The sequence below is a fragment of the Paenarthrobacter sp. NPDC092416 genome (assembly GCF_044755025.1).
Lineage (GTDB): Bacteria > Actinomycetota > Actinomycetes > Actinomycetales > Micrococcaceae > Arthrobacter.
Map to the genome: position 1 here is coordinate 113874 of NZ_JBIVQG010000009.1, position 57671 is coordinate 171544.

Genomic DNA, 57671 nt, shown 5'->3' on the forward strand with positions numbered 1-57671 from the left:
GCGTAATACATGGAGGTGACCACGATCGCGTCGGCGCCGAGATCAACCACCTTGCGGGCTTCCTCGATGACGCGGTTGGTGGTCTGCTCGTTGGCCCCCACGATCAGCGGGACGGCCCCGGCATTGGCGTCGGCGATGGTGGAGACCACCAGTTCGCGCTCGGCGTTTGTCAGGTAGGGGACTTCGCCGGAGGAGCCGAGGACGAAAAGTCCGGACACACCGCCGTCGATCAGGTGCTTGGTGACGTTCTTCAGCGACGCGGTGTCGATGCTGCCGTCGGCGTGGCGCGGGGTGATGACCGGGGGGATGACGCCCTGGAACTGAGTGGACACAGAATTCTCCGTTGTTTGTAGCTTGTGAAGGGAAAAACTAGATGTGGAGCAGGCTCGGCGCGGCGCCCAGCAGCTTCTTGGTGTAGTCGTTGCTGGGGTTGTCGAAGACCTGGATGGCTGTGCCTTGTTCGACGATCTTGCCGAAGTACATGACGCAGATACGGTCCGAGACGTAGCGGACGGTCTGGATGTCGTGCGAGATGAACACCATGCCGAGGTTCAGCTGGGTCTTTAGGTCCGAGAGCAGGTTCAGGACCTGCGCGCGAACGGAAACGTCCAGGGCCGACGTCGGTTCATCCGCCACGATGATGTCCGGGTCCAACGCCAGCGCCCTGGCGATCGCCACACGCTGGCGCTGACCACCGGAAACTTGCGACGGCGTCACCTCGGCTGCCGAGTGCGGCAGGCCTACCAACGCCAGCAGGTCCTTGACCTTGGCAGCGCGGCTGGCCGCGTTGCCGATGCCGTGGATCTGCAGCGGATCGGTGAGGATGTCCTGGATGGTCATGCGTGGGTTCAGTGCCGTTGCCGGGTCCTGGAAGACCACGGATACCGAGCGGCCAAACTGCTTGCGCATGGCGGCGTTCCGCTTGATGGCTGGCTTTCCGTGGAACAAAACCTTGCCCGACGTCGGCGGCTGGAGTCCCACGAGCACTGACGCCAGCGTGGACTTGCCGCAGCCGGACTCACCAACGATGCCCACGGTCTCGCCGCGGCTGATGGAAAAATCCACACCGTCTACAGCTTTGACGATGTTCGGCCGGAAGAGACCGCCCGTCCGTGCGTGGTGGTAGACCTTGACGTCCTTGAGCTCGATGACCGGCTTTCCGGTTGATTCACTCATTTCGCATCCTCCTTCAAGTGGCTCGCCCAGTAGTGGTCCGCATCATCCCCGTTTGCTGAGGCAACGGTGGTGAGGACCAGACGCTGGTGCGGATCGGCGTCGGCGCGCAATGAACGTGCGGCGAAGCGGTCTCCTGTTGCGAAGTCCCTCGGGGACGGTACCGTGCCGGGGATCTGGTGCAGGCGGACGGCGTCGGCCTCGATGGAGAGCACCGCACCCAGCAGGCCGCGCGTGTACTCGTGCTTCGGGTTCTGCAGGAGCTCGGAAGCCCGTGCGGATTCCACCACCTGGCCGGCGTACATGACTGTGATGCGGTGGGCCAGGGATGCCACCAAAGCGAGGTCGTGGCTGACGAACACCATGGCGAAGCCGAGTTGCTCCCGAAGTTCGTTGAGCAGATCCACAACCTGCTTCTGGACCGTGACATCCAAGGCTGTGGTGGGCTCATCGGCAACAACGATCTTCGGTGAGCGGGACAGGGCCATGGCGATCAGCACGCGTTGGCGTTGGCCGCCGGAGAGCTCGTGCGGGTAGCTGGCGAGGGTCCGGACAGGGTCCAGTTTCACCATTTCCAGCAGCTCCGCGGGGGTCTTCCGGCCACCGCGCCTGGTGAGCTGCTCCAACTGGTCCTTGATCTTCATGGACGGATTCAGCGAGCTCAACGCGTCCTGGTAAACCATGGCGATCTGTTCGCCGCGCAGGCCCTCGTAGGCCTTGACGTTGCTGTGCTTGGTGTTCGGGTCAAGGAGTTCCTTGCCGTCGAACAGGATGGACCCCGTGACCTGGGCGGTCTTGGGAAGCAAACCCATGACCGCCAACGAGGTGATGGATTTACCACAACCGGATTCGCCCACCAGGCCCATGGTTTCGCCTTCACGGACGGTGAAGGAGACGTTGTCCACGATTGCGATGTCGCCGAACCGGCCCGGGAAGCGGATGGACAGGTTCTTCACTTCAAGGACGTTGCGGGCTCCGGGAGGGACCTGCGGGAGGCGGTCCGTGCGCTTGGCCTCAATGGCTGCCAGCAGTTCCAGTTCGCGATCCAGGAGGAGGTGCGGGTTGGTGGCGGCGATCTTCACATCTGCCAGCACGGCGGACTGGCCGAAATCAGAGGCGAGCCTGTCACCGGAGGCCGCGCGGACGCCGTCGAGCTCGTGTTCCTCAACCACCGAAGGCTGGGCAACGGAGGTGGCGACCTCGGAATCAACAGCGATAGCCGCGGCGGAGCCGTCGTCGTCCTTCACTGCCGGCGCGCGGCGCAGCTTCGGGTTCACCATGGCGTCTGTGAGGCCCTCGGCCAGTATGTTCAGGGAAAGGACGGTCAGCAGAATGGTCACACCGGCGAAGGTGGTTGCCCACCAGCCGCCGGACAGGACCAGGTTGCGGCCGTAGGAAATCACGTTGCCCCAGGATGGCGCGGGGTCTTGGACGCCGGCACCCAGAAAGGACAGCGAGGCTTCGAGGATGATGGCGTCGGCCACCATGACCGTGGCGAATACCAGCACAGGAGCAGCAGTGTTGCGGACGATGTGCTTGACCAGGATGTAGAAGCGGCCTGCACCGATCACGCGCTCGGCACGGACGTAGTCTTCGCCGTATTGGGCGAGCACGTTGGCGCGAACCACGCGTGCCAGTTGCGGCGTGTAGATGATGGCGATCGCGATGATGATGGTCGGAACAGAGTTGCCGAAGGCAGCCAGCAAAACTGCGGCCAGTGCGATGCCCGGGAACGCCATGAGGATGTCCATGAGACGCATGATGATCTCGTTGACGGACTTGCTGGAGGTCGCGGCGAAGGATCCGAGCAGTGCACCGGCGAGGATTGCCAGGCCGACTGCGCCGAGGCCGATCATGAGCGAGGACTGCGCGCCAAAGAGGAGCCGCGAGAAAATGTCCCGGCCCAGCCTGTCGGTGCCGAAGAAGTGTTCAGCGCCCGGCGGGGTTGCCGGAATGAAGGTCTCCAGCGGATCATGCGGGGCGATGATCGGCGCGAAAATGGCCGCGAGGACAATCATGATGAGGAAGAGCAGGGCGATGCGGGAACCCCAGGGCAGGGCTTTGAAGCGGATGCCCGGGGCACTTAGCCGTTCTGCGAGCTTGCTGCGCATGAGCTATACCGTCCTGATTCGGGGGTTGATGAGCAGGTAGAGAAGGTCCACCACGATGTTCACCAGAACAAAGGTGACCGAGATGGTGAGCACCACGCCTTGGACCAGGTTGACGTCCAGGTTGGTGATGCCGTTGAGGATCAGCTGGCCCATGCCGGGCAGGGCGAAGATCATTTCAATCACGACGGCGCCACCCAGCAGGTAGCCGACGCGAAGTCCCAGCACGGTCACCGGCGTGACGAGGGCGTTGCGGAGGACGTTCCTGGAAACGACTTCGCGGTAGGGGACACCGTTGCCGATGGCGGTGCGGACGTAGTCGCGGTCCAGCTCCTCAACCATCGATGTACGGACCACGCGGATCAGCGAGGCTGACACGGGAATGCCAAGCGCCAAGGCCGGAAGGGCCATCGAGTTGAGCCACCCGCCAAAGCCGGATTCCGGCGTCGCAATTCCGCCTGAGGGGAACATCGGGTTGCTGCCCAGGGCGAACCACTGGATGAGCAGGATGCCGAGCCAGAACGACGGCGTGGCGATCGCGGCGATTGAGAAGACGCGGACCAACTGGTCCTGCCACTTGTCGCGGTAGAGGGCACCGAGGATGCCGAACGCCAGGGACAGCACCATCGCGATGAGTACGCCCAGGAAGGTCAGTTGCAGCGTGAGGGGGAACGCCGAGCCGATCATGGAAGCCACCGATTTTGCCGGCGGGGTAGTGACGCCGAGGTCGAACTGCAGCAACTTGCCGAGGAATCGGAAGTACTGCAGGACCAAGGAGTCGTTCAGGCCATTTTCCTGGCGATACTGTTGCTTGGCTTCTTCGCTGGCGCCGTCACCGAGGGCCGAACTGGCCTGGTCGCCGGGAGCGGCCTGCAGGACGAGGAAGACGAGCAACGTGATGCCCAGGATCATCAATGGCAATGCTGCAAGTCTGCGGCCAAGCAGACGCAATATCGTGACCAATTTGTTCTCCGGTTGATTGAGTGGTGCTGCTGTTCCTTGCGTTGTGGGGCCTGCTCTGCGTGCTATTTGCGAATCTTGGGGCGCAAAGCAGGCCTCGCAACGGTTAGGGGTTCGTTAGGCGGTGCGCCCGACGTCGATGAACGACATGCCGGTGGTGGGCAGCGGCTGGAAACCGTTGAGCTTCTTCTCGTCCCAAGCGCTCGGGAGCTGACGGTGGAAGATCGGGTAGAGCGGGACTTCCTCGGAAACGAGGTCCACGATCTCGCCGACGATCTTCTTGGCGTCGTCGCCAGCGGCCTGGGAGCCCTTGTTCATAAGTTCCTGGAGCTGGGTGCGCTCCGGAGTGGTCCAGAAGGCGCGCTTCTCCATCCAGGTGGCGCCCGAGTAGAACCAGCTCAAGAGCAGGTCCGCGTCGTTGCCGAAGACGGAAGGGTCGCCCGGAGCAGCAGCAACCGAGTAGTCGCCCTTGCCGATGCGATCCGAATACAAGGCGCCGGACTGAAGGCTCTTCACGGTGACCTTAACGCCCGGGATCTTGTTCCAGGATTCCAGGATCAGCGGTGCAACGTCCTTGACCCAGGCGGTGTCCGTGGTGAGCAGCTCGAATTCGAGGCTGGTGACGCCGGCCTGCTTGAGGAGGTCCTCCGCCTTGGAAACGTCGTAGCCGTAGACGTTCTTGGCCTTGACGTAGTCAGGGTGGCCTTCCTGGAAGTACGAGCTGGCCGCCTTGGCGTTGCCGAACAGAGCCTTCTTGATGATGGCTTCCTTGTCCAGACCGTAGTGCAGTGCTTGGCGGACGAGCTTGTTGTTGAACGGAGCCTTGGCGCAGTTGAACATGAGGAACATCAGGCCGAAGGACTGGACGGATTCCACCTTGACCTTGGACTTCAGGCCGTCGACGTCCAGGTAGGGAACGTCTTCGATCGCTTGCACACGGCCGGACTGTACGGCGGTGACGCGGGCGGCGGCGTCGGAAAGCAGAAGCCAGTTCATGCCCTTGGCCAGGGCGGGCTTGGGACCGTTGTAGTCAGCGAATGCCTCGAAGACGATCTTGTCGTCCTTGACAGCGGAGACCAGCTTGTAGGGGCCGGAGCCGACGGGCGCGGCGTCGAAAGCCTTCAGATCCGTTGCGAGTGCCTTGGGGACGATCTTGACCACCGAGATGCGTGGTCCGAAGCCCGGGAAGGCGTACTTCAGGGTGAATTCGACGGTCTTGGCGTCGAACGGCTTCACGTCCTGGATGAAGGGAATGAACTGGGAGAACAGGGACTTGTTCGCCGGGTCCATGACGCGGGTGAAGGAGAAAGCTACGTCCTCGGTGGTCACGGGGGAGCCGTTGTGGAACTTGGCACCCTCGCGGATGGTCACCTGGTAAGTGGTGTCGTTGATCTTCTTGGGATCTGAGGCAGCCAGGGCGTTGTATGGCTGACGCGTGGCCGGGTGCAGCTCGATCAGGCCTTCAAAAATGTGCAGGTTGGCTGCCATCGGCGTAGCGCCGGAGGAGCTCAACGGGTCAAAACCGGTGGACAGCGCGTAGGAGATGCCTGCCTCGATGATGAGGTCCTTGTTCACGGCGGCAGTGTTCGTTGCGGTGCCGCTTGTGGTGCTGGCAGCGCCGCCGCACGCAGAGAGTGTCGCCGTGAAGGCGGCTGCTGCACCAACTGCGCCGCTTAGCTTCAGGAAGTTCCGGCGGCTGGCGTCGTTGACCAGCGACAGGCTGTTGATCGTCTTGCTCATAAGGTGCCTCACCATTCGAGTTTCGTGGGTTATCGGATGTAGGACGTCCGATGCTCGTATTGAAACTGTAAGGGCGGTCACAACAGGACGTCAAGTGAGAAATGGATCACGAAGAGCTTTAGCAGGGGCCGACGAGGCTGCCGAGGGCACTGCCGCAGGGCCAGCTGGTCTGGAAAGTTTCGACCAATTCATGGGACATACTTATCAAGGAGGTGGGACATCCGATATTGTATGTTGCGAGTCACACATTCTGCGGTGGGCGCTAAGCTCGCCTCAATATTAACACCGCACCAAATCTGCGCCCATAGCCACGTGCTCTGGAGCCGGGATGATGCATTCGCAAGGAGATCGCCATGACAACTTCCAGTGTCGTTCCGCAGGCGCGGTTCAGTGCGCAGGCCCGGCTGCGGGCTTTGCAGTCGGACATTATGGAACTGATTCTCGAGCGTGAGCTTGAGGCGGGCGATCCACTGCCTACGGAGAGCGAACTCTCCGGAGCCCTCGGTGTGGGCCGCAATACGCTGCGGGAATCACTCAAGGTCCTTCAGGCTCTCGGCGTGATCGAAATCCGCCACGGCTTCGGCATGTTCGTGGCACCCAGCAACTTTGACGCGCTGGCCGACGGACTCACGTTCCGTGGCAGGTTGTCGCTCCGCCACCAAGGGCTCGAGGCGCTGCAGCTCGTTGACGTGCGCCAGGCGCTGGAGTCCGGCCTGGTGGGGTCCTCCATCGACGTCATGACCAAGGAACAGCTGGCTTCCATCGAGGAAGCGGTCAAGCAGATGGAAGAGCTCGCCGCTGCCGGCGAGAACTTCGTCGCCGCAGACGCCGAGTTCCACCGCCGCTTGTTCGAACCCCTCAACAACGAACTTCTGATCAACCTGATGGGCGTCTTCTGGAAGGTTTACCGGAAGATCCACGTGGAGATCGGCCCTGGCAACGAGGACCTCGTCAAAACGGCCGCCATGCACCGTGGCATATACGCAGCCGTCGCTGCCGGTGACAAGCCACTCGCGTCCGAACTGCTCAACCGCCACTTCGACGGTATCCGGCGCCGCATCAGCGAGGCCGTAGCCGAATAGCTGGCCGCGAGGGCGAAAGCAGGGCGCTGCGCCCAAGGTGAGGGCCGCCGTCGTACTTCTTCGGAAAGTACGACGGCGGCCCTTTCAGTTCTGCGCGCGGGTCACCTGCCGCCGTGCCCACCCAACTGAGTCGCAGTAGATGCCGTTTTGAATGCTCAAAAGGGCATCTACTGCTACTTAGTTGGGCTGGGCCGGGCAAAACAAAAGACCCGCACCGGCGAACCGGTGCGGGTCTTCATTTGTGCGCCCAAAGGGATTCGAACCCCTGACCTTCTGTTCCGTAGACAGACGCTCTATCCAGCTGAGCTATGGGCGCATTTCGTGTGATTCTCGGCGGTCTGTTTCTCTGACCCCCTCGAACCTCAATAAACTTTACAGAAGTTCATCGGAAGTTCCAAATCGAAAAGGTGTAATCTGCGCAACTAGACCGGTCTACGTGACCTTAGTCACTTAAATCGGCGATTTCGAAATCCTATCCCTTGAATTTCCGGGGATTTTGCTTTCGCACCCCCTGGACATCCCATGTCTGACAGCGGATTGGTCTGGTCCGCGGCCCCTATCGTTTAGGACACACCACTGAACCCGAGGAAGGGAACCGCAATGGGCGATCTGGCGCGACTGCCGCTGCTTGAGAAGGCACCTACTACGCATGCACGCCTGCTGGCCTGGGTTGAGGAAGTTGCCGAGCTGACTCAGCCCGACCGTATCCACTGGGTAGATGGCAGCGAAGCAGAAAACAAGAAGCTCACCGACGAACTGGTCGAGGCCGGCACCCTGAAGCCGCTGAACCCGGAAACGTTCCCGAATTCCTTCGCGGCGTTCTCCGACCCGGCAGACGTTGCCCGTGTAGAAGAGCAGACCTTCATCTGCTCCGAGAACGAGCGCGACGCAGGCTTTACCAACAACTGGATGGCTCCGGCCGAGATGAAGCAGAAGCTGCGCGGACTCTTCGCCGGCTCCATGCGTGGCCGCACCATGTACGTCATCCCGTTCGTCATGGGCCACCTTGACGCTGAGGACCCGAAGTTTGGCGTCGAGATCACCGACTCCGCCTACGTCGTCGCCTCCATGCGCATCATGGCCCGCATTGGTACGGACGTCTTGGACCGCATCACGCAGACCGATGCTTTCTTCGTCCCTGCCCTCCACTCACTTGGTGCACCGCTTGAAGCCGGCCAGGCCGACGTCGCGTGGCCTTGCAACCCTGATAAGTGGATTGTGCACTTCCCCGAAGAGCGCTCGATCTGGTCCTTCGGCTCCGGCTACGGCGGAAACGCCCTGCTCGGCAAGAAGTGCTACGCACTGCGCATCGCTTCCGTGATGGCCCGCGACGAGGGCTGGTTGGCCGAGCACATGCTCATCCTGAAGCTGACTTCCCCGGAGCAGAAGACGTACTACATCTCCGCGGCATTCCCGTCGGCCTGCGGCAAGACCAACCTCGCGCTGCTGGACCCCACCATCAAGGGCTGGAAGGTGGAGACCCTCGGCGACGACATCACCTGGATGCGTTTCGGCAAGGAAGGCGAACTCCGCGCCGTCAACCCCGAAGCCGGCCTGTTCGGCGTCGCACCCGGCACCGGCTGGGGCACCAACCCCAACGCCATGCGCGCCATCGCCAAGGGCAACAGCATCTTCACGAACGTTGCACTGACCGATGACGGCGGCGTGTGGTGGGAAGGCATGACCGAGGAAACTCCGGCACACCTGACCGACTGGCGCGGCGAGTCCTGGACACCGGAATCGGGTAGCCCGGCCGCTCATCCGAACTCCCGCTTCTGCACGCCGATCGACCAGATCGACATGCTGGCTGAGGAATACTTCAGCCCGGAGGGTGTGGAGCTGTCCGCAATCCTGTTCGGCGGACGCCGCAAGACCACCATCCCGCTGGTCACCGAGGCCCGCAGCTGGTCCAACGGTATCTTCATGGGTTCAACGTTGTCGTCGGAAACCACGGCTGCAGCCGCCGGTGCCGTCGGCGTTGTCCGTCGCGACCCCATGGCCATGCTGCCCTTCATCGGCTACGACGCAGGCGACTACCTGAACCACTGGGTCAACCTGTCCGCCAAGGCCAACCCGGAGCGGCTGCCCAAGATCTTCCTGGTCAACTGGTTCCGTCGCACGGCTGAGGGCGGCTTCGCCTGGCCTGGCTTCGGAGACAACGCCCGAGTTCTCAAGTGGGCCATCGAGCGCCTCGAAGGCAAGGCGGACGCCGTCGAAACGCCGATCGGATTCGTCCCGACCGGTGAGTCGATCGACCTCGAAGGCCTGGACATGACCCCGGCCGAGGTTGAGTCTGCAGTTCGCGTGGATGCCGACGAGTGGGCAACCGAACTGGCATCCATCGAGGAATGGTTCGCCAACTTCGGCGAATCGCTCCCGGCGGCACTCCAGTCCGAGCTGGACGGTCTCAAGACCCGTCTGGGCTAGACCTCTTAAGACAACGGCGTCTTAAGTGCACGACGGCGGCCCGGTACCTTTCACTTGAAAGGTACCGGGCCGCCGTCGTGCTTTTTGGGGTTTGTTGCGTTAGTTCGCCAGCCAGACATCTGGTCCAAAGACTTCGTAATGGATCCGGGTTGCCGGAATCCCGGCGTCGATGGCTTCGTCGCGGATTTTCTTCATGAACGGCAACGGTCCGCAGAGGTACAGCGATGCGTCGGCCGGCACGTCCACTTCTCGGAGGGACATGAAGCCTGCCTTGGAATCCGGCTGGGGGTTTTCGAGCCATAGTTGCAACTCGGCGTCGTCAATCCGCTCAACGTCAGCCGTCATCTGGCCGCTCAGTGCCCAACTTTCCATGCTGCTTTCGGCGTGGAGCACCAGAACCTGGCGTTCGGTGCCGGCCTGGGCAAGAGACCGAAGGATCGACGCCGTGGGAGTGCAGCCGATGCCCGCGGACGCCAGGACCACTGGGCCGTGGCCGTCCTTGAGGGTGATTTCGCCATAGGGGTTGGAGATTTCCAGGACATCGCCAGGCTCGACGCCAGTGTGCAGGGCCGTGGAAACCTCGCCGCCGTCGTTGAGCTTGGTGGTGAAGACCCGGCTGATGCCGGCGTCCCCGGACAGCGAGTACTGGCGAACCTGGCGCAGGCCGTCAGGCAACTGCACTTTAACGCTGATGTACTGGCCGGGCAGGGCGTCAGTGACAGGTGTGTCGTCGGCTGGCTCAAGGGTGAACGTCATGGCATCTTTGCCTGCGGATTCCTTGGAGACAACACGCCACGGCATCCACATCTTGCTGTTCGCTTGGGATGCGTAGAGGTCCTTCTCGAGCTTGATGAGGGCATCCGCCATCAGCCAGTAGACCTCCGTCCAGGCTTCGGCGATTTCGGAGGTGATGACCTCGGCAAGGTCTGCAGCGATCGCAGCGAACAGGTGTTCGTAGACCACGCCGTACTGGTCCTCCGTGATCCCCAGCGAGGCGTGCTTGTGGGCGATTCTGGCCAAGACCTTTTCCGGGAGGGAACCTGGGTTGTTCACCAGGTGCGTGGCGAATGCGGCGATGCTTCCGGCGAGTGCCCGCTGCTGGTCTCCCGAGCGCTGGTTGGAGCGGCTGAACAGTCCGTCCAACAGTTCAGGGTGTGCGGCAAAGAGGCGGTTGTAGAAATCTGCGGTGATTTCACCGATCCGTGAGCCGACCAACGGAAGAGTGGCTTCGATGACGGGGCGGGACTTTTCCGAAAGCATGGTTCTCCTGGGACGTAGGGGCCCGGCTGGGTGGTCCGGACGGTTGAATACCCATATCTGAAATGCGTGTATCAATGCCTAATTTCTACTCCTCGTAGAAGAGATGTGCAAATCGTTGCGGATGGCGCGGTGAGGCCGCTGCGGCCGTTATCGGGACATATTTAGGCTGACGGCGTCAGGGCGGGATCCAGTTTCGGTTCGGGAGCCCTGAATTCGGGGCGGAGTCCGATGGTCTGGAAGACCGGTGTCATTTGACGGGTATGAGGCAACGACGAAATGACCACGACGTCGAGTTCGCGGTAGAAGGCCTCGCGGGCTCGACTCATCGCGTGCCGGAGCCCGCATTCGGTAATGAGCGGGCAGTCGCCGTTGGGGGACTGGCACTCGGCAGGATCCTGCCTGTTATCGAGCTGGCGCAAAAGCTGGCCGACGGTTGCCCGACGGCCAGCGGCGTTAAGGCGCGATCCGCCAAGCCGCCCGCGCTCTACATCGATCAGCCCCAGCTCGCGGAGGCGCACCATGGCTTTGCTGACGTGGTTGTACGGAGTTCCAACGGCGTCGGCGACGGCCTGGGTGGTCAGCAGTTGGCCGTCTGGAACTGCCGCCATCACCATGACGGCACGCAGGCTCACGTCTGCGAACGCGTTGATCTTCATGTCATCAGCTTACGGAGTCAGGTCTAGTCCACCCAGACAACGGGCTCATTGGTATCGGATTCAAGCTGGCCAAACGTCAAGCCATTGGCCGTTTGTGCGTACGGAACGACGGCTGCCAAGAGGTCACCGTTCCGGTGCTCGGCACCTGCGGAGATACCGTCCGAGCCATGCTCGGGGAGGGTGACATCTTGGGCGATGGCAATGGCGCGGTACCCGTCACGGCCTTGGCGCAGCAGTTCCACGACGTCGGCCATCATGGCTTCCGTGTCGACGTGTCCGTCGCTGTCCAGTTCACCCGGGGTGACGAAGACAATCCGAATCTCGCCATCTTCCGCGACTGTAATCCCGAAGGGCAAGAAGCCGGCATTCTGCTCCAGATGCTCTTGGGCTGTTCCCAGGGCCGCGCTCAAAGCATCCTGGAGTTCCCGCAGTTCCACAGAGTTACCTCCGGCGTCAACTGCGGCCATGCTAGGCGCGCACCAGCGCAAGGACGCGGTCGCGGATCTTTTCCATGGTGGGCTGATCCTTGGCTTCGGCGTTAAGCCGCAGGAACGGCTCCGTGTTGGACGGGCGCAGGTTGAACCACCAGCTGCCGTCCTTGGCCGTAAACGTGCTGCCATCCAGGAAGTCGACGTCGATGTCTTCGTTTTCGAAGTCCACGCGGACGCGCTCCACGGCGCCGGCCTTGTCGTCGATTTCGGAGTTGATCTCTCCGGAGGATACATAGGGTTCGTATTGGCGGCCAAGCTCGGACAGAGGGCCGTCCTGCTCACCCAAGGCGGCCAGGACGTGCATGGCCGCAAGCATGCCCGTGTCAGCATTCCAGAAGTCACGGAAGTAGAAGTGGGCCGAGTGTTCGCCACCGAACACGGCACCTTCCTCGGCCATGACAGCCTTGATGAAGGAGTGCCCCACACGGGTGCGGACCGCGCGTCCGCCGTCCGTGGCAACGAGCTCGGGCACGGCCTTGGACGTGAGCAGGTTATGGATGATCACCGGGGTTTCTTCACCTGCGGCTTGGGCACGGGCGATTTCCCTGCGGGCCACCATGCCGGTGATCGCCGACGGGGACACGGGCTCGCCCTTTTCGTCGATGACAAAGCAGCGGTCCGCGTCGCCGTCGAACGCCAGTCCGATGTCCGCGCCGTGCTTGATGACGGCCGCCTGGAGGTCGCGCAGGTTTTCCGGCTCAAGCGGGTTTGCAGGGTGGTTCGGGAAGGAACCGTCCAGTTCAAAGTAGAGCGGGACGATCTCGAACGGCAGGGCCGGCAGCAACTTGTCGCCGAGGACGGCGGGGGTGGTCAGGCCCGCCATGCCGTTTCCGGCGTCGACGACGATCTTCAAGGGGCGGGAGCCCGAGAGATCCACGAGTTTGCGGAGGTATTCGGAGTAATCCTTCAGGACATCGTGGACGCCGATCCGGCCTCGGGTTGCCGCTGCCGGGATGCTGGCGTTGTTCAAGTACTGCTCCGCGAGGGCCTGGATTTCCTTGAGGCCGCTTTCGGAGGAAATGGGCTGGGCGCCGGCCTTGGCCATTTTGATGCCGTTGTATTCGGCGGGGTTGTGGCTCGCGGTGAACGTGGCGCCAGCCGCGTTGAGGGCACCGCACGCGTAGTAGAGCTCATCGGTGGAGATCAGGTCCAGGAGCTGTACGTTGGCGCCGCGCTTGGCCGCACCATTGGCGAATGCCTGGCTGAACTCCGGTGAGGAGGGGCGCATGTCGCCGCCCACAAGGACAGTCTCACCTTCCAGGCCGAGGACATCGATGAACGCAGCACCTACTGCCTCGACGATTTCGGCGGTGATGGAGTCACCGACGATCCCGCGGACGTCATACGCCTTGAAGGAAGCCGAAAGGTCGAAGTTCTTGTTTTGCTCGCTAGTCACGGGCTCAATCCTACTGTGGACGGACAATCAGGCAGGAACTGGACGTCGCGTTATGTGGAAATCGCTTGTCCACATAGCGCAGTCACCGGGTTCAGGCTGTCAGGGGCGGCTGGAATACTGATAGCCATGGCCAACAACTCTCCAAACGCAGCCGTGTCAGTGCAAACACCTACCTACCAGCAGGCTTTGGCGTGCCTGCGTGAGCTTGTAGGCCACCCAGCGGCCGAATTCCACGATGGCCAGTTCGAGGCGATCGAGGCACTGGTGGATGCCGGACGCCGTTCGTTGGTGGTCCAGAGGACTGGTTGGGGAAAGTCAGCTGTCTACTTTGTCTCGTCGTTGCTGCTGCGCCGCCGTGGCGCTGGACCAACGCTTATTGTGTCCCCCCTTCTCGCGCTGATGCGGGACCAAGTGGAGGCCGCCGCGAGGGCCGGTGTTCGAGCCGTGGCGATCAACTCGGCCAACGCACTTGAATGGGACAACGTGCTGGCTCAACTGGCCGCCGACGAGGTCGATGTCCTTCTGGTTTCCCCGGAGCGCCTGACTAATCCGTCGTTCCGGGAAAACCAGCTCCCCGAGCTCATCAGGCGAACCGGGCTCCTGGTGATTGATGAGGCCCATTGCATTTCCGACTGGGGACATGACTTCAGGCCGGACTACCGCCGCATCGCCGACCTCATCGCCCAATTGCCGCCGAGCGTTCCAGTGCTCGCCACCACGGCCACCGCCAACTCCCGCGTCGTGCACGACATCGAGGAGCAGCTTGGCGCAGGTGTGCTGACCATCCGTGGTGCACTGGGCCGTGAATCCCTGCGTCTGGGTGTTCTGACGCTCGCTGATTCCCGTGACCGACTTGGCTGGCTCCTAACGCACCTGGCTGACATGCCCGGCAGCGGCATCATCTACACCTTGACCGTTTCTGCCGCTGAGGACACGGCAAGGCTCCTGTCCGAGGCGGGCCACAACGTCCTGGCCTACACGGGCCGGACGGACCCAGCTGATCGTGAGCGGGCTGAGCAGCTCCTCAAAGACAACCAAGTAAAGGCCCTCGTAGCCACCTCCGCTTTAGGGATGGGCTTCGACAAACCGGACCTCGGATTCGTGATTCACCTGGGTGCGCCATCGTCGCCCGTTGCCTACTACCAACAGGTAGGGCGCGCCGGGCGAGGCGCAGCCAACGCAGACGTGCTCCTGCTCCCGGGTTCTGAAGACCGCGAGATCTGGCAGTACTTCGCCACAGCTTCCATGCCTTCGGCCGAGAAAGCCGACGCCGTTCTCAACGTCCTCGGTGATGCCGGAGCAGCGCTGTCCACGGTGGCACTCGAAGCCCGTGTGGACCTTCGCCGGACGCCGCTGGAACTACTCCTGAAGGTCCTGGCCGTGGACGGGGCAGTGGAACGCGTCGGCGGAGGCTGGCGTTCCACAGGACGACCCTGGCTGTACGACGCCGAGCGCTACGCCCGCATCGCTGAGGCCAGGGTGGATGAACAGGATTCCATGGTCATCTATCAGGACACTGCCGGCTGCCGCATGGAGTACATCACCTCAGTGCTGGACGACGAGACTGCCGCAGCTTGTGGACGCTGCGATAACTGTGCTGGCCGTTGGTTCCCGGCCGATGTAGCTGCCGAGGCCGCAAACGCTGCCGGTCAGACGTTGCGACGGGCAGGCATCGCGGTGGAACCGCGGCTTCAGTGGCCCAGCGGCATGGACCGGCTCGGCGTTGGGGTCAAAGGCAAGATCAAGCCGGACCAGAGCCTTTCCGAGGGCCGCGTGCTGGCTCGACTCACGGACCTGGGCTGGGGTGGCGCCCTCCGCGAACTTTTTGCCGCGGGGTCTCCTGACCGTGCGGTGGATCCCGCCATGTTGCAGGCCTGTGTTCAGGTGCTGCGTGAATGGTCGGGCGCGGAAGGGACCACGCCGTGGAGCGGGGCAGGACGACCTGCCGCGGTGATCAGCGTTCCATCCAGGAGCAAACCCCAACTGGTCGAATCGCTGGCTCAGGGTATTGCGGGGATTGGGCGGATGCCATACCTCGGTCAACTGCAACCCCAGCACGGCGGTCCAACAGGGGCCCGTGGAGGCAACAGCGCCTACAGGCTGGCCGGCGTCTGGGATCGATTGGTGGTCGGACCGGAGCTGGCGCACGCCTTGGAGGGCGTCGGAGGTCAGAGCGTTCTTCTGGTTGACGACCTCGTGGACAGTCGCTGGACCATGACGGTGGCGGGCAGGGCGCTTCGGCTGGCCGGCACCGGTGCTGTGCTTCCCCTGGCCCTTGCGCAAGCCGGCTAAGGCTCTGGGGCAGGCGAAATCATCGCGAAGAATCGTCATGTTGTGATCGCTCTCACTCGCGGTCTATAGGATCGAGCCAACACGCCTGCTTCCCGCCGCGGGCCAACCAGCCACACCTTGGACCGGAGCCATGACCACGAAACCCAGCAACACCGACGTCGCCACCGCTCCTGAGGAAAAGTGGCAGCCTCGGTTGGCTTTGCTGGTGGCAGCGACGTTCTTCATGGAATTCCTCGACGGAACTGTCCTGACCACCGCGATTCCGAGCATTGCGTCCGACTTCCGGATCGCACCTGCGGACGTCAACATCACGATGACGGCGTACTTGGTGACCGTCGCCATGGGCATTCCGCTCAGCAGCTGGCTTGCCGAGAGGCTCGGCGCGCGCAGGGTCTTCTGCCTCGCCATCGCCATCTTCACGGTTGCGTCGCTGTTGTGCGCTCTCAGCACGGACCTGACCATGCTCACTTTGAGCCGGGTGGCGCAAGGCGCGGGCGGCGCCATGATGGTTCCGGTGGGCACACTGGTGGTGCTGAGGGGGACGCCAAAATCCGAGCTGCTGAGGGCAACGGCGTATCTGGTGTGGCCTGGCTTGCTCGCTCCCGTTCTTGCGCCGCTCGTCGGCGGCGCGCTCACGACTTTCCTGTCCTGGCATTGGATCTTCCTCATCAACGTTCCGCTCGGAATCGCGGCTTTCATTGCGGCGCTGAGGCTGGTGCCAAGAACCAGGCTTGACGGCAGGCGCCGCCTCGACTGGTTCGGCCTGCTCCTGACCACCCTGGGCGTGGGCGCACTCGTGATCGGTTTGGAGACCCTGGGCGGCCACGCGCCGGGGTTCGTTGCCGCCGTCGTGGTCGGCGCGGGAGCCTTGTCGCTTGCCGGTGCCGTGTGGTGGATGGCGAAAGCGAGGTTCCCGTTGTTCAACCTCAACGTTTTCGGGACGCGGACTTTCCGGGCGACATCCACGGGCGGGTTCATCTACCGGCTCACCATCAGTTCGGTCCCGTTCCTGCTGCCCCTGATGTTCCAAGATGGCTTTGGCTGGGATCCGCTGAAGGCCGGCATCATGGTGGCCGCTGTTTTCGTCGGCAACATCGGTATCAAGCCCGCCACCACGCCCATCATCAGGCGTTTTGGTTTCAAGCCGGTGCTGGTCTTCGCATCATTTGCGTCAGCGGTGACGTTCGCTTTGTGCGCTTTCCTGGATGCCCAAACTCCCGAACCGTTGATCTTTGCCCTGTTGCTGTTCAGCGGAGCCTTCCGTTCCATTGGGTTCTCCGCATATGCGTCGGTGCAATACGCGGACATCGTCCCGGGGCAGTTGCCTTCGGCCAACGCGATCTCGGCAACCCTGGTCCAATTGGCGGCAGCAGCAGGTATCGCGGTAGGAGCCCTGTTCCTGCGGTTGTTCGAGACGGCGGATGTGTTCGGAACGGATCAGGTCTCGGCGTACAAGGGTGCGTTTATCGCCATGGCCTTGCTTATGCTGATCAGTACCGTGGACAGCCTGACCCTTCACCGTCATGCTGGGGCCGAAGTCAGCGGCGGAGCCAAACGGGGCGCGAAGTAAGGGTTAACGCAAAAGGTCCCGGTTCGAAAACCGGGACCAATTCGCGGAGACGGGGGGATTTGAACCCCCGGTGGAGTTGTGCCCCACACTTCATTAGCAGTGAAGCCCATTCGGCCGCTCTGGCACGTCTCCAATTGCTATTGCTAGCCCACCAAGGATACGCAGAATCAGGGGTCCAGCGCAAAACGAGCCGCCCGTTTCTGTGGTTCCCTGCGCACAAGACCGTTGGAACGGCCCGTCACGCAGGGAACCATGGAATCGGAACCCGAAGTTCGTTAGTGGCTCCCGGCCAGCGAACGCCAGAGGAAGTGGTTGCTTCGGGCCTGGAGCGCAGCGGCCTGGCGGTTGTCCGAGGCTCCGGCGTGTCCGCCCTCAAGGGCCTCGTGGAACCAGACGTTGGGGATGCCCATGGCCTGCATGCGGGCTGCCATCTTTCGGGCCTGGACCGGGCCAACACGGTCATCGGAGGTGGCCGTCCAAATGAACGTCTCAGGGTATTCCACGCCGTCGCGCAGCAGGTGGTAGGGCGAGAACGTCCTGATGAACTCCCATTGCTCGGGCACCTCCGGGTCGCCGTATTCGGCGACCCAGGAGTAGCCCGCCGACAGTTTGGAGTAGCGGCGCATGTCCAGCAGGGGTACGCCACAGGACACCGCGCCGAACAGCTCGGGGTACTGCGTCAGCATGTTGCCCACCAACAACCCGCCGTTGGAACCGCCCACACAGCCGAGCCGCTGCCGGCTGGTGACACCACGGGAGATCAGGTCACGGGCCACAGCAGCGAAGTCCTCGTAGGCCCTGTGACGTTTTTCCTGCAAGGCCGCACGGTGCCAGGAAGGACCGTACTCGCCGCCGCCGCGGATGTTGGCAACAACGTAGACGCCGCCGCGGGAGTGACCCCTGGCCGGATCGGAAGGGTCACTCTGGGTGCGCCGCTCCAGCCAGGCCCGTCCGATGGTGCCGCTGTAGGCCGGGGTGCGTGAGACCTCGAATCCACCGTAGCCGGAAAGCTGCGTGGGATTCTGGCCGTCGAGCACCAGATCCTTCGACGCGACCTGGAAGTAGGGGACCCGGGTCCCGTCCGCGGAGACTGCGAAGTGTTGCTGGACCTCGTAGTCGGCGTCGTTGAAGAACGACGGCGACTGCTTCACCACGGCGTGCTGGCTGGAAACGCCGCCTGTGCGCCCGGTATCCAGCGAGTAGACAGCCTCGCCCGGCGTCAAAGTCCCGCGGGTCAGCGTGGTGGGCGTGGTGAAACCAGTGGCGACCAACCAGTAGTCGTTTCCTGCGCCGTCAGGGTCCTCGTCCTCGTCGTCCACGGCGTAGGCGTTCACGTCGTGCAGAGGAGGGCAAGCGTCCAAGACGGTAGAAGCCCAGGCCCCGGCGGAGTTGACTGCGGCGGGGTCCAGCACACGGATCTCGGAGGAAACGTCGCGCAGCAGGTTCAGCAGGAGGTAGTCCTTGGTCCAGCTCCAGGACTGGAGGGAGGTCCGTTCGTCCGGCATGAACAAGGCCACCAGGGAACGCGAGCCAGCCAGATAGCCCTCGAAATCGGCAGCGAGCAAAGACCCGGCCGGGTACGAAACACCCGCAACGTCCCAGTCCTTCTGCGGACGGAAGAGCAGCCAGTCCCGGTGGGCGCTGATGTTCACGTCGGTGGGGACATCGATGGCTACCCACGAATCGTCCCGCAGCAGCCAGGTGCTCCGGTTGTAGAAGTCGATGTAGTCCACGGCGAACGTCCGCTCAAAACCGGGGGTGTCATCGTGGACCACCATGGCCAGCATGTGGTCTTCAGGAATCTCGAAGAGTCGCTCGGCTTCGGCGAGCGACTGGCCTCGGCGGAGCTTCACGCCGGTCCGGGCGTAGGACGACGAGGTGGCAGGCAGGCCTTCAGCCGTGCTGGAAACGAGCAGGGTGTCCGTGTCCAACCAGCTGACGTGGCCCTTGGCGGTGGGCACGTCGAAGCCGCCGGAAGCTGGGTCAACAAACGTGCGGGTTTCGACGTCGAACTCGCGGTGCCGGTTGGCGTCGCCCCCATCGGGCGAGAGGGAGACCATGGCGAGACGGTACTCGCCGCCGTCGGCAGGACGCAGGAATCCCGCTCCGTGGAAGACCCACTCGACGCCCTCGGAAGCTGCCAAGGCATCGATATCCAGCAAGACGTCCCACTTGGGGTCTTCGGCGAGGTAGCTCTCCCACGTCGTGCGGCGCCATAGGCCCTTGGGGTGTTCCTGGTCCTTCCAGAAGTTGTAGTAGAAGTCGCCCCGCTTGTTGACCATGGCGATTCGGTCCGTGGAGTCGAGGACTTCGAGGATCCCGGCTTCCACCGCGGCGTACCCGGCATCCTCCAGGAGCTCCTCGGTCCGGGCGTTCTGCTCGCGGACCCATGCGAGCTGTTCTTCACCGTGGATATCTTCCAGCCACACGTTCTCATCCGTGGGTTCGGGCGCGACGTCCGCGGCGTGGCGGGGCCCGGACTTGGTCTCTTGTGCAGTGTCATTCTCAGGAAGTGGCGTCTGATCAGCTTCTGTGGTGGTCATCGCCCCATCCAAGCAACACTGTTCGACGGTAAGCAAGTCACAGGAAGTTAGGCTTGAGCGTGGCTAAATCGCAAATCAACCGTGTGGCGCTGATCGGTGCTGGCCCTCGCGGCACCAGCGTGCTTGAGCGGTTGATGGCGAACTGGGCTCAGGCCCAACGCAACCACAACACTTCCGCCGCGTCCGCACCGAAGCTGCACATCGACGTCGTGGATCCTTATCCCGCCGCGTCCGGACATGTTTGGCAGCCGGAGCAGTCCCGCCTTTACCTGATGAATACGCAGGCCTTCTATCCGACGCTCATCCCCGAGGACCCGATGCTGGCCCCACCGCTGGCGGGTGGTTCCTTCGACGAATGGCGGGCCGCCCGGCGTCGTGATGGTCAAGGACTCAACGACGCCGAAAGGACGGAGCTGGACGGGCTTGAGTCGCACAACTTCCCCAGCCGCGCGCTGTACGGGCGGTATTTGCGCCAAACCCTGGAGGGGTTGCTGCAGCGGCTTCCCGACGGCGTCGAGGTCACGTTCCACGAAACGTCCGCCGTTGCCGTGCGTCCGGTCGCCGCTGCCTCCTCACCGCAGGCGTTCGACGTCGAACTTGCCGACGGCGCCCACCTCACCGTCAGTTCCGTGGTCCTTGCGTTAGGTCACATTGAGTCGCGACTGAATCCGGAGCAGCGGGCCTTCCAGCGGGCCGCCAACGAGCAAGGTCTGCTGTATTTGCCGCCCGCCGCGCCGGCCGACGTCGATTGGCAACGCGTGCCGGACAATGAGCCGGTCCTGGTCCGGGGGATGGGCTTGAATTTCTTCGATGTGATGGGCCAGCTCACCGAGGGCCGCGGGGGCAAGTTTGTGGAGTCGGCCGGGGGCGGTAACGGCGTACTCGAGTATCGGCCCTCCGGACGCGAACCGCTGATCATCGCTGCGTCCAGGCGCGGGACACCGTACCGGGCCAAGGCGGGCTTGGCAGGCTACTACCCGTCGAGCGTCACCCTGCGCTTCCTGACGAAAGCCGCCCTGGACCGGTTCCGGGCCGCTGGGATTCAGCCGGGTTTCGACCATGACCTCTGGCCGTTGTTGCACCGCGATGTTTTGTGGGCCTATTACTCAACATTGGCGGCCTCACAGCCGGCGGCTATCCGGGACGTCGCCGAATTCCTGGCAGCACTTATCGATGCATTGCAGCCGCACGCGCACGCCACAGGAAACTGGGAGTCACACGTCTCAGGACTCGTGGGCAAACACGTGGTTGCCTCGCGACGCCTGGATCTCTTGGGACTTGCTGCACCACTATCCGGACGCACCTTCGCTTCACGCCGGGATCTTGATGCGGCGCTCATCGCGTACTTGGACGATGACGCCCGGCGCTCGGCCTTGGGCGAAGCGGATCCCGTGAAAATGGCTATCGGGGCCCTCCATGCGGGCAGGGCAGTCCTCAAATCCGCGGTGGCTGACGGCGGAATTACGGACGAGTCATGGCTGGCCGGGTTGCGCGGCTGGTTCGAGTCGTTCGTTGAGGGTCTCGCCAGCGGGCCACCGGCCCTGCGCTCGGAGCAGCTGGCCGCATTGGCGCGTGCCGGCGTCGTGAGTTTCGTTGGACCGGACCCAAAATTCAGTGTGGACCGTACTGCCGGCGTTTTCCATGCGGTCTCGCCATGGGTCCATGACGCGCCGGCACAAGCCCGGACGCTGATCGAGGCGATGTCGCCGGCCAACAAGGTGGGCGCCAATATTTCCCCCTTGCTGAAACAGCTCATGGCCGATGGCCTGGTGCGCACCAAAATCATGATGAGCGCAGAAGGAACCCCGGTTCAGACCAGTGGCTTGGACGTGGAACCTCATCCTTACAGACCTGTAGGTGCCAACGGATCGGTGACGCAGGGGATCTACGTTTTGGGGCTGCAGTTGTCTGCCTCGCAGTGGGGTACGGCCATCGCAGCCGAAGCCACACCCGCAACAGGACCGGCCTATCCCAGTGGACAAAGGACTCTCCGGGATGCCGACGAAATAGCCCGCAGCATCCTCGACCAGTAGCCGGTTGCAACAGGCCAGCGGTTGCGGTGCGCGCCGTGGTTCGTTACTGTGTGAGCTGCATCACCGTTTTAGGTGTGCACGCTTTTGATCTGCGGCGGGAGAGTCCTGCCGGTACATCCAGTCAGGCGCCGTAGGAGCAAACCCTCCCCAGGAATCTCTCAGGCCCATGTACCGCCGCGGCGAGGCAACTCTGGAAAGCAGTCAGGCCTTGGTCCTGGCTCACCGAAGGTGCAAGCAGGCCCATGCCTGCGGAAACTCTCAGGTCCACGACAGAGCGGGGAGGAACCCGAATCATTGTGGCACCCTGTGCCGCCTGAACGATGGAGTTCCTCATGACGATTCAGCGCCCACCTTCCTCAGTTCCCGATTCACCACATCTAGAGCGTCAGCTCAGCAACCGCCACATCCAGCTGATCGCGATCGGTGGGGCGATTGGAACGGGCCTCTTCATGGGCTCGGGCAAGACCATTTCCGCCGCGGGCCCATCCGTGATTTTCGTCTACATGATCATCGGCTTCATGTTGTTTTTCGTCATGCGGGCCATGGGCGAACTGCTCCTGAGCAACCTGAATTACAAGTCCTTCAGCGACTTCGCCGCCGACCTGCTCGGCCCATGGGCCGGCTTCTTCACTGGCTGGACCTACTGGTTCTGCTGGGTCATTACGGGCATCGCGGACGTCATTGCGATCGCCGGGTACTCCCAGGAACTCTGGCCGGCCCTCCCGCTATGGGTGCCCGGGTTGATCACCATCGGCATTCTCCTGCTCCTGAACCTTGCCACGGTGAAGGCCTTCGGCGAGACCGAGTTCTGGTTCGCGCTTATCAAGATCATCGCCATCGCGGCTCTCATCATCGTGGGCCTCTTCATGATCTTCAGCGGCTTCCAGTCCGACGCCGGACCGGCCAGCTTCACCAACCTCTGGAGCCACGGCGGATTCTTCCCGAACGAGTTCATGGGCTTCGTGGCGGGCTTCCAGATCGCCGTCTTCGCGTTCGTGGGCATTGAGCTTGTGGGAACCACCGCCGCTGAGGCCAAGGACCCGGAAAAGAACCTGCCCAAGGCCATCAACTCCATTCCGATCCGCGTGCTGCTTTTCTACGTGGGCGCCCTCATCATCCTGATGTCCGTCACCCCCTGGACCCAGTTCGCAGCCGGACACAGCCCCTTCATCGCCATGTTCTCCCTGGCCGGACTCGGCGCGGCGGCCACCATCGTCAACCTGGTGGTCCTGACCTCGGCCATGTCCTCGGCCAACTCGGGCATCTACTCCACGTCCCGCATGGTCTACGGCCTGGCCCAGGAAGGTGACGCTCCCGCCGCGTTCGGGGCGCTGTCCGGACGCAAAGTACCCCGTAACGCCCTGTTCCTTTCCTGCGTACTGCTGTTGTCCGGCGTCGTCCTCATGTATGCCGGCCAGGACATCGGCAAGGCGTTCGACATGGTCACTACCGTGTCCGCGGTCTGCTTTGTCTTCGTGTGGTCCATCATTTTGGCCAGCTACATCGCTTTCCGGAAGCGTCGTCCGCACCTTCACGACGCCTCGGCGTTCAAAATGCCCGGTGGCGTCGCCATGGTGTGGGTGGTGTTCGCGTTCTTCGCCTTCGTTCTCTGGACGCTGACTACCCAGCCGGACACACTCGCCGCGCTTCTGGCCACGCCGGTGTGGTTCCTGATCCTCGGCGTCGCATGGTTCGTGCTGCGCCGCCGCCCGGCACACTTGGCCCGCTACGCGGTGTTCCAGGCGGAGCTGGAGAAGGACTCCAAGCGCGCACAGGAGCCGGAACCGGCACAGAAGTAGGAGCACTAACAAGGCAGGGCCCGTCACCACGAACATTGGTGACGGGCCCTGCCCTTGTTGGTGCTAAGAAGCGTTTAGCCCCTGAGGCACTTCTGGTACTCCAACCACTCAAACGCGTACCGGAGCCAGCCCACAATGTCGTACCACTTGGCTGGCTTGACCGGGGGAATGCACTGCGGCGGGTTCGGACCGCTGCTGGCAACGTTCACCAGTGCCTTCACCACGGTTCCGGACTCGACGGCGGTCAACACCAAAGTGCCGGTGCCTCCAGCTGCCGAGGCGGGAACCTTAAGGTCCACGGTGGCCGCACCTGCGGTGGCCGGAACGGAACCAAGCGCCACGGCGGTACCCTTGCTGTCAATGAACACGGCGTTGAGCGAGGCGTTGGCCGGGCTGCCGATGGAGGTCAGGTTGAGCTTGGATATGGCCAGTGCCATGGACTCGCCGGCCTTCACCTCGGCAGCTGTGGAGTTCACCACGGCAACAGAGCGGCGTGCGAAGTCAGGGGACACCGGCTTGTGTTCCTGCAGGTACTTGATCCACGCATCACGATCCACCAGGCCAGTGTCCTTCGTGTTGCTGCCTTCCTTGAAGACCCGGAAGTTGTCACCACCGGTGGCTAGGAAGCTGAAAGTACCGATCCTGTACTGCACGCCAGGATCAATGACAGCGCCGTTCACCCAGATTCCCGTGACGCGATCGCCCGCCGGACGGGCGGCGTCGTAGGTGTAGTTGACGTTCTTGGAAAGGCCCAGCTGCTGGTAAGGGCGGCTGGGCACCGTTCCATCAGGGTTGGTCTGCCACTGCTGCTCAAGAAGCGTCTTGAACTGGGCTCCTGTCAGGGAAGTGGTCCACAGGTTGTTCACGAACGGCAGGACCGCATTCGCTTCGGCATAGGTGATGGTCCCGTCCGGAGCGTAGTACAGCTCGTTGCGGAGTCCGCCGGGGTTCACGACGCCGATCTCCGCCGCGCCGAGTTCAGGCACCTTGAGCGTGTCAACCAGCGAATCCGCAACGAGGTTGCCGAGCGTGGATTCGTTCGCGCGGTCGTCACGCTTCGGGGCACCGCCGGTCGGGTCAGGCGTGAAGGCCGTGGTGATATCGGCGGTCACCGCACCCACCGGCTGGTTGCCAATCACGGCAGCATCCGCGAGGGCTTTGTCCACGATCGTCTTGACGGCAGCCACCCGCGGATACGCTGCCACAAGGCTCTCCGACGTGTCCGTGGTCCGGTCCACAATGGCGGCCTTGTAGGCGTTTACGGTCATGGACGCGGTATCAACCGTGAGCGTCACGCTTCCCACGTTTTCACCGTAGTTGCCCGTCTGCACGATCGGCCGGGTCTTTCCAGTGGGCTGGCCGTTTGTGTCCAGCACCGGTGCGTCCCAAGCGTATTCCTTGTGCGTATGACCCGTAAAAATCGCGGCCACGTCGGGAGTGGTTTCCCGCACGAGCTTGGCGAACGGGCCACCGGCCGCGACTTCCTGCTCCAAGGTGGCGCCTTCAGGCGTACCGGAAGCAGCGCCGTCGTGGTTTTCCACGATGATCAGATCGGCCAGGTCTTCTGCCTTGATCTTTGCGGCGACCCGGTTGATGGCTTCCACTGGATCACCGAACTCAAGGTCCGTGATGCCGGCGGGAGTCACCAGCGACGGCACTTCCTGCGTCACGGTGCCGATGACAGCCACCCGTACACCGTTCATCTCCAGAACCTTGTACTCCGGCAGGACCGGCGTGGTGGTGCCCTTCTGGTAAACGTTGGCGCCCAGGTAGGCGAACTTCGCGTTGGCACCTCCGGCAATGACACGGTCCCGCAGATCCTGCCAGCCGCCGTCGAACTCATGGTTGCCCACGGCAGAAGCCCGCAGCTCCAGCGCGTTCAAGACGTCGATAGTGGGCTGGTCCTTCGCCACCGAGGAAGCGAAGAGTGAGGCACCGATGTTGTCGCCGGCAGAGATAAAGGCGGTTGCACCGGGAGCGGCCGCCGCGCGGAGCTTCTCCACGGTGCCGGCAAAGAGCACGGTGTTGGTGTCGATTCGACCGTGGAAGTCGTTGATGCCCAGGAACTGCAGGTCAACGGTGGCCGGCGCATCAGGATTCAGGTTCAAGCCCACAACCACGGGATCGTGATCGCTGGCCCGGAACTCGTCACCGGCATAGTAGTTGGTCACATTGTTGTTATACCTGCTGTACTCCAGGGCCACTGACTCTACCGAGTTGATGTTCCAGATGTCCGTTCCAGTGACTGCCTTATGGGCCGCCGGGGACGCCAAAATGTGGTCCAAAGAGCCCACCATTCCGCCGAAGAGATAGGAGTGCTTGCCCGTCCCGGCTTCCAGGTCCGTGTAACCCGCGCCGGTGAGGACGTTGATGGGGTCCTCCTTGGCATAGGCGTTGAAGTCGCCAATGAGAAACACCTTGTCGGTGCCCTTGGTGGCCTGGAGGTCGTTGCTAAAGGCCAGCAGCGATTCTGCCTGCTTGGTGCGGGCGATGTTTGAGGCGCCCTGGCCCTTGTCGGTATCGTCCGGAGTGGCCGCGGAGCCCTTGGACTTGAAGTGGTTCACAATCGCGATGAACTTCTTGTCAGCGTCCCCGCCCACAGGTTTGAAGACCTGCGCCAGCGGCTTGCGTGCGCTCGCGAAAGCGACGGTGTCGTTGTGGATGATGGATTCGCCCACGGGTTCTGCCACAGCCTTCTTGAAGATGAACGCGGTGCGGATCATGTCTTCGTCGCTCAGCGGGGGAGCGTTGGCCGGTGTCCGTACGTAGTCCCACACGCCGGGTGTTTTGACGTTGAGGGCTTCCACCAGCTTGGACAGGGCGTCGTCGCGGTTCTTGCCGAATTGTGCCGAGTTTTCGATCTCTTCAAGGGAAACGACGTCGGCACCGGCCTTCATGATGGCAGCGACGATCTTGGCCTGCTGGCGCTCGAAGTTCGCCGCGTTGGCCGCGCCACGGGCATTACAACCATCTTTGACGGTGATCGGGTTGCCCTCACGGTCCGTATGGAACGTGCAGCCGGCAAGTTGGTCACCGGTGGTGGGGAAGTAGTTCAGCACGTTGAAAGAGGCCAGTTTGAGGCTCCCGCCAACGTCAGCCGGACCTTCAGGCCGGGTTGCGGTGAAGCTTGCCGGCTGGACTTCGTGCGCATTTGCCGGAGTGAGTGGTGCGAGGGGCTGGAACTTCCAGGAGTTGTTGCCGTATCCGAGGATGACGTTCGTCCGGAACCGGACCGGAGAGCCCACACGAACAGGATCGGACGTTGTCAGATAAGGCAGTTGCTGTGCCTTGGTAGCCGCGTCCTTGAGGAAGTTGGTAGAAGCGCCGTCGTCAAGCTTGATGCCGCGTAGCGCGTTGTCTGCCACCACGCCGGCGTATTCCGCCGAACCGTAGGCGGCCACAGCCGTCGGCTGCACCAGCGGCGACGTTCCGGCGGCCAGGCCGATTTCACCGTACTGGTTCAGGGAGTAGTTATCAGTGACGGTGAAGTCGCCCTCCGGCGTCAACAGCATGCCCTCGAGACTCTCCCGGGCGGACTCATTGGCCGGCATCGTGAAGGGCGTTGCCTTGACCTCGGAGGCTGCTTCGCTCAGCTTCTTAAGTCCGGCGGCCTCGACGGTGAGCTGGGTCTGATTGGCGAACTCGCTCACAACACCGGTGAGCTCCACGTGGTCACCCGGCTGGACCGTTCCCGCCGTCGTGGGCGAGTAAACGAACAAAGCGTCCGACGCCGACCTTGCCGCCTCGCCACCGCTACCGGGGGTCTGGACGTAGTAGCCGTTGAAACCGCCCGTGGCATAGACCGCTGTGATCTTGCCGCTGGTGGTCACTGTGCTGCCAACGAAGGGGCTCGCTGCGCCGGTTCCTTGGATTTCGGCTATCGCTTTGACGCCGGGTCCAGGATCAGGAGGAGTTGTACCGCCTCCGGTGGCCGTGGGCGTGATGGTGGCGCTGAGCTTGAAATCCGCACCGTTGGAGTCCGTGTCTGCGCCGTTGCTCCGGTTCAGGCTCTTGACGTCCGTGTTGCTGGCGGGTGCGGCCGCGGCCGTGGTTTCGAACGTGTTGGACGTGCCGTAGCCGAGGAGGTCGGCGATGACCGGGTTGCCGGTCACAGACCCCACGGCCAGAGGAGACACGGCAGTGGTTTGCTTGGCCAAAACCAAAGTCCCGGATGTGCCGCTGGGGTTGAGCGTGCCGGACGCCTGGACATCGGCCGCCGGGAGATCCGGAGCCGTGGACGTGCCGCTGTTGGTTGCCCCCTGGATCAGGAAATAGCCCTTGGCCGGAATGGAGCCGGTCAGGGACGTGATGCCGGTGGGCGCCCCCGTCCCGGCGCCCGACCTGTATTGGAGTGACCAACCGGCCAGGCTGACGGCGTCGTCCGAGCTGTTGTAAAGCTCCACGAACTTGTTCTTGAACGCGGCCCCGCTATTGCCACCGCTCAGGTAGGCCTCATTAATCACAACCGGCGACGTGCCCGCAGGGGCCGGAGGATCGTCGGCCGCGATGGCCGGAACGGCTGTCAGCGGGGCTGCGAGCAACCCCGCCGACAAAACCGTTCCCGCTGCTAATTTCCAGTGTTTATGGTGCATCCGCTCTAACTTTCATTAGGGGGCCCTGTAGGGCCCTTTGGACGACGCCCGCGCTCTTGTGAAGCGGACGATGTACCGGAACTTACTCCGGGTAAACCTAGCGATCGGGCATAGTAAAACTAGCGATCGGGCATAGCAGAACATGACGTGATGAATGGGACGTGGACCGGTGGTGGCCGGCTGGTGGTGCTACTTGGCGGAGGCCTTCAGGGTCCCGGTGACAGCTGATCCGGACGCTCCGCCGATCAGGCACACGATCTCCCGGTCGCCCGTCTTCCAGGAATCGCTGGTGGGGTGGAAGTACGTGACTTCCAGCGTGGATTCCTCGTACGCCTTGCCGACGAACGTGGAGAACTGGGCCCCGCAGTATTCTTCGGCTTGCGTGACCACGGAGGCATCGCCCGGGAAGGTTGAAGCGTCGATGTTCGATGACGCGTACGCTTCGAGATCGTGGCTCTGGTCGCAGGGAATGATGGTGACGTCGATGACCTCCCCGCTTGGCGGGTTGGCGATGCAGTCGCCCACTTTTACCTTGAAGGCGTCAGCCTTGGACGTCTCTGTGGGGCGTCCGGACTCGTCGCGCCTTGCGTCCCCGCTGCTGATGAGCGAGCAACCTGTCAAAGTCAGGGAGAGCAGGCACAACAAAGCTGCTGAAGTTTTGATGCCCTTGGAAAGGTGAAGCATTCTGGTCCTCGTTCCCGGAAGGACAGCAGCCAGTCCCAGGACCCGGGCTGCGGTCAATCGATGAGGGACCAGACAAGGACCCATGCCAGCCGATCCCCCGAGGCTGGCGATGAGCGGAACCGGCCGGCTGCCCGTGGGTAGGGGGCAGCCGGCAGGAACCGGGTGACAAAAGTCTAGGCGGTCAGAGCCAGATCCTGGACCAGCTTGAAAACAGCCCCGGTGGGGTCGGACAGCGTGGCCAGACGTCCGAAGGGAGTGTCCTCGGCGGGCTGGACGGTGGTTGCCCCCAAGGCAAGAGCTTGCTCGATGGTGCTGTCCACGTCCGCCACGGCGAAGTACACGCTCCACATCGACGGAACCTGTTCCGGCAGGAAACCGGATGCGTCCATGATGCCCGCCTTGGCGTCGTCGCCGGCGCCGAGCGTCGTGTAGCGGAACTCCGGGGTGTCGCCCACCACGGACGTTTCCCATCCGAAGACGTCCTGGTAGAAGGACACCGCAGACTCGTAGTTCTTGGAGAGCAGCTCGTGCCAGGCGGGCGCTCCGGCCTCTGCAGCGACCTCGTAGCCCTTCATCTCACCGAACTGCCATGCGCCGATCGAAGCCCCTGAAGTGTCCCCGTACATAGCCATGCTGCCCTGCTCGGGCACTTCCATGGGCTCCAGGAAAACCTGCCCGCCATGGGCCTTGGCAGCCTCCGTGGTTGCGTTGATGTCGTCGGTGCGGAGGTAGGTGGACCAGACATCCGGCATGGCGCCCATGTCTTCCTGCTTCTGCATGATGCCGGCCACCATCTGGCCGTCCTTCGAGGCTGTGATGTAGCCGCCGTACTTTTCCTGGTCCCCGGTCTCGTACGTCCAGCCAAAGAGGGTGTTGTAGAACGCTTTTGCCTTCTCGGTATCGGAGGTCATCAAGTCGATCCAGCAGGGCGATCCGGGGATGATGTCAGGCTTAGGCATGCGTAGGGCTCCTGTGGTTGTTCCGCGGCGAAAGCTACGGCTGTTTGTCAGTAGTGGTGGAGACAGACAGAACACTATGCGGGGGCTATGACAGTTTCAATGATCTTCTGGATGTCAGTTCTCAGATCGCGGCTGGGCCGGCACCTGCCTGGACGCTTCCGGGTGCAAAAAAAGCTGCCCCGGATTCCTAAAATGGAATCCGGGGCAGCTTGCTGGCGGAAGGTAAGGGATTTGAACCCTTGGTACGGGGTTACCGCACACTGGTTTTCAAGACCAGCTCCTTAGGCCGCTCGGACAACCTTCCCTGCCTAGTAGTGTTTCATAGGGAGTTGGCTGTTCCAAAACATCACGTACTCCAGTCCCTGCCCCGGGCCTGGAAGTACCAGCAAGAAACCGGGAGTTCGTCATGAAAGCCGTCTATATTTCCGAACCAGGCGGACCCGACGTCCTCGAAGTCCGCGACGTCCCTGCACCCGTGCCGGGCCAAGGCGAAGTGCTGATCGACGTCGTCGCTGCAGGCCTGAACCGCGCGGATGTCCAGCAGAGGCGCGGCTTCTACCCGCCGCCCCCGGGAGCTTCCGAAATTCCAGGTTTGGAGATTTCCGGTCGCATCGCGGCATTCGGTCCCGGTGTCACCAAAGCGTTCTCCATAGGCGACAAAGTGGTGGCCCTGCTGGCCGGTGGAGGTTACGCGCAGCAGGTCGCGGTGCCTGCCGAGCAGGTGCTTCGTTTGCCCGAGGGCGTTGATTTGGTGACGGCCGCGGCATTGCCCGAGGTTGCCGCCACCGTGTACTCGAACCTCATCATGACAGCCCAACTGCAGCCGGGCGAGACTGTCCTGATTCACGGCGCCACCGGCGGCATCGGCACCATGGCCATCCAGCTGGCCAAGGCCTACGGCGCCAAGGTGGCCACCACGGCAGGCACGGACGAGAAAGTCGGCACCGCCAAAGCCTTCCTTGGCGCGGATATCGCCATCAATTACACCGAAGAGGACTTCCCTGAAAGCCTCAAAGCGCAAAACGGCGGCAAAGGCGCGGACGTGATCCTCGACGTCGTGGGCGCAAAATACCTGCAGCAAAACATTGACGCGCTGGCTGAGTACGGACGGCTCATCGTCATCGGACTGCAGGGCGGAACCAAAGCAGAGATCAACCTGGGACAGCTGCTCAGCAAACGCGCCGCCGTCATCGGCACTGCGCTCCGGCCCAGGCCGGTGGCGGAAAAAGGAATCATCATGTCCGCCGTGCGCGAGCACGTGTGGCCGATGCTCGCGGACGGCCGGATCAAGCCTCTGGTGGCAAAATCGTTCCCGCTGGAGCAGGTCCGGGCGGCCCACGAGTATTTCGATTCAGGAGAGCACGTAGGCAAGGTTCTCTTGCTCCTCTAATCCCATGTCAGTCCGTCCAACCGATGCGAGGAGCGCCATGTCCATCCGGCACAGCCTGCTGGCCCTGCTCCATGACCAGCCACGGTATGGCTATGAGCTGCGCGTCGAGTTCGAAGACCGTACCGGGACCGCCTGGCCGCTGAACATCGGGCAGGTTTACACCACCCTGGACCGGCTCGAACGCGACGGTCTGGTCAGCAACGACGGCGACGACGGCGGCGGGCACGTCGTCTACAGCATCACTGACGCCGGGATCGAGGAAGTCGGGGCCTGGTTTGCGGGGGCGGTGGACCGCGGCACGCCGCCACGGAACGAGATAGCCATCAAACTTGCGCTCGCCGTCACGCTGCCCGGTGTGGATGTGTCCGCCGTCATCCAGTCCCAACGTGAGGTCTCTGTCAGGGCCCTGCAGGAGCACACCCAAGCGCGGAAGGCGGTATCGGCGAACCAGCGATCGGCGGACACTGCGTGGCTCTTGGTGCTCGATTCCTTGATCTTCCAAGCGGAAGCCGAAGTCCGCTGGCTGGACCTGTGCGAAGCCCGGATGGTGCAGCTGGGGCAGGGCAACGGCGGCCCCGGCTAGTACGCCCACCGCAGGAGAACCACCGCTCACCGCAGGACCGCGAGCTCCTGGTGTGTGCTGCCTTACTGTGTCTTCCCTCCTTGTTAGCGTGCCCCCTGAAAGTTCAGCGCACCCCGCGGTCCTACCGCAGCAGTTCTCAAGGAGGAGACATGGGCAAAGCACCTGACCAAGTGGAACTCGACCACGATGACCTCGCGGAAGGGCTGGATCCCACCCTGCCCGCACCCGCCGTTGACGACACCATCCGAGACGCGGCGGAACGTACGTGGACGCCTGCGAAGATCGGCCTCTGGGCGGCGATTTCACTGCTGGGCGCCGTGGCTTGGTACATGCTGGCGCTGGTCCGCGGCGAAACTGTCAACGCTATCTGGTTTGTTTTCGCGGCAGTTTGTACGTACCTGATCGGCTACCGCTTTTATTCGAAGGTCATCGAGCGCTACCTCCTCAAACCCGATGACCGTCGGGCCACGCCGGCCGAATACAAGGCTGACGGCAAGGACTATGTGCGCACGGACCGGAACGTTCTGTTCGGCCACCACTTTGCGGCGATTGCCGGAGCAGGACCACTGGTGGGCCCCATCATCGCGGCCCAGATGGGGTACCTCCCGGGCACTATCTGGATCATCATCGGCGTCGTTCTCGCCGGAGCAGTGCAGGACTACCTGGTCATGTTCTTCTCCATGCGCCGTGGCGGCCGCTCGCTGGGACAGATGGCCCGCGAGGAACTCGGTGTTATTGGCGGCACCGCAGCCTTGGTTGCGACGCTTCTGATCATGATCATCATCGTGGCCATCCTGGCGCTCGTGGTGGTCAACGCCCTCGGTGAAAGCCCGTGGGGTGTCTTCTCCGTAGGCATGACCATCCCGATCGCCCTGTTCATGGGCGTGTACTTGCGTTACCTGCGCCCCGGCAAAGTCATGGAAGTCTCCATCATTGGCTTCGTCCTGCTCATGGCGGCCATCATTGGCGGCGGCGCGGTGGCCGGCACCGAATGGGGCGCTGCCTTTTTCCACCTGGACAAAGTGACCATCGCATGGGGCATCATCGTTTACGGATTCATCGCCGCCATCCTGCCGGTGTGGCTGCTCCTGGCACCTCGCGACTACCTTTCCACGTTCATGAAGATCGGCGTGATTGTGATGCTCGCCGTCGCCATCATCGTGGTCCGTCCCGAGATCAATGTCCCCGCGTTCAGCGAGTTCGCCAGCCGGGAAAACGGACCTGTCTTCTCCGGGGCGTTGTTCCCATTCCTGTTCGTGACCATCGCTTGCGGTGCCCTGTCCGGCTTCCATGCACTGATTTCTTCGGGGACCACGCCCAAACTGATTGAGAAGGAACGGCAAACCCGTTTCATTGGCTATGGCGGCATGCTGATGGAGTCGTTTGTGGCCATCATGGCGCTTGTTGCGGCGATCTCGATCGACCGCGGCATCTACTTCGCCATGAACGCCCCACTGGCCTTGACGGGCGGGACGGTCGAATCGGCGGCGCAATGGGTCAACAGCCTGGGACTTGCCAACGTCAACATCACCCCGGACGTCCTTGCCCAAACAGCAAAGGACGTTGGCGAGGAAAGCATCATTTCACGTTCGGGTGGAGCGCCCACGCTGGCTGTCGGCTTGGCGCACATTATGCAGCAGTTCATTGGCGGGCCCGGAATGATGGCGTTCTGGTACCACTTCGCCATCATGTTTGAGGCACTCTTCATCCTCACCGCTGTGGATGCCGGCACCCGCGTTGCCCGGTTCATGTTGCAGGATTCCATCGGCAACTTCGTGCCCAAGTTCAAGGAGGCGTCCTGGCGTCCGGGTGCTTGGCTGTGCACTGCCATCATGGTCGGCGCCTGGGGCGCCGTGCTGATCATGGGCGTCACCGATCCGCTCGGTGGCATCAACACCCTGTTCCCCTTGTTCGGTATTGCCAACCAGCTCTTGGCCGCGATCGCGCTGGCCGTCTGCATGGCTATCGCGGCCAAACGCGGAGCGTTCCGGTATTTGTGGATTGTGGCCATTCCCTTGGCTTTCGCCACTGTCGTCACCATCACCGCGAGCTTCCACAAGATCTTCTCTCCAGTGCCTGCGGTCGGCTACTTCGCCAACAACCAGGCCTTTGCCAAGGCCTTGGCGGACGGAAAGACGTCGTTTGGTAGCGCCAAGACCGTGGAAGCCATGGAAGCTGTTGTTCGCAACACCATGATCCAAGGCGTGCTGTCAGTCATCTTCGTGACGCTGAGCATCATTGTCATTGCCACGGCTGTGGTGGCGACCGTCAAGGCGTTCCGTGACGGTGGGGGACGCAACAACGAAGATCCGGCCGTTCCCTCCAAGGTTTTCGCCCCTGCAGGGCTGCTCGCCACCGCAGCGGAAAAGGAACTGATTGCGGAGTGGAAGGCATTGCCGCCGGCCAAGCGCCTGGACAGGGCCGGCCACCACTAGTGAAGGTCGTTGCCAAGGGATTCCAGGGTGTCGTGGCCAATCTGCGGGCGGTCGCCACATACCTCCGCGCAGTCATGGGCGCGGACGCTTACCAGAAGTATCTTGAGCATTTCGACGCTACCGGGCATGCCGGTCCCGCCTTGACTGAACGCGAGTTTTGGCGGGACCGGATGGACCGGCAGGACACCAACCCCCAGGGCAGGTGCTGCTGAGGACGTAGTTTCGCTACGAACGAAGTCCAAAATCCGGTCCGGGCCCCGGTGGGAGGTGAACCCCATGAGAGTATGAACGCATGAGCGATCTGAATGACCTTCAGGCCACGGACGCGGCTTCGGACGACACCCCCGTGGAAGGAACCACTCTGGACGAGGGCGCTTCCACGCCCGATGAACAGCAGGCAAGCAAAGAGCGCGCCGCGAAGGAAGCCAAGCCCAAGGGTGCGAATCTTCAAGAGCTTGTGGACGAACCAGCCAAGGTGATGCGGATCGGGACCATGATTCGCCAGCTGCTTGAAGAGGTCAAGGCGGCACCCCTCGACGACGCGGCCCGGGGACGGCTGGCTGAGATCCATGAGCGCTCCATCAAGGAACTTGAGGACGGCCTCGCGCCGGAGCTGATCGAAGAACTCGAGCGGATCAGTTTGCCTTTTCCGGAGGACAAAGCTCCTTCGGACGCTGAGCTGAGGATCGCCCAGGCCCAGCTTGTCGGCTGGCTTGAGGGCTTGTTCCACGGCATCCAGGCAGCCATCGCGGCGCAGCAGGCTGCAAGGGAGCACGCCTCCGCTCAGATGCAACTCCGTCAGCTCCCGCCAGGAACCGTGATCGCGCCGGGCATTGTCATCGGTGAAAACGGCCAGCCGCAAAGGGCGGCTGCGCCAGGCGCAGCTCCGCAGGCCCGCCCCGAAGATCCTGACCACGGTCCGGGACAGTACCTCTGAGAACCGCCGTGGGTTTCTTTGGGGCCGTCCGGCAAGGGCGGAAAGACGATATTGAGCTCGGCAAAGGGCTGTGGCGGCGCGCGCACGATCGCTTTCATCGGGGACTCGACCGCTACCACCAGGTCCTTGAAGGCGTGGACGACGAGCAGCTGTACAACGAACTCGTGGAGATAGCCAACGAACTTGCGGAGTTGTCGCCGCGTGTCCGGGTCATCTGCGTGGAGGCGCAAAAGCGGTCACCCAGTGACGGACTGGATGTCCCGGGTTCGCTGGCTGGCGTGCACCGTGCCTTGTCCAAGGCCGGTAATTCCCTTGCCACCACGGCGGAGGCCGCTGCCATGCTGCGGCTGGCCGTGGGGCCGGTGCCGGTTGGTGCGCTGTCTGTGCGGCGCCGGGCGGAATCGGTTTTCGAGCAGGTCGCCGACGCCGAACGGCTGCTCGCCGCCTGAGCGGGTTGCACAGGATCTGGGCAGGTACCTGAGGGGCAGGGACCTGAGGAGGCTGGTACATGGAGGGCTGGCCAGCATCATCAAGAAAGCCAGCGTGCGCAATTACACGCGTACGCTTCTATTCCCTTATCGCAACAAGTTAAGCGGATAGCGGATCTCTGTAACATTTGGTGCTTCCGTCGAGTTCGTGCTGGCAGGATGGCAGACATGACTTCGTCACCAACACTTACTTTCAACGACGGCAACACCATTCCCCAGCTCGGCTACGGGGTGTGGCAAGTTGAAGACGATGTAGCCGAAAAGGTGGTGCGCCAGGCTTTTGAGGCCGGCTTCCGCCACATCGATACTGCCAAGATCTACGGGAACGAGTCCGGCGTCGGCCGCGCAATCGCCTCCTCCGGCCTTTCCGCCGAGGAAATCTTCATCACCACCAAGTTGTGGAACGCGGACCAGGGCTACGAATCCACCATCGAAGCGTTCGAGAAGTCCTTGGGCCACCTCGGTCTGGAGACCCTGGACCTGTACCTCATTCACTGGCAGCAGCCCAAGCAGGACAAGTTCGTGGACACCTGGAAGGCCCTCATTGAGCTGAAGAAGCGTGGCCGGGTCAAGTCCATCGGTGTTTCCAACTTCACCAAGGAAGGCCTGCAGCGCATCATCGATGAGACCGGTGTTGTTCCGGCCATCAACCAGGTTGAACTGCACCCGTTCTTCAACCAGGCCGACCTTCGCGGGTTCAACGCGTCCAAGGGCATCCTGACGCAGGCTTGGTCCCCGCTGGGCCAGGGTGGCGAGCTGCTGGAAAACGCCACGGTTGCCGGGATTGCTGCCAAGCACAACGCCACCCCGGCACAGGTAGTCATCGCGTGGCACCTCGCGATCGGCAACGTGGTGATCCCCAAGTCCGTGACCGAGTCGCGCATCCAGGAGAACTTCGCGGCGCTGAACGTCACGCTGGACGCTGCCGACGTCGAGGCCATCAACGGCTTGGACCGCGGCGCCGAAGGTCGCATCGGACCGGACCCAGCGGTTTCCGACTTCGCCTAAGCGAGTTGCTCGGCCGCTAATTTGCGCGCCCCGCCCCAACATGGGGCGGGGCGCCTGCCGTTTAACGCACGACGGCGGTACCCGTCACTGGGGCAGCGACGTTTGAATCAGTGGTGCGCCCCGAGTCCGTGGTGAAATTGAGCGACGCAACGGGACGGAGTTCGCATGGTGGTGTTTGACGCATTGGAGCGGCAGATAGTTGCTGCCCTCCAACTGGATCCGCGCTGCCCGTGGCGCAAGATCGCCGCTGTGCTCGGTGAAGCTGAGCGGACGGTGGCTCGTCGCGGATCCCAGCTGCTGGAGTCCGGTGCCGTCGCCGTGGTGGGCGTGCGCCCCAGGCCGGCCGCGGTGCTCGTGGAGATGCGCTGCACCCCGGGAACAGTGCGTGCCGCCGCCCAAGCACTCGCGCAGCGCAGCGACACCACATTCGTCTACACCACCACCGGCACTGGCGATTGCGTCGCCGAAATCCTCACCGAACCAGCCCGCATGGGCGATGTCCTCTCCGATGAGTTGCCCTCAACCATCGGGCTCCGCGACTCCACAAGCTACCCGGTGCTGCGCTACTTCCGGACCATCCGGGGCTGGCGGCCGGAGATCCTGAGCGCGGACCGGGCCGAGGCTTTCCGTACGTCCCTGTCGGCAGACTCCGGTGTCTTGGAGTTCCGGCACGAGCTCAGCCGCCAGGACACCGAGTTGGTCGAGGCCTTGTGCGCCGATGGCAGAATGAGCTTCGAAGCACTCGGACGCAGGGTGGGCGTCTCCGAGGCCACTGCGCGTCGACGCAGTGAGTGGCTTCTGGCCAACAACCAGGTGCACCTGAGGGTGGTGGTGGAACCGGCCGCCTTCGGGCTCGCCGTGGAGGCCTTGCTCTGGATCCGGGCGTCGCCGCAACACGTGGAACAACTCGGCACGGCGCTGGCGGAGCTCCCCGTCGTTCGATATGCGGCGGCGATCGCGGGGGACTACCAGGTGATCGCGGACGTCACCGTGGGCGACATGTCTTCGCTTTACCGCTTCATCACGGGCTCGGACTGGGCACAGTACGCCTCCAGTGTGGACGTCTCCATCCTGCTGGATGCCCGGAAGCGCGGCGGGCGGTTCATGCGGCCGTCGTCGTAAGGTTTGCTGCGCCCGTTGCAGCATTGGACCCGGCCTCAAGGACAGGAGCGGCCTCAACGACAGGAGCGACGGCGGCGTACCCCGTCTGCTGCTCGAAGGCGCGGCCCCACCGGAGCAGTTGCATGTCCGTGTAGTGGTTACTGGCGAGCTGGAGGCCGATGGGCAGGCCAGTGGAGCTGAACCCGGCAGGCACGCTGAGGACGGGTAACCCTGTGGCGGACAACAGGCAGGCCGAGCGCATCCAGTCCAGATACGTCTCCGAGGCCACTCCGGCAACCTCCGCGGGGTAGCGGAGCGTCGCATCAAAAGGCAGGACCTGGGCGCAGGGGCTGGCGAAGAGGTGGTAGCGCCCGAAGAACTCCTGCACGCTCTTTTCAAGGCGGGTCCGGGCCGCGGCGGTCTCGATGAGATCCCGGGCAGTCAAAGCCAGGCCTTTGTTCACATTCCAGTGCACTTCCGGCTTGATGAGGTCCCCGGCGCGTTCCAGGATCGGCCCGAGTCCGGCGGCGAAGTCCATGGCCCGCGTGTTGCCGAACACCAGGTCTGCCTCGCTGAAATCAGGTGTGGCCTCTTCCACGATCGCTCCGAGGCTCGCGAAGACTGCCAGCTGCCGCTCAAGGTGGTCCAGAATTTCCGGCTCCACGGGTACGCCAATGCCGAAGTCCCGCGACCAGCCAATGCGCACACCGCGCATGTCGGTCTCCAGCCCGGACCGGAATACCTGCGGATCAAGGCCTGCCGGATGCGGAACGCGGGGGTCCTTGCCGGCGGTCACGGACATGAACAGTGCAATGTCTTCCACGGTTCGGGCCATCGGCCCGGTCCGTCCCAGCCACGCGTACGCGTTGACGTCGGACGGCATGGGGATGACCGCCGTCGACGGCCTGAAGCCAACCACATTGCAGAAGGAGGCCGGGATGCGAAGCGAACCGCCCATGTCGCTGCCATCGCCGATGCTCTGGACGCGGGACGCGACGACGGCGGCTACTCCGCCGCTGCTGCCGCCCGCGCTCAGGGTGGGCGCGTAGGGGTTGGTGGTGGTGCCGAAGAGGTCGTTGAACGTGTGCGATCCCGCCCCGAATTCAGGAACGTTGGTCTTGCCAGTGGTGACCACTCCGGCCGCCTTCAACCGCGCCACGATCAGGTCGTCGGCGTCGGGGATGAAGTCGCGCAAGGCGAGGGACCCCTGGGTGGTGCGCATCCCGGCGGTGTTGTTGGTGTCCTTGTGGGTCATGGGGAGGCCATGGAGGGGTGCGAGTTCCGCTCCGGACGCAGTGAGTTGGTCGGCGCGGTGAGCCAGCGCCTCTGCTCCTTCGGGATCGAGCGTGACCACGGCGTTGATGACGGGGTTCACCTGGGTGATCCGCTCCAGGTGAACGGCCAGGGCTTCGCGCGCCGAGACCTTCTTCTTGCGGATGGCGGCGGTGAGTTCGACGGCGGACAGCTCGCCAATGGTGTCAGTCATGGTGCTCCTTTGCTGGGTGTTCACTGCCTGAAAGTGTGCCCGGTCACATCAGGCCGCGGAAGTCTGCGCTTTCAAGGAGGCCTCGTTTGACTGTTTCGGCCAATCAAATGGCTGATTCCGTCAGCTATTGTGTGTGATCCGGCTCATAGCGGAAGGTGTTGCTAACCCACTGGCCGATCTGGTCGTTGGGCAAGGATTTGCCCTTAGCTCAGTACGTACCGCACAACGACGTCCACCACGCACTGGGGCAGGGCTTCAAACCGGAGGTTCCCCATGCACCAACCCCTGGCACTTCAGTCCCAAGCACTGCAACCGTTCGCGACGAACGATTCCACGGACATCATGGCGATCGCCAACAATCCCGTCCTGTGGATCTGCGTGGCAGGCGTCTTCGGCGTCATCATCATCCAGTCCGTCATCTTCATGAAGGCAGCCCGGCGGGCCGCTCCATCCGTGGACATGAGTGCGCAGGACATCAGGACGTCGTTCCGCTCCGGTGCCGTTTCAGCGATCGGGCCTTCCCTCGCCGTTTCACTGGTGGCCATTGCGCTGCTGGGACTTTTTGGTGCGCCGGCTGTCCTCTCCAGGATTGGCCTGATCGGCTCGGCCGCCTACGACGTATCCGCAGCCGGCATCGCTGCAGGGTCCATGGGGGCAAAGCTCGGCGATGCCAGCTACACGCAGAGCGTCTTCGCCGTGGCGTTCTTCGCAATGAGCATTGGTGGGGCAATGTGGATGCTTGCCACCCTGGTCCTGACCCCGTTGCTCCGCAAGGGCGACGCCAAGATCCGCTCGGTGAACCCCGCCGCCATGGCGATCGTCCCTGCCGCTGCCTTGATCGGCGCCTTCTCCTGCCTGGGACTCGGCGAACTGCCCAAGTCCGGGATCCACGTCCTGTGCTTCGTGGTTTCGGCAGCGATCATGGGGCTTTGCCTGCTGCTGGCCAAGAAGCTCGGCAAGAGCTGGTTGCGTGAGTGGGGGCTTGGCATCTCAATCGTCATCGGCCTGGGCGCAGCCTACCTCGCAGTCGGCCCAGCCGTCGGTGCCTGAGCGCACGGCGCCAGCAACCTGACCCCGACTCCCGCCTGCAGCCCAGACCACTGAGCACGAAAGGAACACCCTTCATGTCTTCCATTACTTCCGCTCCTAATACCACCCATTCCGCCATGGCGGACTTCAACCGCACCACGTCCCGCTGGGGACAGATCACCATGATCGGCGGATTGCTGATCTCCATCGCCGGGCCGCTGTATCTGGTCTTTGCCAGTGGGCTCGACATCGGGCCCACCCAGCTCTGGATCGCCTTCGCGGCCGTCGCCGCAACTTTCGGAATCATCTGGGTCGTCGAGCCACTCACGTACTTCCCAATCCTCGGCCCGGCGGCCATGTACCAGGCCTTCATGATCGGCAACATCTCCAACAAGCTCCTTCCGGCGGCCTTGATCGCCCAAACCAACATCGGCGCAAAGCCGGGCAGCAAGCGCGCGGAACTTGCCGCCGTCGTGGCTATCTGCGGAGCCGCAGCGGTCCACCTGATCTCGCTCGCGATCTTCGTGGGACTGCTGGGCAGCTGGCTCATCAGCGTCATTCCGCCGTCTGTACTTCTTGTGACCCGCCTGTATGTTCTGCCCACGGTACTTGGTGCAGTCCTGGTGCAGGCCATCGTGTCCATGAAGCAGCCCCGCACCACGGTCTTCGCGCTTCTGGTCTCGGCGGTGGTCGTCTTCGTTGTGCTGCCCTTGGTGCCGTCACTCGCCATGGTGTCCACCGCCATCGCCGTGCTGGGGACCATCCTCCTGGCGTGGTTCTTCCGCGGAAAGCAGGTCATGGAGGCCAAGCCGATCCACATCGAGTAGCGGCCACGCCCGAAACAACTCCCGACTGACAAACAAGGAAGACAGGACCATGACCTCAACAGCCACCGCCCTCCAACTCGACGCCGGGCAGACTGCCGCGCTCCACAAGTTGTACCGGCACCTTCACGCGCATCCGGAACTGTCCATGCAGGAGTTCGCTACCGCCGCACTGATCCAGGAGCAGTTGGACGCACTGGGAATCGAGCATTTCCGCTGCGGTGGCACCGGTGTGGTGGGAATCCTCAGGAACGGCGACGGTCCTGTGGTTGCCTTCCGGGCAGACTCCGATGGCCTGCCCATCGAGGAGGCCACCGGGCTGGATTACGCCAGCACGGACACTGGAACGCTGCCTGATGGCTCCACGGTCCCGGTGATGCACGGCTGTGGCCACGACACGCACGTGGCCAGCCTGCTCGGTGCCGCCGAGGTTCTGGCAGGGAATCGGGACGCGTGGTCCGGGACCCTGGTTTTGATTTTCCAACCGGGGGAGGAGACAGCGGCAGGCGCACTGGCGATGCTCGACGACGGGCTGTGGGACAAGGCTCCCCGGCCGGAAGTGGTGTTCGGGCAACACGTCATGCCGCGCCCGGTCCGAACGGTCGCCATTTCACGTGGTCCCGTGGCCGCCATGGCCGATTCGCTCCGCGTCACCGTTCACGGCCAGCAGTCGCACGGCTCCCAGCCGCAGGATTCCATCGATCCAATCGTCATGGCCGCGCACATGGTCACCCGGCTCCAAGGGATTGTGTCCCGCGAGCTGGACCCGCGGAAGTCCGCCGTCGTGACGGTCGGAACCTTCCATGCCGGCCTCAAGGAGAACATCATCCCGGCGTCAGCGGAGTTCACGTTGAACATCCGCACGTTCGACGAGGACGTCAGAGGACAAGTTCTCTCCGCTGTCCGTCGCATCATCGAGGCCGAGGCCGCCGCGTCCGGGGCGCCGAAGCCCGAGATCGAGGAGATGTACCGCTTCCCGCAGTGCTTCAACGATCCCGACGCCGTTCCTGCCGTGATCGAGGCACTGCGCGCTCAGCTGGGGACTGAGTCGGTGGAAATCACCCCGCCGATGATGGGCAGCGAAGACTTCGGGCACCTGGGGACGGCGATCGGAGTGCCGTCGGTGTTCTGGATGTTCGGCGGAACTCCTGCAGCCGGGCACGAGGGCCCCGGTCCCATCCCCGTGAACCACTCGCCGTTCTTCGCCCCCGAGCTGGAAGGCTCCTTGGCCGGAGGCGTCTCGGCCGCTGTCGCCGTGCTGATGTCCCGGCTGGGCAACTGAGAATTTCAAGGACATTCCCATGACTTCAGCTCTTACCTCCTCTTTAGCCCAACTCCACAGCGCCACAGACGTACCGCCGTCCGTAAGCCCAAACCTGCAAGCAGCCCAAGGCCCGCTCGCCGGCAGGCTCGTGGTGGACCTCAGCCGGGCACTTGCCGGTCCGCACGCCGCCATGATGATGGGCGATCTTGGGGCTCGGGTCATCAAGATTGAAAACCCAGGTACGGGAGACGATACGCGCGGGTGGGGTCCGCCGTTCGTTGGTCCCGAGGACGATCCGCAAGCTACGTACTTCCTGTCCTGCAACCGCAACAAGGAATCCCTCACGCTGGACCTCAAGAGCGAGGACGGCCGGACCGTCCTCCGTCAACTGTTGGAGCGCGCAGACGTCGTGGTGGAAAACTTCCGGCCAGGGGTTCTGGAACGGCTCGGCTTCAGCACCGACGCCATGCACCGCATCAACCCGCGCCTGGTGATCCTCTCCATCACAGGTTTCGGCCATGACGGTCCTGAATCGCACCGCAGCGGCTATGACCAGATCCTGCAGGGCGAAGCCGGGCTCATGTCCCTCACGGGCTCCGGGCCCAATGATCCACAGCGGGTGGGTGTGCCGATCGCCGATCTCCTGTCCGGGATGTACGGCGCGTATGGCGTGGCGGCTGCCTTGCTGGAACGGGAACATACGGGCCGCGGGCAGGTGGTGCGGACGTCGCTGCTTGCTTCCCTTGTGGGTGTGCATGCCTTCCAGGGCACCAAGGTCACCGTTGCCGGTGAAGCCCCGGAGGCGCAGGGAAACCATCACCCGTCCATTGCGCCGTACGGGCTCTTCCGCTGCCGGGGTGGCAGTGTCCAGATCAGCGTCGGGAGCGAGAAGCTGTGGGTGGCGTTTGCTGCCGCCTTTGGAATCGACCCCTCTGCTCCGGGCTTGGCCACGAACGCGGACCGGGTCCGACACCGCTCCCGCGTCATAGATGTTGTGGAGGCTTCGTTCGCCGATTACGACGCCGAGCCACTCCTCGCCAAGCTCAGTGACGCCGGAATTCCAGCTGGGAAAGTTCGGACACTTAAGGAAGTCTACGAGTGGCCGCAGCTTGCCTCGCAAGGACTGCTGGTGGACGTCCAACACCCCGTTCTGGGACCCGTCACTTTGTCGGGGCCTCCATTGCGCTTCTTCGACAACGCCGACGGCGCTGAGTCCACGCGCCGTGCCCACACCGCGCCGCCGCTGCTCAACCAGCACGGCGTCGGTATCCGCGAATGGCTCGCCGCCGGGGAGGTGAGCTGAATGGCGACAACTGCCACCCGCCGTCGGCTTGGAGTCCGTGAACTGCTGGAAACCGTGCTCGACGCCGGGACGTTCGTGGCGTGGGATCGTCCGGTTCGCTTGGCGTCGGGTTCGTCGGGTTCGTCGGGTTCGTCGGGTTCGTCGGGTACTTCGGGTTCTTCAGGTTCGGCTGGCGCTGTGTCCGCTGGCTACGCTGCCGACCTGGAAGAGGCGCGCGAGAAGTCCGGCAGCGATGAATCCGTCCTCACGGGCGAAGGCCGGATACGCAACCACCGCGTGGTGGTTGTCGCATCCGACTTTGCCTTCCTGGCCGGCTCGATCGGGCGAGACGCGGCGCAAAGGCTCGTAGCCGCCGTCGAACGTGCCACGGATCTGGGCCTCCCGCTCGTGGCCATGCCGGCGTCGGGCGGGACCCGCATGCAAGAGGGAACCAGTGCGTTCCTGGCCATGGTGGAGATTGTGGCGGCCGTCCAGGCACATCGATCAGCAGGACTGCCGTATCTTGTGTACCTGCGGCACCCGACCACCGGGGGCGTCATGGCGTCGTGGGGTTCGTTGGGGCACGTCACCGCGGCTGAGCCGAGTGCGCTCCTGGGCTTTCTCGGCCCGCGCGTGTACGAGGCCCTGCATGGCGAGGAGTTCCCTCCAGGAGTGCAGACCGCCGAGAACCTGTTCGATCACGGCCTCGTGGACGCGGTGGTTCCCGCTGAAGGACTGAGCGAATACTTTGGGCGGGTGCTGGATCTGTTGCGCCCAAACGTACGGTCCGAAACCCCGGTTGGCGTGGCCCCCATGGCTGCGTCCTTGGTTAGCGCGGAGGCCGCAGCTGTATCCCGGGACGCCGGTCCTGCCGTTACCTCTGGCGTCAGCGCGTGGGAGTCCGTGCTGCGCTCGCGGGATCCGCTCAGGCCGTCTCCGGGTGAACTTCTCAGGGAGGCTGCCGATGGTGTGGTGCTGCTGCGCGGCGCGGGCGATGGAGCCAAGGACCACGGAATGCTCGTGGCGCTCGCCAGCTTTGGCGGGACCTCCTGTGTGGTGGTGGGGCATCACCGCGCCAGTTCCGATGCAGCTGCCGCCGATGGGCCCATAGCGATGGGCCCGGCCTCGTTGAGGGACGCGCGGCGTGGCATGCGGCTCGCCCAGGAGCTGAACCTGCCGCTTGTCACGATCATCGACACCGCGGGGGCGGCACTGTCGAAGGAAGCCGAAGAGGGTGGGCTGGCCACCGAAATCGCCCGGTCCCTTTACGATCTTCTTGGACTGGGCTCGCCGACGCTGTCCGTGCTGATGGGGCAGGGGACCGGAGGAGGGGCGCTCGCGCTCCTTCCTGCCGACCGGACCATCGCTGCACGGAACGCGTGGCTCGCGCCCTTGCCGCCTGAGGGTGCCAGCGCGATCGTCTACAGAACCACGTCGCGTGCTCCGGAACTCGCGCAGGGCCAGGGCATCACGGCCGCCGCGCTCGCAGCGTCTGGTGTGGTGGACGTGGTGGTGGACGAGTTCCCTGACGCCGCCCGTGAGCCCGCAGCTTTTTGCCGCCGCATCGGCGACGCGATCGCCGTCGAGCTCCAAGGCTTGTCCCGCCGCGGTGCCCCCGGACTCCAAGTGCGTCGGGCCAAATACCGGGCGCTGGTCTCCCAGGGGTGGACTAGCATCAGATGGTGACCAACCCCGATTCGGCAATCCCGCAGGGCGCCCTGGAGCTTGTGCCTATTCCCCAGGGAACCATTGAGCTGAGCGATGCCCGATCCGGGTCTTCCAGGGAAGTGGTCCTTGAGCCGTTCTCGATCGGCCGGACGCCGGTCACATGGACCCAATGGGATGCGGTGGCCGAAGCATTCTCGCCGGGCGTCGTCCATCGAAACACGACGACGCCGGCCCATCCAGTCACGTGGTTCGACACCATCCTGTGGTGCAACCGTGCCTCAGCCGCTGCCGGGCTCCAGCCCGCCTACGAACTGCACGACCGCGATGTCAGCTGGGACGTCAACGCCGATGGCTTCCGCCTTCCCACCGAGGCCGAGTGGGAATGGTCCTGCCGCGGCGGGACCAGCGGTCCCGCGTACGGCAAGCTGCAGGACATTGCGTGGACGGCCTTGGACCAGGTGGAAGAGCCGCAGTCTGTTGGGGGAAAGGCCGCCAACGATTTTGGCTTGTTCGACACCATCGGCAACGTCTGGGAATGGTGCTGGGACTATGCCGATACCGCACGCTATGGGGAGTATCGGAGTCTTCGCGGCGGGGGCTGGGCCGATCCGGAGTGGAGTTGCCGCTCGTCGGTTCGTCGGGGGAGTGCGCCTGACGCTGTCCTCGAAGATGTCGGTTTCAGGGTGGCGCGCGGGGCGGTTGGCTCAAAGGGCGAGCGGGCCGCGCAAGGCTGGTCCGCCGTCGCCGACTGGCAGCGGTCCCAAATCAGTGGGCCGTTGCCCGTCGGCTGGACCCCGCACCGCGGGCTTTCGAAACCGTGGGCGTAGGGCTGACGTCGCCGTCGGTCAATCGCTCCAGCGCGCCATAAATGGAGTCTCAGTAACTCCTCGGTTGATAGCGTGTACGCGTGTGTACACGCTAGTTTTTTGCTAGGAGGAACCGCGGTGAGTGCAAGCGCCCATTTCCCGACGCTGCGCTCCGGGCGGGCCCACCTTAAAGATGTACTCGATGCCGCGGCCAGCGGCCGCCCGGCCTCCATCAGCCGGGACGACGTGCGCATCGCCGCGGTGGACGCCGCGCGGTTAGTGGAATTCATGGCCAAGGTTCGCCCCGCCAACGCCCAACTAGTTCAAGAAGCCGGTGGGTGGAGTGTCTTCCTGCCCGGCCTGCCTACTGCAGCCGACGGTGCCACCTACGACGAGGCTCTCGATGAAGCTGTCCTTGCGCTGCGTGACTATGCCGACGCGTGGAATGATCGCCTCCGGCTCGCGCCCAACCACAGCAACAACTGGGGCCTGGTGCAGATGGTTGAGGCAGCGTCTGACGAGCGCCTCAAAGCCTGGCTGGTCGGGGAGTGAAGTACCCGCCGTCGACAAGGCGCGACGACGAGCATTTCTGTGTCACTGAGAATGGAAGGGGCGTAAGACGGCTACAGGAAGAACCGGCACGCATCACCAAAACTATGAGTTGGCCCTGCTTGATGGTCGAATCCTCCTCACCCGCATCAGCCACCCGGTTGATCGTTCTGACTACGGCCCGGACCTGTGGGGTCACATCCTCCGTGAGCAGCTCGAGGTCGACAACGGCGCGTTCTGGGATTGCGTGAAGAACGGAGTCCTGCCGGACCGCGGCGCACCGGCCGAGGCACCCAAACATGCCATCCCCGCCGGCGTCGTCTCCCTCCTGCTCGGCACCTTTCACCTGCCCGAGGAAGAGGTAAAGGCTATGTCGGCGGCCGAGGCGATCGCCCGGATGGGTGAACTCTTCTCGAAGCCGCCCGTTGACGACGGCGATGCCGAAGCCGTTGAGGTGTAAGAGAACGGCGCTGGAACATGGGTGGTCTGCGAGGCAACGCAAAAGCCCCGCTGGTTCCAAGAACCAGCGGGGCTTTTCTCTGAGCTTCCTATCAGAATCGAACTGATGACCTTTTCATTACGAGTGAAACGCTCTACCGACTGAGCTAAGGAAGCACCGCATCCATCTGCCGGTTTCCCGGCTGATCACGCAAGACATAACTGTAATAGAGGCACCGCGCCCGGGTCAAAACGAGCGCTGCGGGCGCCGTTGCAGGGATGTTCACCCGCGCGTCGGACCGGGTTCAGCCGCCCGTATTGCTGCCGCCGGAAGCTAGGACATCAACCGCCTCCAGTGCTGCACCAGGAGCAGTGTGGGGGACACCAGTCGAAGGAGCTGCGCAATGACCGGGGACGCAATGACCAGGGACACGAACACCACGCCGAGCCGGCTGCGGCTGGCCGTCGTGGACATGGTGGGCACCACCATCACTGACGATGGCCGCACCGAACGTGCCATGTCCCGGGCACTTGCGGAGCACGGCATCGAGCCTGGCAGCATCCGTTTCGAGAGCATGCTGGGCTACGCACGGGACACCATGGGCTACTCGAAAATGACGGTCTTCAGCCACCTTTTCGACGACGCCTCTGTCGCCGAAAGCGCCAACAAAGTCTTCGAGCGGGTCTACGACGAACTGATTGACGACGGCGGCGTCCGTGCCATTCCGGGCGCCGAGGACGCGATTGTGTGGATGCGTGAATCCGGCATGCAGGTCTGCCTGGCCACCGGTTTCGGCCGCCACACGCAGAACATGGTCCTGGAGTCGCTGGGCTGGATGGGACTTGCCGATCTCAGCCTATGCCCGGCAGATGCCGGCCGCGGCCGCCCTTATCCGGACATGGTGCTGACGGCGGTCCTCGCCCTGGACCTCGACGACGTCCGGGAAGTTGCCGTTGTCGGCGATACGAGCTCCGACATGCTCTCGGGCGTACGCTCGGGCGCATCTCTCGTCGCGGGCGTGCTGACCGGTTCGCATTCGGAGGCAACGCTCCGCGCCGCCGGTGCCACCGCCGTCGTCGATTCCATCAAGCAGCTTCCGCTCCTGCTGGAAAAGCGCGAAGCCAGGCACCTCTAGCGGCGCTGGCCACCTAGCATTTGAGGCCGTCCTGCGGCAGCTTGCCGTCTACAAAGTAATTGTCGACGGCGGCGCTGACGCAGGAGTTCGAGCGGCCGTAGGCGGTGTGTCCCTCGCCTTCCCACGTGATCAGTGCAGCGTTCTCAAGTTGCTTGCGCAGCGACTCCGCCCACTCCAGGGGAGTGGCGGGGTCGCCTGTTGTGCCGATCACGACGATCGGGGCAGAACCCGTGTAGTCCACCGGTGCAGGCGTGCGGGTGCTCTTGTAGGGCCATTCCTTGCAATTGATCCCGCCGTAGGCGAAGAACGCCCCGAACGTGGGGGAGTCCACCTTGAGGCGCGCTTCTTCCGCGCGCATGCCTGCTGTGTCCGTGACCATGGGGTAGTCCAGGCAGTTGATGGCGTTGAAGGCGAATGCCGAGTTGGAACTGTACGTGCCGTTGGCCTCACGGTCGGCGCCGAGGTCGGCGATGCGCATCATCGGTGACACGTCGCCGGAGAAGGCGCTGTCCAAAGCCTGTGTGAGTGCGGGCCAGCTTTGGTCGTCGTAGAGCGGCAGGATCATGCCGTTGACAAAGTCGGTTCCCGTGACCAGGCGCCCGTCCTTGGCGGTCTGGGAGTTCTGGTCCACGGCGTTGATGACGTCCCTGATTTCCTGGACGCCGTTGTCCACGGTGCCGCTCAGCGGGCATTCGTTCTGTTGGAGGCAGTCCGCTACGTAGGCGCGGATCGCCTTTTCGAAAGCCCGCGCCTGTCCGGCGGTCAGCTCTTCGTTGCTGATGGAAGGATCCACGGCGCCATCCAGGACCAGACGCCCTACGTTGTCCGGGAAAAGGGCAGCGTACGTGGAGCCCAGGAAGGTGCCGTACGAATAGCCCAGGTAATTCAGCTTGGTGTCATTGACCAAGGCGCGCAGGACATCGAGGTCCTTGGCGGCGCTGACAGTGTCAATGTGCCCGAGCACGGGCCCGGTCTGTTCCTGGCACTGTGCAAAGACGGCCCGGTTGTCAGCCAGCGCTGCTTCCAGTCCGGCGTCAGTATCCTTGCGGAAAACCTTCGCACGGGAGGCGTCGCGTTCTGCATCGCTCATGCATTTCACGGGCGAGGATCGCTTTACACCGCGGGGGTCGAAGCCCACTATGTCAAAGTTGGAGCGCAGTTTCTGGGTGAAGTGCGTGTTTCCGGCGTCCTTCACGAAATCCACACCTGAGCCGCCCGGGCCACCGGGGTTGACCAGGATGGTGCCCTGTTTGTTGCCGGACGTCTGCAGCTTGATGACCGAAAGCGTGATCGCCTCGCCATCCGGCTTGGCGTAGTCCATGGGAACCTGGACCTCGCCGCACTGGAAACCGCTCTCGCAGGAGGACCATTCGACCGTTTGCGAATAGAACTTCTCGAGCCCTTTGGGGGCAGAAGCCGCAATCGAAGGATCAACGGTGCTGGTTGTCGGTTTAGCAGTGGGCGAGGGCAGGAACGGCAGGGAACATGCAGTCAGCACGAGCGCCGAAACAACAACAACGCAGAGCGCAGCGAACCCGCGCCGCCGGGGACCACTCCCAGCCACGGAGTGCTGGGCGGACCGGTCCCTTGAAGGGGCACCGGCAGGCCGGCGAAGTGCGGACTTCATGCGTTCTCCTATTGCTGGATGAGGCTGGTCGCCATGGACTCGACCGCCAACAGCGGCGCCACGTTGGTGGTGGTGATGCGGACACGGGCTTTGTTGATGGCGTCCATGCGGGCCAAGGTGGTCTCCGGGGTGGAACGGCCTGCGTATTCCTCAAGGTCGCCCTTGAGTTCAACGTTGACCAGTTCCACGGCGTTCCCCAATTGGATGATCAGCACATCCCTGTAGAACGACAACAGGTCCGTCAGCGTCCGATCCAGGGAATCGGTGATGGACCGTTTGGCACGCCGTTTCTGGTCGTCCTCGAGTTGCTTGACCTGGCTCCGCATGGACGGCGGCAGCGTCCCGGACTCGGGCGCACCAAGGCTGGCCAGCAGCGCGATCTTTTCGGCGGCGTCGCGCTCATCATTGGAACTGTTGGCCTCGTCGGTGGCGATTTTGACCAGTTTTTCGGCCATCATCACGGCAGCGGTGACGCCGCGGAGGCCCAGCGGGATGCGGACCGTCTCCAAGCGGCGGTCGCGGGCATCGGCGTCGCGGGCCAACCGGCGGGCGATGCCAATGTGGCTTTGGGCGGCACGGGCTGCGCGGTCGGCGAGCTGAGGGTCCACGCCGTCGCGGCGCACCAGGAGGGCGGCGACATCCGAGGCCGGTGGGAGGCGCAGGCTGACGGGACGGCAGCGTGAACGGATGGTGACAAGGACGTCGGCGGGCGACGGCGCACACAGCATCCAAATTGTCCGGGGAGTTGGTTCCTCGATCGCTTTGAGCAGCACGTTGGTGGTGCGTTCAGCCATGCGGTCTGCGTCCTCCACCACGACGATCCGCCATCGCCCCGTGGCTGGCCTGTCCCCGGCTTTGGACACCAGTTCGCGGGCCTCATCAATAGTGATGGTGACTTTCTCGGTGCGAACAAACGTCACGTCCGGGTGAGTCTCACCGAGGATCGTGTGGCAAGCGGCGCATTCGCCACAGCCGCGGAGGGTGACGTCATCCTGCTCGCAGTTCAGCGCGGCAGCGAACGCCTTGGCGGCATTGGAACGACCGGAACCGGGGGGACCCGTGAAGAGCCATGCGTGCGTGAGGCCTGTCTCGCCTTGGGCGGCCTGCTTCAATTGCGCGACGACGGGCGCTTGGCCCTGGAGGTCATCCCAGACTGTCACAGGGGATCGCCTGTAACACGCTCGCCCAGCAGCGACTCCACGCGCTCCAGGATCCGCCCGGCCAATGTTTCGATGGCGTTGTTGGCCGGCAGTACCAAGTAATGGGACGGATGTGCGGCGGCCAGATCCAGGAAGGCGTCGCGGATAGCTGCGTGGAACGTATCGGGTTCGGACTCCAGCCGGTCTTCCGTGGCATCTCCGGCGGTGCGGCGTTCGCGGCCGTCGGAGGGCTCGACGTCGAGCAGTACAGTCAGGTCCGGGTGCAAGCCTTCCGTGGCCCATTCGTTGAGGGACAAAACACCCTCGGCGCCCAAACCCCGGCCCGTGCCCTGGTAGGCAACGGAGGAATCAATGTAGCGGTCTGTGATGACCACCTGCCCGGCGGCCAGGGCGGGCCGAATGACTTGGCTGGCGTGGGCTGCGCGGGCGGCCGCGAACATGAGTGCCTCGGTGCGGGCATCGATGGTGCCGTGGCCGTGGTCCAGCACCAAGGAGCGCAGCTTCTCGCCAATGGGGGTCCCGCCGGGCTCACGGGTGCGCAGCACGGACAGCCCGCGCGACTCGAGCGCACTGGCGAGCCGGACGGCCTGGGTGGACTTGCCCGCTCCGTCTCCGCCCTCGAAGGCGATGAAAAGACCTGGGCTCTGAATACTCACTCGTCTAGCCTACCGATCACGAGTGAACGTAACGGCTTTCATCCACAAGCCAGGCCGCGACTACCCTGAAACCATGAGTCTTTCCGAGCAGCACGCCGCAGATTTGTCCCCGGAAACTGTTGTGGTGGCTGCCGGCCGCCCCGAGCGCAAACATGACGAGCCGGTCAATCCGCCCATCGTCCTGTCCTCCACATACTTCGGTACGGGCTCCCTCGGCGACGGCGACCGCGGCTATGGCCGTTACGCCAACCCCACCTGGGACCCCTTCGAAGAAGCCCTTGCCCAGCTTGAAGGCGCAACCCTTCCGGGCCTGTTGTACGCTTCCGGCCTTGCCGCAGTCAGCTCGGCACTGTCGTTGGTTCCCGCCGGTGGCGTGGTGGTCATGCCGTCCCACAGCTACGCCGGCTCGTTGGTCATGGCCACTGAGCTCGCCGAGAAGGGCTTCCTGGAGCTCCGCACGGTCGACATCACGGACACGGACGCAGTCAAAGCCCTCATCAGCCCGGAAGACGGCAAGAACGCCGACATGCTGTGGCTGGAAAGCCCAACGAATCCCATGCTCGGCATCGCCGATGTCCGCGCCCTGACCGATGCCGCCCATGCAGTGGGCGCAATCGTGGTCACGGACAATACTTTCTCCACGCCGTTGGTGCAGCAGCCGCTCAGCCTGGGCTCCGACGTCGTCCTCCACTCGGTGACCAAATACCTGGCGGGCCACTCGGATGTTGTCCTCGGCGCCTTGGTGACCTCCAACCCGGAGCTGCGCGCGAGCCTTCTGCACCACCGCATCATCCACGGCGGAATCGCCGGCCCGTTCGAGGCATGGCTCGCCCTGCGCGGTTTGCGCACGCTGGCCTTGAGGATTGAGCGTTCGCAGGCATCGGCCGCTACGCTCGCGGAGCGCCTCAGCACGCACCCCCGCGTCGAGGCCATCCGTTACCCCGGCCTTGCCACGGACCCCGGCCACGAGCGTGCAAAGGACCAGATGAAGGGCTTCGGCTCGATTCTCTGCATCCAGATCGCCGGTGACGATCGCCGGAGCGGCGCTGATACAGCCGACGAACTGGTCCGCGCGTTGCAGCTCTGGCTGCCGGCTACGTCGTTGGGCGGAGTCGAGTCCCTCATTGAACGACGACGCCGGCACACGGCCGAGCCGCTCAGCGTGCCGGAAAACCTGGTCCGCTTGAGTGTGGGAATCGAGAACGTTGAAGACCTCTGGTCAGACCTTGAGCAAGCGTTGAAGTCGCTGGACGGCTAGGCTGGAGGGCGTGGACGGAAAACTCTTGATCGCGTTTGTCACCAACGGTGTGTACTTCATCCTTGGATTGGTGGCTGCAGCGCTGGAATTGTGGGCCCTGGCTGACTGCCTGCGGCACCGGCCGACGCTCTTCGTGGCCGCGTCCAAGCGCACCAAGACGTTCTGGTTGGCGCTGACGGCTGTAGCTTTCGCGATCGGCGCACTGACGCTGCTCAGCGGCGGAAGCGGCTTGGGCCTGTTTGGCATTGCGGCTGTTACGGCGTCCTGCGTGTACTTGGCCGATGTCCGTCCCGCCTTGCGCGAGGCCGGCAGCGGCGGCAACCGCAACGTCGGTCCCTACGGCCCCTGGTAAACGCTCGCCTCAGCGCGGCGCCACGGCTTCCCACGCCACGGTAACTTCACCCAGACGCCACCGCGACGCCCCACCCTGAAGCGGCCATCCGGCGTCGCGCAGTGACTTGCACATGCCCGTCCAGCGCTGCCGGTTGCCAAACGACGCCAGCGGAGCGGCTTCCAACCAGGCTTTGTCCATGGCCTGCAGGAACGCGTGAATCGGTTCGCCCGGCACGTTGCGGTGGATGAGCGCCTTGGGCAGCCGTTCAGCAACCTCGGACGGCAGCTCGAAACTGCCGAACCGCACCGAGAAGCTCAGGCTCAAAGGCCGTTCCGAATCCAGGGCCACCCACGTGACGCGCCGGCCGATCTCGTCGCAGGTGCCGTCAATGAACAGGCCGCCCGGAGCCAACCGCGACTGCACCAGTCCCCAGATCCCGGCTACGTCGGCTTCTTCATATTGACGCAGCACGTTGAAGGCACGGACCAGCACAGGATCGCCCTGAACCGGAACTTCAAATCCGCCCACATGGAAACTCAGCCCGGGCCGTTCCAAGGCCTTCGCCGTTCGCACCCGCTCCGGTTCGATCTCGATCCCGCAGACGCGCACGTCCGCCCGCACGGCTTGCAGCCGTTCAAAAAGTTCGACGGCGGTGGTCGGCGAGGCGCCATAGCCCAGGTCCACCACTAAAGGGTCGACGGCGGAGCGGAGCCGCCAGGCCTGCGGACCCGCCAGCCAGCGGTCCAGGCGGCGCATCCGGTTGGGATTCGTGGTGCCGCGCGTGATGTTGCCAACTGGCTTGCCGCCCCTACTGCGGGGAGAGCCCACCCGTTCCGCTTTTTGCACCACGGCCACCACTTTATCGTTGCCATGGCGGCTGCGTTGAGAAACGTAACGCCCGGCAGGGGACAGGGGCGCTCGGCTAGGATGAAAACCATGACTTACAAGCTGATTCTGCTGCGCCACGGCCACAGCGACTGGAACGCCAAGAACCTGTTCACCGGTTGGGTGGACGTAGACCTGAACGAGCAAGGCCGCGGAGAAGCAGTACGCGGTGGGGAACTCCTGGTTGAGAACAACATCCTCCCGGACGTCCTGTACACCTCGCTCCTGAAGCGTGCCATCAACACCGCCAACATAGCGCTGGACAAAGCGGACCGCGGCTGGATCCCGGTCAAGCGCGACTGGCGCCTCAACGAGCGCCACTACGGCGCGCTGCAGGGCAAGGACAAGGCCCAGACCCTCGCAGAGTTCGGCGAGGAGCAGTTCATGGAATGGCGCCGCAGCTACGACACCCCGCCGCCGCCCCTGTCCGATGACAGCGAATTCTCCCAGGCACACGACCCCCGCTATGCGGACCTTGGCGACGCCCTTCCCCGCACCGAATGCCTCAAGGACGTCCTGGTCCGTTTGCTTCCGTACTGGGAATCGGACATCAAGGAAGACCTGAAGGCCGGCAAGACCGTTCTGGTCACCGCCCACGGCAATTCCCTGCGCGCGCTCGTCAAGCACCTGGACGGCATCAGCGACGACGCCATCGCTTCCCTCAACATCCCCACGGGCATCCCGCTGGTGTACGAACTGGATGAGGACTTCCGGCCGATCAACCCCGGCGGCACCTATCTCGACCCCGAGGCAGCAGCCGAGGCGATCCTCGCGGTCGCGAACCAGGGCAAGAAGTAAGTTCCACGCAACTGCCGTAGCACCAGCTACGAAGCTGTTATGCACGACGACGGCGGCCGGTCACCTCAGGTGACCGGCCGCCGTCGTGCTTCAGGCTTTAAGGCTAGAAGCCCTCAGGCTGCCATTCGCCCGTCACCAGGTAGGTGACCTTGCGGGCAACGGAGACGCCGTGGTCCGCGAAGCGCTCAAAGTAGCGGCTGGCCAGGGCAACGTCCACCGTGGTGGAAGCAGATTCGGTCCAGTCCGGGGAAGCGATCGCTTTGAAGACGCTGAGGTGGAGGTCGTCCACGGCGATGTTGATCTTGAGGATGTCGCGGGCCACTTCGAGGTCTCGCGTTTCCAGCAGCTCAATGACCTTGGCCGTGATCTCGATGTCGTGCTGGGCCATTGCCTTGAAGGTCTGGGTCAGCGAAGCGGGAATGACGGTGGCCGGGTAGCGCAGGCGCGCCAACTGGGCCACGTGGCGGGCCAGGTCACCCATGCGTTCGAGCGAGGCACTCATGCGCAGCGAACCCACAATCATGCGGAGGTCGCTGGCTACCGGGCCCTGCAGCGCGAGGATGTCGATGGCGCGCTCGTCCAGGCTGTTCTGCAGGAAATCGATGCGTGCATCTGCCGCGATAACGTCCTGGGCAAGATCGACGTCGGCGCCTTCAAAGGAAGTAGTGGCCTTCTCGATTGCCTCACGAACCAGCTTGGAGATCTCGATGAGGTCGTCACCTACCTGGGTGAGCTCCTCCTGAAAAACCTTGCGCACTAAGGCGTCCTTTCCTTGGAAATCCCTGTCCCGCGTTGGGCGGCGGATTTCAAACCATTGGCAGTCCAACTAGTAACTGTGGCAGGAACCAGTGAACTGTTGCGCATCTTTAGATGAACGTTAGTTGAACCGTCTCCGTTTGGCGCCGGATCAATGCTTTGCCCTGTTTTCACAGCATAAGCTGGACACGTGGATCCGTTGCTCATTGGTGTCGTCGCAGGCTTGGTAGGCCTGTCGTTGGGCGTCTTTGGCATGCTCGCATTCAGGATCAGCGAGCGTCAGCGCAGGATTGTGGACCTGGACGTGACCGAGCCGCTGCTCCCGGAAGGGGCCGCTGAGGTGCTCGCCGTCGTCGGCCGTGCGTTTGTGGTGGTTGACGCGATCGACGGCGTGGTGCGCGCGAGTCCCGCTGCCTACGCCTACGGCCTGGTCCGCGGTCATACAGTGGTGCACAAGCAACTCCTGGACATGACCGCGAAGGTCCGCCGCGACGGCGTGATCCTGGAAGAGCAGTACGAGCTCCCGCGCGGGCCGCTCGGCAAGGGCACCATCGTGGTTCAGGTACGCGCCGCCATGCTTGGTTGGGAGTACATCGTCCTGTTGGCCGATGACCGCACCGAGATCACCCGGACAGAAGAGATTCGCAACGACTTTGTGGCGAACGTGTCCCACGAACTCAAGACCCCCGTGGGCGCCATCTCGCTCCTGGCTGAGGCCCTGGAATCATCGCCGGACGACGAAGAAGCCGTCCGCCGGTTCGCCAAACGCATGCACAAGGAATCCGCCCGGCTCGCCGCCCTGGTGCAGGACATCATCGAACTCTCCCGGCTCCAAGGTGCCAACGTTGCCCAGCAGGGTTTGGCGGTGGATATCAACGCCGTCATTACCGAAGCCGTGGACCGCTCGCAGTTGCCTGCCGAAAGCAAGAACATCCAGATCGTTGTGGGCGGCCACTCCGAGTCCATGGTGTTCGGCGACCGCGACTTGCTGGTCACGGCATTACGCAACCTGATTGACAACGCCATCCGCTACTCGCCGGAGAACACCCGCGTTGGGGTGGGGATCCGGACCAGGGAAGGCGTTGTTGCCATCTCGGTGACGGACCAAGGCGATGGCCTCACCCCCGAGGACCAGGAGCGCGTCTTCGAACGGTTCTACCGCGTGGACGCTGCGCGGTCCCGGCATACGGGCGGCACCGGCCTTGGCCTGAGCATCGTCAAGCACGTTGTGTCCAACCATGGCGGAGAGGTGACCGTTTGGTCGCAGCCCGGCCAAGGGTCCACGTTCACCATTCGCTTGCCGGAGATGGAGGGCCAGGACGACGACGCCGGCCTGCCGGCTCCTGCTGCCACCGCGACTCCCGCGACTCCCGCGGCGACTGCGCTTCCGGCGGCTGCTGCGCTTCCGGCGGCTGCTGCCGCCGTCGAACCCCACCACGTGAATCAACCCACGGGCGCCAGCGGTGCCCAAGAGCAAGGAGCCAGCGCTTGAGCCGGATTTTGATTGTGGAGGACGAGGAGTCCTTCAGCGACCCTCTGTCCTACTTGTTGGGCAAAGAAGGGTTCGATGTCGAGGTTGTGGACAACGGCAGTGACGCCTTGGTGGAGTTCGACCGGAACGGTGCCGACCTCGTCCTGCTGGACCTGCAGCTGCCCGGAACGCCGGGAACGGAAGTGTGCCGCCAGTTGCGGCAGCGCTCCAGCGTGCCGGTCATCATGCTGACCGCCAAGGACTCGGAGATCGACAAGGTGGTGGGCCTGGAGCTCGGTGCCGATGACTACGTCACCAAGCCGTATTCGTCGCGGGAACTCGTGGCCCGCGTCCGTGCGGTATTGCGCCGCCAGGGCGAGCCTGAAGAGCTCATCACCTCCACCGTGCAGGCCGGTCCGGTCCGAATGGACATTGAGCGGCACGTAGTCAGCGTCAATGGCGAGCAGGTTTCGTTGCCGCTGAAAGAGTTTGAACTCCTCGAGATGCTGCTGCGCAACTCCGGTCGCGTGCTGACCC

General features: G+C 63.6%; 47 protein-coding genes, 4 tRNA genes and 1 riboswitch (2 of these 52 cut by a window edge). Of the genes, 28 read left to right on the forward strand and 23 right to left on the reverse strand.

What is annotated here, in order from left to right; genetic code table 11:
• The 5 genes from ACIQC5_RS16885 to ACIQC5_RS16905 all read right to left on the reverse strand — a co-directional run.
• Positions 1-332, reverse strand: the 5' end (the start) of a protein-coding gene (locus tag ACIQC5_RS16885) for a dihydrodipicolinate synthase family protein (protein ID WP_400284792.1). The gene continues 586 nt to the left of window position 1, outside the view; the window shows 332 of its 918 coding nt (coding positions 1-332); it begins with the start codon at positions 330-332; the stop codon falls past the left edge of the window.
• Between the two features lie 37 nt (positions 333-369).
• Complete coding sequence (locus tag ACIQC5_RS16890) at positions 370-1176, reverse strand: ATP-binding cassette domain-containing protein (protein ID WP_400284795.1); 807 nt, start codon at positions 1174-1176, stop codon at positions 370-372.
• Positions 1173-3284 (reverse strand): dipeptide/oligopeptide/nickel ABC transporter permease/ATP-binding protein, encoded by a 2112-nt coding sequence (locus ACIQC5_RS16895; protein ID WP_400284798.1) that lies wholly within the window; start codon positions 3282-3284, stop codon positions 1173-1175. Before ACIQC5_RS16895 ends, ACIQC5_RS16890 begins: the two co-directional genes overlap by 4 nt.
• 3 nt (positions 3285-3287) lie before the next feature.
• Entirely contained in the window at positions 3288-4244 is a 957-nt protein-coding gene (locus ACIQC5_RS16900; RefSeq protein WP_400284801.1) for an ABC transporter permease, read from the reverse strand.
• Between the two features lie 114 nt (positions 4245-4358).
• The gene (locus ACIQC5_RS16905; RefSeq protein ID WP_400284804.1) at positions 4359-5996 is read right to left on the reverse strand and encodes an ABC transporter substrate-binding protein; all 1638 of its coding nucleotides are present in this window, start codon (positions 5994-5996) and stop codon (positions 4359-4361) included.
• A 338-nt stretch (positions 5997-6334) separates the two neighbouring features.
• Between ACIQC5_RS16905 and ACIQC5_RS16910 the strand changes: the two genes are divergently transcribed.
• Positions 6335-7063, forward strand: a complete 729-nt coding sequence (locus ACIQC5_RS16910) for a FadR/GntR family transcriptional regulator (RefSeq protein ID WP_400284807.1) — start codon at positions 6335-6337, stop codon at positions 7061-7063.
• 242 nt (positions 7064-7305) lie between these two features.
• Here ACIQC5_RS16910 and ACIQC5_RS16915 read toward each other — a convergent pair.
• Positions 7306-7379: transfer RNA gene (locus tag ACIQC5_RS16915), tRNA-Arg, on the reverse strand.
• Positions 7380-7663: 284 nt separating this feature from the next.
• Between ACIQC5_RS16915 and ACIQC5_RS16920 the strand changes: the two genes are divergently transcribed.
• Positions 7664-9490, forward strand: a complete 1827-nt coding sequence (locus ACIQC5_RS16920; RefSeq protein WP_400284810.1) for a phosphoenolpyruvate carboxykinase (GTP) — start codon at positions 7664-7666, stop codon at positions 9488-9490.
• A 99-nt stretch (positions 9491-9589) separates the two neighbouring features.
• Here the strand turns inward: ACIQC5_RS16920 and ACIQC5_RS16925 are convergent, their stop codons facing one another.
• The 4 genes from ACIQC5_RS16925 to ACIQC5_RS16940 all read right to left on the reverse strand — a co-directional run bounded on the left by ACIQC5_RS16925 (position 9590) and on the right by ACIQC5_RS16940 (position 13293).
• Positions 9590-10750: a globin domain-containing protein gene (locus ACIQC5_RS16925; protein WP_400284813.1), complete on the reverse strand. Its 1161-nt coding sequence runs from the start codon at positions 10748-10750 to the stop codon at positions 9590-9592.
• A 161-nt stretch (positions 10751-10911) separates the two neighbouring features.
• Positions 10912-11406: an RrF2 family transcriptional regulator gene (locus ACIQC5_RS16930; protein ID WP_400284816.1), complete on the reverse strand. Its 495-nt coding sequence runs from the start codon at positions 11404-11406 to the stop codon at positions 10912-10914.
• Positions 11407-11429: 23 nt separating this feature from the next.
• Positions 11430-11873, reverse strand: a complete 444-nt coding sequence (locus ACIQC5_RS16935) for a hypothetical protein (protein WP_400284818.1) — start codon at positions 11871-11873, stop codon at positions 11430-11432.
• Between the two features lies 1 nt (position 11874).
• The gene (locus ACIQC5_RS16940) at positions 11875-13293 is read right to left on the reverse strand and encodes a phosphomannomutase/phosphoglucomutase (protein WP_400284821.1); all 1419 of its coding nucleotides are present in this window, start codon (positions 13291-13293) and stop codon (positions 11875-11877) included.
• A 126-nt stretch (positions 13294-13419) separates the two neighbouring features.
• Here ACIQC5_RS16940 and ACIQC5_RS16945 point away from each other — a divergent pair, with 126 nt between their 5' ends.
• Both ACIQC5_RS16945 and ACIQC5_RS16950 read left to right on the forward strand, forming a co-directional pair.
• Positions 13420-15585 carry a RecQ family ATP-dependent DNA helicase gene (locus ACIQC5_RS16945; RefSeq protein ID WP_400284824.1) on the forward strand — a complete coding sequence of 722 codons (2166 nt, stop codon included), beginning with the start codon at positions 13420-13422 and terminating at the stop codon, positions 15583-15585.
• A gap of 130 nt (positions 15586-15715) precedes the next feature.
• Positions 15716-17155, forward strand: a complete 1440-nt coding sequence (locus ACIQC5_RS16950) for an MFS transporter (protein WP_400284827.1) — start codon at positions 15716-15718, stop codon at positions 17153-17155.
• A 44-nt stretch (positions 17156-17199) separates the two neighbouring features.
• On the opposite strand, the gene ACIQC5_RS16955 is transcribed toward ACIQC5_RS16950, so the two are convergent.
• Positions 17200-17287, reverse strand: a tRNA-Ser gene (locus ACIQC5_RS16955).
• A 143-nt stretch (positions 17288-17430) separates the two neighbouring features.
• Positions 17431-19698, reverse strand: a complete 2268-nt coding sequence (locus ACIQC5_RS16960) for a prolyl oligopeptidase family protein (protein ID WP_400284830.1) — start codon at positions 19696-19698, stop codon at positions 17431-17433.
• A 59-nt stretch (positions 19699-19757) separates the two neighbouring features.
• Between ACIQC5_RS16960 and ACIQC5_RS16965 the strand changes: the two genes are divergently transcribed.
• Both ACIQC5_RS16965 and cycA read left to right on the forward strand, forming a co-directional pair.
• Positions 19758-21731, forward strand: a complete 1974-nt coding sequence (locus ACIQC5_RS16965) for an FAD/NAD(P)-binding protein (protein WP_400284833.1) — start codon at positions 19758-19760, stop codon at positions 21729-21731.
• Positions 21732-21816: 85 nt separating this feature from the next.
• A riboswitch (glycine riboswitch) is annotated at positions 21817-21915 on the forward strand.
• A gap of 148 nt (positions 21916-22063) precedes the next feature.
• Complete coding sequence (gene cycA / locus ACIQC5_RS16970) at positions 22064-23530, forward strand: D-serine/D-alanine/glycine transporter (RefSeq protein WP_400284836.1); 1467 nt, start codon at positions 22064-22066, stop codon at positions 23528-23530.
• A 74-nt stretch (positions 23531-23604) separates the two neighbouring features.
• Here the strand turns inward: cycA and ACIQC5_RS16975 are convergent, their stop codons facing one another.
• The 4 genes from ACIQC5_RS16975 to ACIQC5_RS16990 all read right to left on the reverse strand — a co-directional run bounded on the left by ACIQC5_RS16975 (position 23605) and on the right by ACIQC5_RS16990 (position 30069).
• Entirely contained in the window at positions 23605-28122 is a 4518-nt protein-coding gene (locus ACIQC5_RS16975) for an ExeM/NucH family extracellular endonuclease (protein ID WP_400284838.1), read from the reverse strand.
• Positions 28123-28311: 189 nt separating this feature from the next.
• Positions 28312-28806, reverse strand: a complete 495-nt coding sequence (locus ACIQC5_RS16980) for a septum formation family protein (protein WP_400284841.1) — start codon at positions 28804-28806, stop codon at positions 28312-28314.
• 173 nt (positions 28807-28979) lie between these two features.
• Positions 28980-29765 (reverse strand): VOC family protein, encoded by a 786-nt coding sequence (locus tag ACIQC5_RS16985; protein ID WP_400284843.1) that lies wholly within the window; start codon positions 29763-29765, stop codon positions 28980-28982.
• Positions 29766-29978: 213 nt separating this feature from the next.
• Positions 29979-30069, reverse strand: a tRNA-Ser gene (locus tag ACIQC5_RS16990).
• Between the two features lie 102 nt (positions 30070-30171).
• Between ACIQC5_RS16990 and ACIQC5_RS16995 the strand changes: the two genes are divergently transcribed.
• The 8 genes from ACIQC5_RS16995 to ACIQC5_RS17030 all read left to right on the forward strand — a co-directional run bounded on the left by ACIQC5_RS16995 (position 30172) and on the right by ACIQC5_RS17030 (position 37728).
• A complete protein-coding gene (locus ACIQC5_RS16995; RefSeq protein ID WP_400284846.1) occupies positions 30172-31155 on the forward strand; it encodes an NAD(P)H-quinone oxidoreductase in 984 nt (327 codons plus the stop codon).
• Positions 31156-31192: 37 nt separating this feature from the next.
• A complete protein-coding gene (locus ACIQC5_RS17000; protein WP_400284848.1) occupies positions 31193-31738 on the forward strand; it encodes a PadR family transcriptional regulator in 546 nt (181 codons plus the stop codon).
• 149 nt (positions 31739-31887) lie between these two features.
• Positions 31888-34173 (forward strand): carbon starvation CstA family protein, encoded by a 2286-nt coding sequence (locus ACIQC5_RS17005; RefSeq protein WP_400284851.1) that lies wholly within the window; start codon positions 31888-31890, stop codon positions 34171-34173.
• A 32-nt stretch (positions 34174-34205) separates the two neighbouring features.
• A complete protein-coding gene (locus tag ACIQC5_RS17010) occupies positions 34206-34385 on the forward strand; it encodes a YbdD/YjiX family protein (RefSeq protein WP_400284981.1) in 180 nt (59 codons plus the stop codon).
• 80 nt (positions 34386-34465) lie between these two features.
• Positions 34466-35110 carry a bacterial proteasome activator family protein gene (locus ACIQC5_RS17015; RefSeq protein WP_400284854.1) on the forward strand — a complete coding sequence of 215 codons (645 nt, stop codon included), beginning with the start codon at positions 34466-34468 and terminating at the stop codon, positions 35108-35110.
• A gap of 8 nt (positions 35111-35118) precedes the next feature.
• Positions 35119-35559 (forward strand): hypothetical protein, encoded by a 441-nt coding sequence (locus tag ACIQC5_RS17020; RefSeq protein WP_400284857.1) that lies wholly within the window; start codon positions 35119-35121, stop codon positions 35557-35559.
• A 207-nt stretch (positions 35560-35766) separates the two neighbouring features.
• Positions 35767-36606, forward strand: a complete 840-nt coding sequence (locus ACIQC5_RS17025; RefSeq protein ID WP_400284860.1) for an aldo/keto reductase — start codon at positions 35767-35769, stop codon at positions 36604-36606.
• A gap of 165 nt (positions 36607-36771) precedes the next feature.
• On the forward strand, positions 36772-37728 hold the full coding sequence (locus tag ACIQC5_RS17030) for an AsnC family transcriptional regulator (RefSeq protein ID WP_400284862.1): 957 nt from the start codon (positions 36772-36774) through the stop codon (positions 37726-37728).
• Here ACIQC5_RS17030 and ACIQC5_RS17035 read toward each other — a convergent pair.
• Positions 37709-39193, reverse strand: a complete 1485-nt coding sequence (locus ACIQC5_RS17035; RefSeq protein ID WP_400284865.1) for an amidase — start codon at positions 39191-39193, stop codon at positions 37709-37711. The two genes, ACIQC5_RS17030 and ACIQC5_RS17035, sit on opposite strands and share 20 nt — an antisense overlap.
• 273 nt (positions 39194-39466) lie before the next feature.
• Here ACIQC5_RS17035 and ACIQC5_RS17040 point away from each other — a divergent pair, with 273 nt between their 5' ends.
• From ACIQC5_RS17040 to ACIQC5_RS17075, 8 genes are all read left to right on the forward strand, one after another.
• Positions 39467-40243, forward strand: coding sequence for a DUF5058 family protein (locus ACIQC5_RS17040; RefSeq protein WP_400284868.1), 777 nt, complete (start codon positions 39467-39469; stop codon positions 40241-40243).
• Between the two features lie 74 nt (positions 40244-40317).
• Entirely contained in the window at positions 40318-41049 is a 732-nt protein-coding gene (locus ACIQC5_RS17045; protein ID WP_400284870.1) for a hypothetical protein, read from the forward strand.
• A gap of 49 nt (positions 41050-41098) precedes the next feature.
• Positions 41099-42328: an amidohydrolase gene (locus tag ACIQC5_RS17050; RefSeq protein ID WP_400284873.1), complete on the forward strand. Its 1230-nt coding sequence runs from the start codon at positions 41099-41101 to the stop codon at positions 42326-42328.
• Positions 42329-42347: 19 nt separating this feature from the next.
• Positions 42348-43613, forward strand: a complete 1266-nt coding sequence (locus ACIQC5_RS17055; protein WP_400284876.1) for a CaiB/BaiF CoA transferase family protein — start codon at positions 42348-42350, stop codon at positions 43611-43613.
• Positions 43614-45278, forward strand: a complete 1665-nt coding sequence (locus ACIQC5_RS17060) for a carboxyl transferase domain-containing protein (RefSeq protein WP_400284878.1) — start codon at positions 43614-43616, stop codon at positions 45276-45278.
• On the forward strand, positions 45275-46087 hold the full coding sequence (locus tag ACIQC5_RS17065) for a formylglycine-generating enzyme family protein (RefSeq protein ID WP_400284881.1): 813 nt from the start codon (positions 45275-45277) through the stop codon (positions 46085-46087). Before ACIQC5_RS17060 ends, ACIQC5_RS17065 begins: the two co-directional genes overlap by 4 nt.
• 117 nt (positions 46088-46204) lie before the next feature.
• Positions 46205-46618 carry a type II toxin-antitoxin system HicB family antitoxin gene (locus ACIQC5_RS17070; RefSeq protein ID WP_400284884.1) on the forward strand — a complete coding sequence of 138 codons (414 nt, stop codon included), beginning with the start codon at positions 46205-46207 and terminating at the stop codon, positions 46616-46618.
• 109 nt (positions 46619-46727) lie between these two features.
• Complete coding sequence (locus ACIQC5_RS17075) at positions 46728-47075, forward strand: cytotoxic translational repressor of toxin-antitoxin stability system (RefSeq protein WP_400284887.1); 348 nt, start codon at positions 46728-46730, stop codon at positions 47073-47075.
• Between the two features lie 82 nt (positions 47076-47157).
• Here the strand turns inward: ACIQC5_RS17075 and ACIQC5_RS17080 are convergent.
• A tRNA-Thr gene (locus ACIQC5_RS17080) sits at positions 47158-47230 on the reverse strand.
• 227 nt (positions 47231-47457) lie between these two features.
• On the opposite strand from ACIQC5_RS17080, the gene ACIQC5_RS17085 reads away from it, so the two are divergent.
• The gene (locus ACIQC5_RS17085) at positions 47458-48189 is read left to right on the forward strand and encodes an HAD family hydrolase (RefSeq protein ID WP_400284889.1); all 732 of its coding nucleotides are present in this window, start codon (positions 47458-47460) and stop codon (positions 48187-48189) included.
• A gap of 13 nt (positions 48190-48202) precedes the next feature.
• Here the strand turns inward: ACIQC5_RS17085 and ACIQC5_RS17090 are convergent, their stop codons facing one another.
• The 3 genes from ACIQC5_RS17090 to tmk are packed head-to-tail and all read right to left on the reverse strand — an operon-like array spanning position 48203 to position 51632.
• Positions 48203-49816: an alpha/beta hydrolase gene (locus ACIQC5_RS17090; protein ID WP_400284892.1), complete on the reverse strand. Its 1614-nt coding sequence runs from the start codon at positions 49814-49816 to the stop codon at positions 48203-48205.
• A gap of 8 nt (positions 49817-49824) precedes the next feature.
• Entirely contained in the window at positions 49825-50976 is a 1152-nt protein-coding gene (locus ACIQC5_RS17095; RefSeq protein WP_400284895.1) for a DNA polymerase III subunit delta', read from the reverse strand.
• Positions 50973-51632, reverse strand: a complete 660-nt coding sequence (gene tmk, locus ACIQC5_RS17100; protein WP_400284898.1) for a dTMP kinase — start codon at positions 51630-51632, stop codon at positions 50973-50975. The genes ACIQC5_RS17095 and tmk overlap by 4 nt, the downstream gene beginning before the upstream one ends.
• 73 nt (positions 51633-51705) lie before the next feature.
• On the opposite strand from tmk, the gene ACIQC5_RS17105 reads away from it, so the two are divergent.
• Positions 51706-52890: a trans-sulfuration enzyme family protein gene (locus ACIQC5_RS17105; RefSeq protein WP_400284901.1), complete on the forward strand. Its 1185-nt coding sequence runs from the start codon at positions 51706-51708 to the stop codon at positions 52888-52890.
• Between the two features lie 10 nt (positions 52891-52900).
• On the forward strand, positions 52901-53242 hold the full coding sequence (locus tag ACIQC5_RS17110) for a DUF2516 family protein (protein WP_400284903.1): 342 nt from the start codon (positions 52901-52903) through the stop codon (positions 53240-53242).
• A gap of 9 nt (positions 53243-53251) precedes the next feature.
• On the opposite strand, the gene ACIQC5_RS17115 is transcribed toward ACIQC5_RS17110, so the two are convergent.
• Positions 53252-54073: a class I SAM-dependent methyltransferase gene (locus ACIQC5_RS17115; RefSeq protein WP_400284906.1), complete on the reverse strand. Its 822-nt coding sequence runs from the start codon at positions 54071-54073 to the stop codon at positions 53252-53254.
• Between the two features lie 87 nt (positions 54074-54160).
• Here ACIQC5_RS17115 and ACIQC5_RS17120 point away from each other — a divergent pair, with 87 nt between their 5' ends.
• The gene (locus ACIQC5_RS17120; RefSeq protein WP_400284908.1) at positions 54161-54907 is read left to right on the forward strand and encodes a phosphoglyceromutase; all 747 of its coding nucleotides are present in this window, start codon (positions 54161-54163) and stop codon (positions 54905-54907) included.
• Positions 54908-55010: 103 nt separating this feature from the next.
• Here the strand turns inward: ACIQC5_RS17120 and phoU are convergent, their stop codons facing one another.
• Entirely contained in the window at positions 55011-55664 is a 654-nt protein-coding gene (phoU, locus tag ACIQC5_RS17125) for a phosphate signaling complex protein PhoU (RefSeq protein WP_400284911.1), read from the reverse strand.
• A 198-nt stretch (positions 55665-55862) separates the two neighbouring features.
• Between phoU and ACIQC5_RS17130 the strand changes: the two genes are divergently transcribed.
• Together ACIQC5_RS17130 and ACIQC5_RS17135 are read left to right on the forward strand one after the other, a co-directional pair.
• Positions 55863-57155: a sensor histidine kinase gene (locus ACIQC5_RS17130; protein WP_400284984.1), complete on the forward strand. Its 1293-nt coding sequence runs from the start codon at positions 55863-55865 to the stop codon at positions 57153-57155.
• Positions 57152-57671: the 5' portion of a response regulator transcription factor gene (locus tag ACIQC5_RS17135; protein WP_020608526.1), read on the forward strand. It continues 161 nt past the right edge of the window; 520 of the gene's 681 nt are visible here — the first part of the coding sequence; its start codon is at positions 57152-57154; the stop codon falls past the right edge of the window. The genes ACIQC5_RS17130 and ACIQC5_RS17135 overlap by 4 nt, the downstream gene beginning before the upstream one ends.

Excerpts from the sequence above, each read along its gene's own strand:
- ACIQC5_RS16890 (WP_400284795.1), bottom strand. The coding sequence starts at position 1,176 with ATGAGTGAATCAACCGGAAAGCCGGTCATCGAGCTCAAGGACGTCAAG.
- ACIQC5_RS16895 (WP_400284798.1), bottom strand. The coding sequence starts at position 3,284 with ATGCGCAGCAAGCTCGCAGAACGGCTAAGTGCCCCGGGCATCCGCTTC.
- ACIQC5_RS16905 (WP_400284804.1), bottom strand. The coding sequence starts at position 5,996 with ATGGTGAGGCACCTTATGAGCAAGACGATCAACAGCCTGTCGCTGGTC.
- ACIQC5_RS16910 (WP_400284807.1), top strand. The coding sequence starts at position 6,335 with ATGACAACTTCCAGTGTCGTTCCGCAGGCGCGGTTCAGTGCGCAGGCC.
- ACIQC5_RS16920 (WP_400284810.1), top strand. The coding sequence starts at position 7,664 with ATGGGCGATCTGGCGCGACTGCCGCTGCTTGAGAAGGCACCTACTACG.
- ACIQC5_RS16925 (WP_400284813.1), bottom strand. The coding sequence starts at position 10,750 with ATGCTTTCGGAAAAGTCCCGCCCCGTCATCGAAGCCACTCTTCCGTTG.
- ACIQC5_RS16930 (WP_400284816.1), bottom strand. The coding sequence starts at position 11,406 with ATGAAGATCAACGCGTTCGCAGACGTGAGCCTGCGTGCCGTCATGGTG.
- ACIQC5_RS16935 (WP_400284818.1), bottom strand. The coding sequence starts at position 11,873 with ATGGCCGCAGTTGACGCCGGAGGTAACTCTGTGGAACTGCGGGAACTC.
- ACIQC5_RS16945 (WP_400284824.1), top strand. The coding sequence starts at position 13,420 with ATGGCCAACAACTCTCCAAACGCAGCCGTGTCAGTGCAAACACCTACC.
- ACIQC5_RS16950 (WP_400284827.1), top strand. The coding sequence starts at position 15,716 with ATGACCACGAAACCCAGCAACACCGACGTCGCCACCGCTCCTGAGGAA.
- ACIQC5_RS16960 (WP_400284830.1), bottom strand. The coding sequence starts at position 19,698 with ATGACCACCACAGAAGCTGATCAGACGCCACTTCCTGAGAATGACACT.
- cycA (WP_400284836.1), top strand. The coding sequence starts at position 22,064 with ATGACGATTCAGCGCCCACCTTCCTCAGTTCCCGATTCACCACATCTA.
- ACIQC5_RS16975 (WP_400284838.1), bottom strand. The coding sequence starts at position 28,122 with ATGCACCATAAACACTGGAAATTAGCAGCGGGAACGGTTTTGTCGGCG.
- ACIQC5_RS16980 (WP_400284841.1), bottom strand. The coding sequence starts at position 28,806 with ATGCTTCACCTTTCCAAGGGCATCAAAACTTCAGCAGCTTTGTTGTGC.
- ACIQC5_RS16985 (WP_400284843.1), bottom strand. The coding sequence starts at position 29,765 with ATGCCTAAGCCTGACATCATCCCCGGATCGCCCTGCTGGATCGACTTG.
- ACIQC5_RS16995 (WP_400284846.1), top strand. The coding sequence starts at position 30,172 with ATGAAAGCCGTCTATATTTCCGAACCAGGCGGACCCGACGTCCTCGAA.
- ACIQC5_RS17000 (WP_400284848.1), top strand. The coding sequence starts at position 31,193 with ATGTCCATCCGGCACAGCCTGCTGGCCCTGCTCCATGACCAGCCACGG.
- ACIQC5_RS17005 (WP_400284851.1), top strand. The coding sequence starts at position 31,888 with ATGGGCAAAGCACCTGACCAAGTGGAACTCGACCACGATGACCTCGCG.
- ACIQC5_RS17015 (WP_400284854.1), top strand. The coding sequence starts at position 34,466 with ATGAGCGATCTGAATGACCTTCAGGCCACGGACGCGGCTTCGGACGAC.
- ACIQC5_RS17025 (WP_400284860.1), top strand. The coding sequence starts at position 35,767 with ATGACTTCGTCACCAACACTTACTTTCAACGACGGCAACACCATTCCC.
- ACIQC5_RS17030 (WP_400284862.1), top strand. The coding sequence starts at position 36,772 with ATGGTGGTGTTTGACGCATTGGAGCGGCAGATAGTTGCTGCCCTCCAA.
- ACIQC5_RS17035 (WP_400284865.1), bottom strand. The coding sequence starts at position 39,193 with ATGACTGACACCATTGGCGAGCTGTCCGCCGTCGAACTCACCGCCGCC.
- ACIQC5_RS17040 (WP_400284868.1), top strand. The coding sequence starts at position 39,467 with ATGCACCAACCCCTGGCACTTCAGTCCCAAGCACTGCAACCGTTCGCG.
- ACIQC5_RS17045 (WP_400284870.1), top strand. The coding sequence starts at position 40,318 with ATGTCTTCCATTACTTCCGCTCCTAATACCACCCATTCCGCCATGGCG.
- ACIQC5_RS17050 (WP_400284873.1), top strand. The coding sequence starts at position 41,099 with ATGACCTCAACAGCCACCGCCCTCCAACTCGACGCCGGGCAGACTGCC.
- ACIQC5_RS17055 (WP_400284876.1), top strand. The coding sequence starts at position 42,348 with ATGACTTCAGCTCTTACCTCCTCTTTAGCCCAACTCCACAGCGCCACA.
- ACIQC5_RS17060 (WP_400284878.1), top strand. The coding sequence starts at position 43,614 with ATGGCGACAACTGCCACCCGCCGTCGGCTTGGAGTCCGTGAACTGCTG.
- ACIQC5_RS17085 (WP_400284889.1), top strand. The coding sequence starts at position 47,458 with ATGACCGGGGACGCAATGACCAGGGACACGAACACCACGCCGAGCCGG.
- ACIQC5_RS17090 (WP_400284892.1), bottom strand. The coding sequence starts at position 49,816 with ATGAAGTCCGCACTTCGCCGGCCTGCCGGTGCCCCTTCAAGGGACCGG.
- ACIQC5_RS17105 (WP_400284901.1), top strand. The coding sequence starts at position 51,706 with ATGAGTCTTTCCGAGCAGCACGCCGCAGATTTGTCCCCGGAAACTGTT.
- ACIQC5_RS17120 (WP_400284908.1), top strand. The coding sequence starts at position 54,161 with ATGACTTACAAGCTGATTCTGCTGCGCCACGGCCACAGCGACTGGAAC.